This is a genomic window from Trinickia camelliae, assembly GCF_053525655.1.
On record NZ_JBCHAA010000003.1, the window covers coordinates 398,682 to 455,637 of the forward strand.

Consider the following 56,956-nt stretch of genomic DNA (forward strand, 5'->3'; position numbering starts at 1 on the left):
ATTCGCCGGCTGTATCCCGAGTTGAAGATCATCGTGCTGACCGCGAACGATAGTCTCGCCGTCGTGCGGCGTGCAATGCATTTGCGCGTGGCGGGCTTCGTCAGCAAGCTGAGCCGCGATTTCACGGCCTTGCCGGACATCATCGCGCGCGTGATGCAGGGCGAGCGCTATCTCGATCCACACACGTCGAAGATGGTGATCCAGCGCATGATGGACAGCGAAGACAATTCGCGCGCGCAGGCCTCCGCCCAGCTCACGGCGCGGGAATTGGAAGTGGTGCGTATGTTTGCGTCGAACATGTCGGTCACCGACATCGCGAAGCATACGAACCGCAGCCTGAAAACGATCAGCACGCAAAAAAACAAGGCGATGATCAAGCTCGGTGCGAGCAACGATGTCGAGCTCGTCAACGCGTTCAAGCAACTCTATTGAACGGCCCAATGAGGTAGGTTGATGGTCAGAGGACTGTGGCGGCAACCTCTTGCAACTCTGCGCGAGCGAATGCAATGCGCAGCGGGAAGCAGTCCTGACTTGCCGGGCCGCTACTATCGCGCTCTGCTGTTCGGTGGCGGCATCGTCGTCACGCTGTCGATTCTGGGAGCGGGGCTGACCGGGGTGGAGCACCTCGTCGAGCAGTATCTCGTCGAACGGCAGCACGTGTTTCTAGTGCAGCGCGATCTGGTCAAGGCGTCGGTCGACCGCTATCAGGCGCGCTTGAAGCAGACCGTCGAGGCGTACGAGCTGCTGTGGAATCTGCACGACCACGACCAAGTTCCTGCCAGCGAATATCGCTTTGAACTCGCGCAGAATCGCGGCGCGGTCACGACGGGGGCGGACGTGACGGTTTCTCCGTTCTCGGTGCTCTCGACGCTCACGCAGCCGCACGACGAAGCCAGGCTCGCGACGCTCTTGCGGCTCATCCGCGAGATTTCGCCGTCGCCGCTCCTGCGGCTGCGCGATGCCGGCTACTACCTCGGCGGCTTCATGTTCACCGACGATCGGCGGTTCTTCGCGACCTGGCCGCCGCTGCCCGACCAACTCCTCGCGGCGGCGCGAACCGGCGGTGTCGAGCCGGTGATAGCCAGCTACACGTCCCGAGTGCAGGCCGAGCTGAACAAGTACTCGGAGAACCAGCTGCGCCAGCAGCGCATCTTCTGGGTTGCCCTCTACGACTCCCCCGTGAACGGCGCGCTCGTCACGCACTACGCGGCGCCGATCTATCGAGGCAATCAGCGCGTCGCCACCATGGTCGTGACGATTCCGTTCGCGCAATTTCCGCAGCTTTTCCAGGCTGCGGGCCACGATCCGGACTTCTTCGTCGTTTCGCGCGACCGGCGCCATCTCTTCGGCTTGAGCGACGCCAATCCGCACGAGGCACAGTGGAAGCGCGCGGTGCTGTCGATGCCGAAGACCTTCGAGCGTGCGGACACGCGTGTGCAGGTCGTGCGCGCAGGTTTGAGCTATTTCGTGATCCAGCGCATTCCGGGGCCGGACTGGATTGCGGTCTACGCGTTCGACTGGCGCAAGATCCTCATGGATCTGCACGATCAGTTGCTGCTGATGGCCATGCTGATGTTGCTCGTGCTGGGGATCTTGTGGGCCTTTATCCTGATGCTCGATCGCGCGGTGCTGACGCCGCTGCGCGCGCGAGCACGGCAGGTGTACGAGAGCGAGGCGTTCAACCGCACGGTGCTCAGCACGGCGCCGGTCGGGCTGACTGTCTTCGACCCGCGGACGGGCGACATCGTCATGCAGAACGACATCGCGCAGTCGCTCTTGGCCGCATCGCCCGACGAAGCCGGCTTCTACCGGCGTCTGCTCGATGGCCGCTCGCGCAAGCGCCGCGGCGGCGCGGCGCACTCGCCTTACTCCGAGGTCGCCGAAACCGTCGATAACACGCAAGGGGCGCAAGGCGTACGCGTCGCCGAGGCGTCGGTGGCGGCCGCCGACGGCAAGCGTCGCGAAATTTCGGCCGCGTTTTCGCACGCCCGCTATCAGCAGCGCGAAGTGGTGCTGTTCGGCTTGACGGACATCAGCCGCCAGAAGGCCACGCAGCGCCTCTTGCAACAGGCGCGCCGCGCCGCCGATGAAGCCAACGAGGCCAAGTCGATGTTCGTCGCGACGATGAGCCACGAGATTCGCACGCCGTTGCACGGCGCGCTCGGCAATCTCGAGCTGCTCGCGATGGCCGAGTTGACGCCGATGCAGAAAGAGCGCGTGGTAGCCGTGCGGCGCGCGTTCGACGCGCTGCTTGCGCTCGTCAACGACGTGCTCGATCTGTCGAAAGTGGAAGCGCAAGAACTGCAGCTTCATGTGGAGCCGTTTCATCTCGACGACGTGATCGAACGCTGCGCGCAGACCTTCGCGCCCGTCATCACCGGCAAGGGGTTGCAGTTCCTTTGCCTGATCGATCCGCGTCTGTCGGGCTCGTGGAGCGGCGACGGCCACCGCATCACCCAGATCCTCATGAATCTGCTCGGCAATGCGCGCAAGTTCACCGAGACGGGGACGATCACGCTGCGTGCGGTGCTCAGCGAGGCGACGGGCCGGCGTGCGTGGGTCCGGTTGTCGGTGGCGGATTCGGGCATCGGCATTCCGGCCGCGCAGCAGCAACGGATTTTCGAGCCGTTCGCGCAGGCGGACCGGTCGATCGCGAGCCGCTATGGCGGCACGGGGCTCGGACTCTCGCTGTGCCGGCGGCTGACCGACCTGATGGGCGGGCGTATTTCCGTCGAGAGCATCGACGGCGAAGGCTCCGTCTTCACGGTCGACCTGCCGCTCGCGCGCGACCGCGACGAAGAAGATCCTCCGCTCGAGTTGTCCGGCATGGCGTTCGATACCGTCGTGCTCGCGTGCGAGCGGTCCGCGTGGCAGGACGTGCTCGTCGCGCAGCTCAAGCGTTGGCTGCCGGACGTGCGGATCGTCGATGCCAAACAGGAGGTCGCGCTGGAGCCGGAGTACGACCAGTCGATCGTCATGTTCGGCTGCAGCGAAAGTGCGATCCCCGAGGCGTGGCAAGAGATTCATCCGCTCTACGTCGACACGCTCGTGCTGTCGGCGGACGGCCCCCTCTATCCCGAGCGTCGCGACGACGCGATTCGCGTCACGTCGTTGTCCTCGCCGATGCTCAAGCTCGCGCTCGCCGCCTGCGGCAAGCCGGATGACGTACTGCACGCCGCGCCGCCGATGGCGCCTCCCAGGCCCGCCGCCGCCGAGCATCGCGCGGCCCGCGTGCTCGTCGCGGAAGACGATCCGCTCAACCGCACGCTGCTCGAGCATCAGCTCGCGGTGCTCGGCTACACGCACATCGACGGCGTGACCGACGGCAAAGCGGCGTTCGATCGCTGTCTCGCGGCTTCATACGATCTCGTCCTGACGGACCTCGGCATGCCGTACATGGACGGCCGCGAGCTGCTCGATGCGTTGCGGGCGAACGGGATCGGCACGCCCGTGATTCTCAACACGGCGGGCTCGGGTGACGATCGCAAGGCGAAGTCGGACGGTTTTGCCGACGTGCTGCACAAGCCCGTCACGATCGACCGCTTGCGCGTCGCGCTCGAGCAGGTGCTCGGCGAATCGCGGCCACGTGCGGCAGACGCGCCAGTTTCCGAGGCTCCTGCCAACGCGCAGATGCAAAGCGTGTTCCTCGCCACCTGGCCCGACGACGAAGCGGCGCTGCGCGAAGCCGTGGCGAACGCCGATGCCGAGCACTTTCTGAGCCGTTTGCATCGCTTGAAAGGCGCACTGCTGGTATTGAACGAGCCGACGGCGATCGCTTGCTGCGACGTGATGCGGCGCGAGGTCGAGGCGCACGGCATGTCCGCGATTCGCGAGCCAATCGACGCCTTCTGGCCGGTGATGGCGGAGATCGTTGCGCGCTATCGCTCCCAAACCGAACAAGCCGCGTAGCCGGGCATCCGGCTTGGTTCTTGCCGCCAGGGTTGCGAGACCTTGGCCGCATTTGGCGCGATCCAATGCTGGCACCCCATTCCTTTGCCGCGCAGACTAATGTGTAGGCACGCCGCACGTATCCACGCCGACAACGCGCGCCGCTCAAGCGACTTCCACGGAGGGCCACACCATGAGCATTCGGGATGAACTCCAAAGCACGATCGACGCACTGGTCCAGCCGGGCAAAGGACTGCTGGCGGCCGACGAAAGCGGCGGCACCATCGCCAAGCGCTTCAAGACGATCGGTGTCGAATCGACCGAGGGGAACCGCCGCGCGTGGCGCAGTCTGCTTCTCTCGACCGCCGGCCTCGGCGAGTTCGTGAGCGGCGTCATCCTGTACGAAGAGACGCTCGGCCAGTGCGCCGACGACGGCACGCCGCTGCCGGAGCTGGCGGCGCGCCTGGGCATCGTGCCGGGCATCAAGGTGGACGCGGGCAAGATCGCGCTCGCCCATGCGCCGGGCGACGAAGTGACCGAGGGGCTCGACGGTCTGGCGAAGCGTCTCGACGGCTACAAGAAACAGGGCGCGCGATTCGCGAAATGGCGCGCGGTGTACAACGTGTCGGATACGCTGCCGAGCCGCCTCGCGATCGAAACCAATGCGGCGTCGCTCGCGCGCTATGCGGCGATCTGCCAGGAGGCTGGCGTCGTGCCGATCGTCGAGCCGGAGGTGCTGATGGACGGCGCCCACTCGATCGAACGCTGCGCGGAGGTGACCGAAGCCGTGCTCCACGAAGTGTTCGACGCGCTCCATCGCCACGCGGTGACGCTCGAGCACATGCTGCTCAAGCCGAGCATGGTCGTCGCGGGCAAGGAGCATGCGCGGCAAGCACAGGCCGCCGAGATCGCGGTGCAGACAGTGTGCGTGCTGGGCCGCACGGTGCCGGCCGCGGTGGCGGGGATCTTTTTCCTGTCGGGCGGGCAGACGCCGGAGGAGGCCACCGCCAATCTCGATGCAATCAATCGCGCGGGCCGGCGCCCCTGGCCGCTGAGCTTTTCCTACGGACGCGCCTTGCAGGAACCGCCGCTCAAAGCCTGGCAGGGGCAGCCCGCGAATATCGGCGCCGCGCAGCAGGCGCTCATCAAGCGCGCGCGGCTGAACGGCGCGGCCAGCATCGGCCGCTACGACGCCGCACAGGAAGCGCTCGCGGCGTGACGGCGGCCGCATGGCGAGCGCGCTGTCAGGATGCGTAAGGCGATGGAAACGATCCCATCGCGCGGCCCCGGCAATAACCGTTCTCTAGCGATAAAGACTCCGTCGACCGTGCCGTTAACGACCTGAATGATGCCGTTGGCATCGCTTGCGGTCGAACGAACGGGACGGAGTCACAGTGAAAATCGGGCAGCGCCTTGCATTTAGTTTCGCAGTTCTTATTTGTCTGATTTTTGCCATGTGCGTCGTGGCGGTCGTTTCGATGTCGAAGATGGCGGACGGCACGACGCACCTCGTCGAGCACGACTGGGCCGCCGGCGCCCAGGTGACGCGCGCGCTCGACAACGAGCGCGGCAGCATCGCGCGGGTTTTCCAGATCGCCTCTGATCCGTCCCCCGACCGCATGCGCGAAGCGCGCGACCGTCTGCACGACAATCAGTCCGAGTACGACGACGCGCTGCAAAAGCTCGGCGCGATGCTCACGGAGCCGGACGGCCAGGCCGTGCTGGCGAAGGCGCGCGCCTCCGAGGCGATCTACAACGATGCGTGCACGCAGACGATCGCGCTCGTCGACTCGGGCAAGCGCGATGAAGCCGTCCAGCTCGCGTACGGCGACACCTACGTCAAGCTGCACCGTTTCGCCGACGACCTGCGCGCGCTTTCCGACTACCAGGCCCACGCGGCCTCGCTCGCGGTCGACGCCAGCGCGCGCGTCTACACGATCTCGCGCACGGTGATGATCGCGGCGGCCCTGCTCGCCGTGCTGGCCGGGTCGGCGTTGGCCTGGGCCGTCACGCGGCGCATCACGCGACCGCTCTCCGCAGCCGTATTCGCGGCGAACCAGGTGGCCGCCGGCGACTTCACGGTCGAGCTGCGGCCCGAAGGCAAGGACGAAATCGCGGACCTGCTCCATGCGCTCAACGAGATGGCGAGCAAGCTGTCCGGCGTGCTGCGCGGTGTCGGCGAAGTGGCGGCGGCGGTGACGTCGGCCGCGCACGAGATCGCGGCCGGCAACATCGATTTGTCGCAGCGCACGGAACAGCAAGCTGCATCGCTCGAGGAAACCGCTGCCAGCATGGAGGAATTGACGAGCACCGTGCAGCACAACGCCGGCAACGCGCGTCACGCGAACGAAATGTCGGCGCGCGTGACGCAGGACGTCGGCGCGGGCGCGAACGCGGTCGATGAGATTGTCGCGACGATGCAAGGCATCGCGGAGAGCTCGAAGAACGTCGAAGGGATCATCACGGTGATCGAAAGCATCGCGTTCCAGACCAATATCCTCGCGCTGAACGCGGCCGTCGAGGCAGCGCGCGCGGGTGAGCAGGGGCGCGGCTTCGCGGTCGTGGCGGGCGAGGTCCGCACGCTCGCGCAGCGCTCGGCAAGCGCGGCGCGCGAGATTCGCGACTTGATTTCGGATTCCGCCGCGCGCGTCGCCGCGGGCTCGACGCTCGTGCGCAGCACCGGCGAGACGATGACCGGCATTCGCACCGACGTCGAGCGCGTCAGCGGACTCATCGCCGAGATCGCGGGCGCATCGGAAGAACAGGGGCGCGGCATCGGACAAGTCAGCATCGCCGTCACGCAGATGGACGAGGTGACGCAGCAGAATGCCGCGCTGGTCGAGGAGGCCGCGGCGGCTGCGCAGTCGCTGTCGGAGCAGGCGGCGCGGCTGCAGCAGACCTTGAGCGGTTTCAAGCTGCGCAATGGTTCGGACTTCGCGCGCTTGGGCGGATCGACAGCCATGCGCAGCAAATGGACCGCGAACCACGCCGCCGCGGCGGCTTAATGACACCGTCGCGGCGTGTGGCTCGACTTCAATGCCACGCCATCTGCACGACCTTGACGATCACCAGACCCACTGCGATCACCAGATACCCGCGCAGCACACCCATCCACACGCGCTTGGACAGCGTGAGGTTCGGCTTCGGCAGATCGTCGAGGTGCGGCATCCGCCACGTGTCGCGGACCTTCTTCAAGGCCGCCTTGTTCAGCGCTGGCGCTTCTTGCTCCACCGCGCCGCGCGACTTGCGCACGATTTCCGTTGCCGCGTAACCGACGACGGCGAGCAGCGTGCCGCCGACGAGGATCTCCATGATCGCCTTGCCGCTGATATCCGGATAGACAGTGGCGGCGGTCAGGATGATCGAGAGCACGACCAAAATCCAGACGATGGCGCCGGTGAACAGGTTCAGCTTCTTGCCGTTCACCCACGGACCGAGCACGGCCTTGTCATTGCACAGAAGCAGCAGGAACACGGTGGCGCTCGGCAGGAGCACGCCGGCGAGCGTCTGCACGGCTTCGGTCAGGAGGCCGAGCGGGCTGCCCGGCATCAGCACGAGCGCCGCGGCCAGCGCGATGATGCCGAAGTACACGAGGTAGAAGCCCTTCGCGTCGAGCACGCTGCGATGCAGCGAGTGACGGATCTTGAACACGTCGCCCATGGCGTAGGCCGTCGCGAGCGAAACCGCGGCGGCGCCGATGATCGAAGCGTCGAGCAGCGCGACGGCGAAGATCGTCGCCGAGGTCGGGCCGACATACTTGTGCAGCCCCGCGATCACGCCGCCTGCATCGGTGAAGTTGCCGAACTCGGGCTTGCCGCCGAAGAGCGCGGCGCAGAATGCCATCATCGCCACGGCGCCGATGATCACGAACGCGATGCCGATCCACAGGTCAGCCTTTTCGTACTTCATGAAGCGCGGCGTGATGCGCTTGTCGATCACATAGCTTTGCTGGAAGAACAGCTGCCACGGCGCGACCGTCGTACCGACGATGCCGATGACGAGCAGCATCACGTCGGAGAGCTTCGAGTTCGCGGGCCAGTTCGGAATGAAGAAATCGCGCGAGATCTGGCCGACGGGCGGGTGGATCGAGACGAGTACCGGAACCAGCAGCAGGCTCAACAGGCACAGCACGATCGCAAAGCGTTCGAAGCGTCTGAAGTTGCCGGTACTCACCGCGGCCATCGTCAGCACGGCGGCGATGCAGACGCCGAGAACCTTCGACACGCCGAGATACTCGAGCGCGAAGGTGATGCCGATGAATTCGGTGACGATGGTGAGCGCATTGAGCAGAAACAGGTCGATGACGCTGAAGGCGCCCCAGAACTTGCCGAAACGCTCGAAGATCAGGCGCGCATGGCCGACGCCCGTCACGGCGCCAAGGCGCAGCACCATTTCCTGGTTCACGTACAGCACGGGGATCAGCAGCGCGAGCGTCCAGAGCAGCGTCGTGCCGTAGTTTTGGCCGGCTTGCGTGTAGGTGCCGAACGCGCCGGCGTCGTTGTCGCCAACCATCACGATGAGTCCCGGGCCGAGAATCGCAAGCAGCGTGCGCAGGCGCGCCCACCAGTTGGTGCGCGGCGCGGTGTCGTGGTGTGCGATCGTGCCGAACGCGCCGCGAATATCGCCCACGTGGGCGTCGTCGAGCACGGCGCTGCGTGTCGTCGGCGAGACGTTTGCAGGTGTGGACATTTTTAGTTTTCCTATAGATAAAGCGAATGCGGTCGTGGCGCAGCCTGCCGGACGACGTCTTTCGAGCGGCCGGCCGCGCTATTTCAGTTCTTGTCAGTGAGCGAGCTTCTTGAGCGCGGTCCAGAACGCCGCGGCCATGCGGGCCGAAACGCTCGAACGCGGCTCGAGCGTCAGCATCTCGTTGTACTGGTGACGAGCTTCGTCAACGCGCGGAAGCTGCGATACGAGAAGTGCGAAGTGCATGGTGAATCCTCCAAAATCATTGAAACCTGGGGCCCGAGGGTGGCCACTCCGGTTTCAACTCACACGGATCTGGGCGATCGGACGTGTGGGGAGGAACGAATGCGGGCCTTCCGTCAGGCGAAGCAAAAAATAGGGCGCGTAATCGCGCGGGTACGGCAAGAGTGACTAGGCTCAGGGTCGGGCATTTCGATTTCCTTTTGTCTTTCCCGTTGTCGCGTCGCGAAATACGGATGTGTTGAACCGCACGCCGTAACGAGCGCCGGTGCTGCGGGAGCGCGGCGGTCGAAAAGGCGTGAACGAGCAGCGCCCCGAGCCCGATGGCTCGATGCGCCAAACCATCGAAGCGAATGTGCGAACGCGCACACGTCGCGAAGACGGCGTTTCGATCGAAGAGGTGCGAAGGAAGTACTGCGGAAGCTACTGCGATGCGCACCGTCTGCCTGCTGGCATGACGGCGGCTAAAGAGGAATCAGCGCGGGGCGTCGTGCCTGTCAGGCAGAAAAACTGTTCGAAGATCGACTACTGCAACTGTCCAAGGCATATGCCCCATTTGTGGAAACACCTGAATTTTAGTTATTCGCTATGAGTCAAGTCAACGCATAACCCGGATAAATTTTCTTACGTTTCAATTACATAGTGGGTATCATGCGAATTCGTCTGCACACCTTGGTATCGGATGGGGTGGTCCGGTGCGCAAGCTGTTCATGCGGCGTATTCAGGGACGATCCAGGGATGAAGCTCGAACCGACTAAGCACTGCGTAGCAATTTTTTGTTGCAAGTCCCGAAGAGGCGAGCATAGAATCCGCCCTGTCTTAAGAACAGGAGTCCCTCGTGGACGCATGCCCTAGTAGTGGATGTAGATTGCCGGCCCGTGCCGGCATCCCCCTCGCAATCGCGCGTTAGCCACGCCGGAACCTCCTGCCGCCGCTGACTCGCCTTGCCGGGTCAGCGCGCTTTCTCTCAGGCCATGCCGATGGCCTGTCTGCAGCACGCTCCCTTTTAGTACCACGCTCGTTTCGCTCTGTGCGAGGCGTTGCGTTGCCTATCGAACGTTGCCCGGCTCGACCGGGCTCGACGGGAGTCGAATCATGCATATCGAACGCTTTCTGCGCGTCTCACGCGACTACCTGAATGCACCGCGAAGCGAGGCGCCACCCGCGCGTGCGCCGCGCCCGGATTGTCCGCGGCCGTGCTGCAATTGGCCCAAGCCGAGCGCGCGTCAGCAAACGGGCGGCGCAAAGCAGCGCGCCGCTTCGCCGGGCCTGGCTGACGTCGGTTACAACGCGTCGCGCCTGTGGAAGTCGCCGGGGGCGTGAGCTTCCCATTGCCGAGCGCTCGAGGTCGCTCGGCATTCAGACCCTGACCACCGTTTCAACCGAAATCCTGCTGCATGCCGATGCCGAGCGGCTTCGCCGCGTCGGCTCGGCGCGTGTTCATTCGCTCTACAAAAGAAACCAACAATGAAAGTCACTTCCTCACACGCACAACCTCGAAACAATAGCCGCGCGTTCCGCCTGTCAGGCGAGTCGCGTTTGAAGCCGATCTGCGCCGCGGCGATGCTGGCGCTCATGCTGGCCGGCGGCGCGTTCGTCTCCGCGGCCCATGCCCAATCGGCGGATACGACGCCGCCTGCCGCGAACGGCGGCGCACCCACGGGAGCCGCAGCCGATGCGACTCCGGCTCAAGGCGCTGCGCCCGCAACCGCCGCCGCGCAGCCGGCCGATCAGGCGCCCACGCCGGCCGGCCTCTGGGACCGTTCGAACCTGTTCGGCGACATGGGCGGCCTGCGTACCTTGCTCGGCGACCACGGCATCACGCTTGGTGTGCAGGAAACGAGCGAGTTCTACGGCAACTTCTCGGGCGGTAGGAACAAAGGCGTCGCCTACGACGGCGCGACGCTGTTCGGACTCGGCGTCGATACGGATAAAGCCTTCGGCCTGAAGGGCGGCCAGTTCAACGTCAGCGCGCTGCAGATTCACGGGCACGGCATCACGGCGGCGAATCTCGATACGGCGCAGACGATCAGCGGCGTCGAGGCATCGGCTACGACGCGATTGTGGGAGCTCTGGTACCAGCAGTCGTTCTTCGACGACAAATTCGACGTGAAGGTCGGCCAGCAGAGTCTCGACCAGGAATTCATCGTCACGGAGTACGGCGGCACGTTCATCAATGCGACGTTCGGCTGGCCTGTGCTGCCGTCGGCCGATCTGCCGGCGGGCGGCCCAGCCTATCCGCTGTCGTCGCTTGGCGTGCGGCTGCGCGCTAAGCCGAGCGACTCGGTGACGGTGCTCGGCGGCGTGTTCGACGGCAACCCGGCGCCCGGCGTCGGCGATCCGCAGAAGCTCAATGCGAGTGGCACCAACTTCAATCTGAACAACGGCGCGTTGTTGATCGGCGAAGTGCAGTACGCGATCAACCCGCCCGCGCCGGCGGGGCAGCCGCAACCGGCAGGGCTTCCGGGCACCTACAAGCTCGGCTTTTGGTACAACACGAATCGCTTCGCGGACCCGCACTACGCGCAAGACGGCACATCGCTCGCAAACGCGCCGGAGGGCGCCGAGCCGGCCACGCATCGCGGCAATTTCAGCCTTTACGCGGTCGCTGATCAGATGGTCTGGCGGCCGAGCGCCGACAGCCCGCAGTCGGTCGGCGTATTCGCGCGTGTGATGGGGGCGCCGAGCAATCGCAATGTGATCGATCTCGCGCTGCAAGGGGGCGTCGTGCTGAAGGCGCCGTTCAAGGGGCGCGACAACGATTCGGTCGGGCTTGCGGTCGGCTATGCGAACTTCAGTTCGGCCGCGAGCGCGCTCGATCGCGACACGGCGGCAACGACGCCCGGTTATCCGGTGCGCTCGGCCGAAACGGTGATCGAGGCGACGTATCAGTACCAGGTCGCCCCGTGGTGGCAGTTGCAGGCGGACTTCCAGTACATCGTTCGTCCGGGCGGAGGGATTCCGAATCCGAACAACAACGGTCAGCGCATCGGCAACGAAGCGGTTGCCGGGCTGCGGACCGTCGTGGAGTTTTAACTCGCTGCGAGACCTTTGCGCAGCAGCTCGTCGACGAGGCCGGTCATCCCTTCCGGATGGCTGGACGCACGCTCTTTCAGCGTTGCCACGAGCTCGCCGTCGAGCTTGCACGCGAACGGCACGAGCCCTTTCGCCTGATCGAGCTTGCGCTGCTCGCGACGGTCGAGCACTTCCGTCGCGCCTGCGCCGAAGCGATCGGAGCGATTCTGTTTCATCGATTGGGTCAGTTTCAGCGCCTTGTTTTTTTCAAGGTCGGTTTTCTTCATTGCCATGCGGAAGTGTCCTGCGGTTGGATGCGGTGGGCCCGTATTGTACGCACAGCGCGGGCCCACCGATTCCAAAGGTCAATGATTGTGTCGCGACTCGCCGCGCGTCTCGATGACGTTCAGATACAGCGTCGCGTGTTCGAGGCAAGCGCCGGTCGCGTGCTGGCCGACCATGCTGCGATAGATCTCCTCCCACGGCGTCTTGTGCTGCAGGAGCGGCGCCTTCCACGCGGCGCGGCGCGCGGCGAGTTCGTCCGCGGAAATCATCACGTCGACTTTGCGCGCTTGCAGATCGATACGGATCTTGTCGCCGGTCTTGAGCAGCGCGAGATTGCCGCCGACCGCCGCTTCAGGCGACACGTTCAGAATCGACGGGCTCGCCGACGTGCCGCTTTGCCGCCCGTCGCCGATGGTCGGCAGCGTATCGATGCCTTCCTTGATCAGCGCGGCGGGCGGCTGCATGTTGACGACCTCGGCGCCGCCCGGATACCCGACCGGGCCGCTATTGCGAATCACGAGCACCGAATGGGCGTCGACGCCGAGCTCGGGATCTTCAATGCGCTCGTGATAGTCCTCGGGCCCTTCGAACACGATGGCGCGTCCTTCGAAGACATCCGGATGCTCGGGATCGGAGAGGAAGCGCTTGCGGAACGCCGAATCGATCACACTGATCTTCATCACGGCGCTGTCGAACAGGTTGCCCGACATCACGACGTAGCCCGCGGCTTCCTTGAGCGGCTCCGCGTAGCGGCGAATCACTTCGCGATCCGGCTCGGCGACGTTCGCGAGGTCTTCGGCCAGCGTGCGTCCCGTGACCGTGCGCACGCTGCCGTTCAGCTTGCCGGCATCGAGCAGCTCCTTCATCACCGCCGGCACGCCGCCCGCGCGATGGAACGCCTCGCCGAGAAAACGCCCGGCCGGCTGGCAATCGACCAACAGCGGCACGTCCGGCCCGAGCCGCTGCCAGTCGTCGAGCGTGTGCTCGACGCCCATGTGCCGCGCGATCGCGATCATGTGAATCGGACAATTCGACGAACCGCCGAGCGCCGCCGCCGCGACCACGGCGTTCTCGAAAGCGCCCTGGGTCATGATGTCCGACGGGCGCAGGTTCTCGTGGATCATGCCGACGATGCGTTTGCCGGTGGCGTAGGCCATCTGCCCGCGCTCGCGATGCGGTGCGGGAATCGCGGCGCAGCCGGGCAGCGACATGCCGAGCGCCTCGGCCAGCGAATTCATCGACAGCGCCGTGCCCATCGTATTGCAGTGCCCCGCCGACGGCGCCGACGACGCCACCATGTTCATGAATTCCTCGTAATCGATCTCGCCAGCTGCGAGCCGCTTGCGCGCGTGCCAGATGACCGTGCCCGAGCCCGCGAGCTTGCCGTGCCACCAGCCGTCGAGCATCGGCCCACCCGAGAGCACGATCGCGGGGATGTTGACCGTGGCGGCGGCCATCAGGCACGCGGGCGTGGTCTTGTCGCAGCCGGTGGTCAGGACCACGCCGTCGAGCGGATAACCGTGCAGGATCTCGACGAGCCCGAGGTAGGCGAGATTGCGGTCGAGCGCGGCGGTGGGGCGCTTGCCGGTTTCCTGAATCGGATGGACCGGAAATTCGAGCGGGATGCCGCCCGCGTCGCGGATGCCGTCGCGCACGCGCGTGGCGAGTTCCAGATGATGACGATTGCACGGCGCCAGATCCGACCCGGTCTGCGCGATGCCGACGATCGGCTTGCCCGACTGCAACTCTTCGCGCGTGATGCCGTAGTTCATGTAGCGCTCGAGATAGAGCGCGGTCATGCCGGGGTTGGACGGATCGTCGAACCAGCGGCGGCTGCGCAGGCGGTGCGGCTGGTCCGAGTCGGGGCGATGGCGCATGTCGGGTGTCTCCGGGGCTTGGTTTGAAGTTCGCTTGCGTGTTGATGCGTTGTGGCGGCGCGCGCGTCACGCGGCCGGGCGAGCCGTCATTATTGTGCGCCTCCCGCGGCCGGCGGCGCGGCATGCACGCCGTCCACGACGGCGTCCATCAGCGCACGCATGCGCCTCCAGTGCGAGCCTTCCCAGAAGACCCGCCGGCAGATGTCGCACGTGACGAACTGCGTGTGCCGCTCGAGCACGCCCTCGGGCGCGCGGTCGGCCACTTCGTGCTTCTCGATCCTCCGCAGCGGCGCGTTGCAAGTCAGGCACAGCCGGAACGGCTTCGCGCTGCTTGCCAGATCGAGCCGCCCGAAAATCTCGCGCAACTGCGCCTCGGGTTTCAGCGCGCGCACGTAGCAGCCGTGCGTGATCGTGCGGCGCTTGAGCAGCTCGCGGTCGCGCGTGAGCACGATCCGCTGTTCCGTGGCGGCGAGCGCTTCGATCGCGGCGTCGGCGTAGTGGTTGTCGTAGAGCGTGTCGAAGCCCGCGAGCCGCAGCAATTGGGCGAGGCCGCCGAGATGCGCGTCGGCAACGAAGCGGATCGTGCGCAGCGGCTCGGCGCGCACGCGCAGAAGCGGGCGGATGTCGAGCGCTTCGAATTTGGGGTAGACCGCGACGCGGTCGCCGTCCTGAAGAATGCGCTCGAAGCCGACCGATTCGCCGTTCACGAGGATCAACTCGACTTCCGTATGGGGCACGCCGAGCGCTTCGATCATATGTTTGGCCGTCGCGGCGGGCGCGCACACGCAACTGAACGACCGCCTGCGCAGCGGCCGGGCGATGAAGTCGTTCAGCTCTTCATAGAAGCGGAAAGTCGCGGTGACGGGAGCCATCGGATCAGTATGGCACCAAGGCGAGCGGCTCGCCGGGCCGCTCTGCCGCTTTTTCACCATGCGTATCAGCGCCTTGCACGTTGGCCTTGCGCTGGCCTGGCCGCCAGCAAGCTTCACGCGCTTGTGCTCTACTCGCTAGTTCTTTGCGGAGAAACGAAGGAGCAATCCATGGATATCGGTTTTATCGGTCTGGGCAGCATGGGCAGTGCGATGGTCGCGAATCTCCTGAAGGCGGGGCATCGCGTCAGGGTATGGAACCGCACGGCCGAGCGCGCTCGCTCGCTTGCGGAACTCGGCGCGCAAGTGGTCGAAACGCCCGCCCATGCGTTCGCGGGCGATGCCGTGCTCTCGATGCTCGCCGACGACGCGGCGGCGCGCGAGGTGTTCGATGCCGAGTTGCTCGAACATGCGCCGCGCGGTCTGATCCACGTGAACCTGGCGACGGTTTCGGTCGCTTACGCCGAGGAAATCGCGCACGAGCACGCGGCGCGCGGGCTCAACTACGTGGCCGCGCCGGTGATGGGACGTCCCGACGTGGCCGCGGCCGCGAAGCTCACGATCATGGCGGCGGGCCCCGCCGAAGCGATCGATCGCGTGCAGCCAATCTTCGATGCAATCGGCCAGAAGACGTGGCGCCTCGGCTCCTTGCCGCAGCATGCGAACGTCGCGAAGCTCGCGGCGAACTTCACGCTCGCCTCCGCGGTGGAGACGCTCGGCGAGGTGTCGGCGCTGCTCGGCGGCTATGGCGTCGCGATGACGGATTTTCTCGACGTGATCACGAGTAGCGCGTTCCCGGGACCGGTGTACCAGGGCTACGGCAAGCTGATCGCCGAGGGGCGCTACGAGCCGGCGCTGTTCAAGGCGCGCCTGGGCTTGAAGGACGTGCGGCTCGCGCTCGCGGCCGGCGACGCGGCCTCGACGCCGCTGCCGATCGCGAGCGTCGTGCGCGACAGCCTGCTCGACGCGATCGCGCACGGCGACGGCGACAAGGACTTCGCGGTCCTCGGGCAAGTGGCGGCGCGGCGCGCTGCGCGCTAACCGGGGCCGAGCGGGCGGGCGATTCGGGCGACCGGCGTGGGCGACCGGCGTGGGCGACCGGCGTGGGTGGTCGGCGCGGAGGGGCTAAAGGCCCGCGCGCCGCGGCCGCCCGGAAATATTCGACGCTTGCAGGCATAATCAGCCGCTTAACCCATTCCGAATCACTTGTCCGCACCATCGCCATGAACCTGCATACCTGGTGGCTTTACGTCGCCACCGTTTTCGTCGTTTCCGCCATTCCCGGCCCCAACATGCTGCTCGTGATGACGCATGGCGCGCAGCACGGCCTGCGCCGCGCGAGCGCGACGATGGCGGGATGCCTGTCGGCGCTGGTGCTGATGCTGTCGGTGTCGGCGGCGGGGCTCGGCGTGTTTCTCGAAGCATGGCCGGCGATGTTCAACGCGCTGCGGCTGATCGGCGCCGCGTACCTCGTGTATCTCGGCGTCAAGGCGTGGCGCGCGAAGGTCGACGAAGCGCCTGACGCGAACGGCGTCGAAGCGGCCGCCAGGCCCGTTCGCTCCCCCGCGGCGCTCTATCGCAACGGCTTCCTGGTCGCGAGCAGCAACCCGAAGGCGATCCTGTTCGCCGCGGCGCTGTTGCCGCAGTTCATCAACGAAGCCGCGCCGAAGCTGCCGCAATTCGGCATCCTTGTCGCGACGTTCGCGGTGATCGAGGTGAGCTGGTACCTGGTCTACGCCGGCTTCGGCCTGCGTATCGGCGCGACGCTCAAGAGCCGCAGCGTCGCGAAGGCGTTCAATCGGCTGACGGGCGGCGTGTTCGTCGGATTCGGCGCGATGATGGCGCTCGTGCGGCACTGACGAATCGCCATCGCGCGAAAAAAGGGAGCGTCGCTGGCGCTCCCTTTTTTTATCCACGCGACGCGTCTTGGGTCAGTACGCGAAGTAAGGGCCGGCGCCGCCCGGTGTCGATTGCTGCTCGACCGCCGCGTAGATAGTGCGGCCATAGAAGAACGGCAGCCCCCAGTCGAATACCGACGAAGTGACGAACGCTGGCCCGGCCAACAGCGGCAGCACCGCATCGGCGCCGCGGGTGTTGGCGATTTCGGTGGCGTTGCCGACGGTGAACGTCACCGAGCTCGTCACGCCGTTGACGCCTTCATTGACCGCACTGAACTGCTCGTTCGACGCCGGGCAGTAGTACGCGTTGTTTGGACTCGCGCACGCGGACATCTGGCTGGTGGCGAAAAAGATCCCCGTCGAGCCGCTGTCGATCATGCTTTTCGTATAGGTCGTGCCGTTCTGCACCGTCGTGAAGTCGCCCGTCGACGCGTTGGCCGCGAGCACCTGCGCCGAGCCCAATCCGTTATTGCTTTGCGTGCCGATGCCGAAGATCAGTTGACCGGCGAGCGACACCGCGCCAGTCGCCGGGGATGCCGGAAGGCTGACGATCGCGCCGTTGTTGTCGGCCGCGAAGTAGGGGATCGGATTGGCGACCTGCAGCGGCTCCGCGACCGCAAGCGAGGTGCAGCCCGACGAGGGACACGTGTAGTACGTCCCTGCGACGGCCTGCGCCGCGCACGTCGCCCCGCAATCGTGCTTGAACACGCCGATGCCGAGGACGCCGTTTGCCGCCAGCGCACCGGGCGTGTTGCGCGACGTGCCGGTGTTCGCGCAACTGGAGGGCAGGCTCGCGTAGTTCGGATCGATCACTTGGATCGGCAGCGACGCCGCGGTTTCGCCCGCGATCTTCACGTCGGCCGTGCGGACCGCGCCCCAGGTGTAGCCGTCGAAGAACTGCATGCATTCGGCGAGCGTGTTGCCGTTCGCGTCGGACTCCTGCGGCAAGGCGACCGACGCCGGCAATTGCGACGCGAACACCCGCAAGCCCCATGACCCGGTATCGACGAGCACGTGATCGATCGTCTGGCAATTGCCTGTCCCCGGCGCGCAGACGGTGACGCTCACGAACGGCATATTCGGCACATTCGAAATGCCGCTGTCGACGATGATCGTCGCCACATTGGCGGCTAGCGCAGGCGCGGCCGAAGTGTTGGTCGTGCCGCTCGAACTCGAGTTGTTGCTCGCCGAGGACGCAGCGGATGAGGAGCCCCCGCCGCCACCGCCACAGGCGGAAAGCATTGTCGCGGCCAAGGCGGTCGCGAGCGCGAGCCGATAGAGGGAAGAAAGGGCACGCATATGCGCTCCTTCACTGAATGACGCTGGCGTCGACGCCAGCGGGCAATGCCGCGGGCAGATAGGCGTGTCCGGCAAACGCGCGCAAGTGTCCGCCGGAATACACGACCAAATCATCCGCCGACACCGCGAGCCGATTGCCACGCCCCGTCGAACTCGCGGCGACATAGCGGTCGAACGCGGCGCCGAGCGTGGACTTCAAATCGGGCAGTGTCGGACCGTCCCACGCCACGCCGAACACGACGCCGTTTTGCGCGACGTATTCGCGCACCACGGTGCCGGAGGGCAGCGTAATCGTATGAATTGAATAGGCCGCTTGCGCGCTGCTCGCGTGGCTGACGGCTCGCATCGATGCCGCGTCATCCGCGATGGAACTGGCGGATTGCCCAAGAGACCCGTAGGCGAGGGGCGCATAGACGAGCGCTGCCCCGAGCATTGCGCGAGCAACGCTCGTATCGAAAATCGGTTTCACGAGACTTCCTTTGCGGTGAAAGCCGCTTGCGAGCCTAGGTGACGCGCAAGCGAAGAACGGCAATGCATCCTGCGCATACGGCTTTCATTGCTGCTGCCGCTACGGAACGGACACTGTCGAACTGCTTGGTTGCGTCTACGGAAAAGCGGCGCGGAACTTTAACGATCGGCCGATGCGAAATGCGTGGAATGCGCAATCGTTTGCGATTGAATTTGAACGGTATGAGGAATGCGGACTGTTCGAGACCGGACACTCGGCCGTCGACTGCATGAGGGTTTGACGCTTTTTGGTGGGTTCGCGCGCGTTTGAATCGAACTGCCGTTCAAAAAGGGTCTGACGGGGTCACAAAAAAAAGTTGGCGACTCGATAGAAAACGATTTTCTTTTAACCAAGCGCTGAAAAGCCTTGCGCGAATCATCGTTTCAGACAACAGTTCGGAGTGCGATTCACAAGGATTGATGTGATGATTTCGGCCCGATCGGTGGAATGCGCAACAGATTGTTGCGAAAGAGTGAAAATTATTCGCCCTGAAACTGATCAAACGAAGAAATGCAGCAGACACATCGGGAGGCACCGTGCATAAGAGCATATTGATCGCCGGTCGCGACGACGATGCGCTAGCGGGCCTCGCGAATCTGCTCGACGAGATGGGCTACGACTTGATCCTCGCGCACACCGCGGCCGATGCGCTGAGCCTCACCGAGCGCAATTGGCCAGATGTCGCGATTCTCGACATCGGCGGCCCCGAACTCGACGGCCTGGCGACCGCGCGCCAATTGCGGGACATGGCGGGGGACCGTCCGCTGTTGTTGATCGGGCTCACTGGCTGGGGGCAGCCGCAATATCGCGACATGGCGCTCGCTGCCGGTATCGACGTGCATCTCGTCAAGCCGGTGGGTCCGGATCAGTTGAGCTTCATCCTGTCGATGGCGTGCGAACGAGCGGATTGACTTTCGGTGTGGCGCGGGCGCAACGAGGCTGAACTTCGAAACAATGAGATGTTGCACTGCAACTAAGGGTTTGCTATAGTAGGAACTGTCTCCTCCATGTCTCCTCTGATATGGATTCAGCCCGCCAACTTAGGCGGGCTTTTTTTTGCCCCAATACAAAGCGGTCCCCATTTCCCATCAGAACTTGTACGACACGGCGACGAACGTGATGATCGGGTCCGCCTTCAATTCCGCCTGCGACTCGGCGAGCTCCGTGCCGTCTGCGGCCTTGATGATCACCGACGACGTGGTCTTCAGCGGGATGTAGGTCACATTTGCGGTCATGCCCCAGTGTTTCGTGAAGAAATACGAAGCGCCCACGTTGAACACCGGAGCCCATGATGACGACGCTTTCGCCGATACGCTCGTCGTCCCTGGCTTGTTCGCGCCGGCGGCAAGCACCGCGCCGAGGTTGTTCTGCGTCGATTGGATGAACGCGGGGTTCAGTTGGATATTGGTGAAGAAGTTATACGAGACGCCGATCCCGACATACGGCCGGAATTTCGCCGTGGCCTTCCCGAAGTAGTACTGCAAGAGCACTGCCGGGCTCCATTGCCGCACGCTGTTGATGATCGGATTCGCCGACGGATCGCCCAGGTTCTGGATGCCGAGCGCGCCGGCCGGTCCCGGCGGCTTGATGGTGCCGTGGCCGTAGACCTTGAACGTCGGCGGCACGCCGGCGACGCTCGTCAGCGCGATGTTGTCGGTGAAGAAGTGGCTCGACACGAGCCCCGCCGTATTGGCATTGTTGGTCGACAGCCCCGTGCCGGTCGAGGTGAACGAACTCGGCAACCGCAGCGGCGTGTTGATCGGCACCGGCGCGACATTCGTCGTGAGCGGCGTGCTCGATTGCTGGGGCGCCACGTGAAACCAGCCGAGCGTGACCACGTTGTCGCCCGCCTGCTGCGCATGCGCGGCGAGCGAGACCACGGCCGCGACGAGCGCGGCGCCTATTTTTTTGATCATGTCCTCCCTCCTCGCGCGATCTACTGCACGAATGCGCCGATCGTGAAATACGGCGATGACGGCGTCGATTCGTCGAGAAAGCCGAAGATGCCCCCTGTGAAAATGAACTTGCCGGTCGCGGCGCTGCCCGTCGACGCGCCCACGTGCGACGACCTCACCACGCCCGGCACGCTCTGCGTGTAGTCGAGGTTGAGCGCGGTCGCGAGCGACGCCTGTGAGGCGTTGAATGGATCGAGCAGCGTGGCCTGGGTGCCTTCGAGCGCGGTCGTCCGGTAGTCGAACTGGCTGTCGACGCCGATGTACTCGCCGTCCTGCGAGTCTTGGCCGATCGTCGTTTGCGGGGCGAGGATCGAGATGCCGGATTCGTCGTCGGCGACGGGCCCGGTCAAGCCGTTTTGCGGATTCGTCGCGAGCGACGAGTTCGCGACGCCGGTGCGGACCAGGATCGGCACCAGTTGGCCGCGCAGTTGACCGACGATCATGAAGCCTTTTGCGACCGGCGTTGGCGCGAGCGTCGGCTTCGCCTGGCCTTGGAAGTGGTCGGTTTCGAAGGCGCCGCTGCCGTCCGCCGACTGCACGAAGTTGGTCCCGGGCTGCTGGCAGGTGCCGGCGTTGACGCCGGTGTTGTCGCACTCGGTCCAGGTGCCGTCGGCGTGGATCGTGATCTTCGAATCGACCGCGACCGGCAGGAAGTTCTGCGACGGAACCTGGTGATAGCCGACTTGGTTATAGGTGCCCGCGACGCTCGCGAGGTTCGTCTGCAGCGACGAAAAGCCGATGAACGGGTAGTAGGGGAAGGTCGTGTCGGGCACCGCGCCGTCGCCGCCGACGCCGTTGAACTGGATCTCCTTGCCCGGAATCGTGCCGCCCGCGACGCCTTCGCCGATGAACACGCGCGCCGGCCGGTTCGGGTCGAGACTCGCGCCGTTCAGCCGGTACGCGCAATTGTTGAGCTTTTGCGTTGGCAGCCCGGTTTCCTGGGTCAGCGTGCCGCTTTGCGTCGTGCCGGCGCGCGTCGGCGCGACAGTGCCGGTGGTTTGCGGAATCGGCGATTCGATATAGGTGACCTGCCACGTCAGCTTGGTCGTGTCGAGCTGCAGCTTGACCAGTTCGCCATCGCCGCCGCCGCCCGTGTAGACGGTGCTGTAATCGAGCGATGACGGGCACAGGCTCGCGGCCACGGGCGCCGGGTCTCCGCCGCCGCCGCCACCGCCGCCGCCGCACGCGGCAAGAAAAGGCGCCGCAACGGCCAGCGCCGAATAGATTTTCCAACTCATGTTGCCCCTCCAGAATGTTTGTCGTTATGGGGCGGCCTGGCTCCCTGTCGGCCGCCTCTTGTTTGATGTACTGCGGTGATGCGCGGCTACTTGCTCACGAGCGCGCCGATGCCGAAGTACGGCACGGAGCTCGTCGTTTGCCCGACGATCCCCGACGACGCCGTGATCCCGCCGTTCTCCTCGCCCTGGATCAAAATCGCGTAGAGCCCGCCCGACGCGATCGCAAAGCCCGCATTGCCTTGCTGATCCGTGACGCCGACGAGGCCCGGGCTCGACAGTCCGTACTGCAAGGCGAAGCCTGATTCCTGCGCGCTCGTCGACGGATTGACGAAGCTGCCCAAGCCGCCTTGGATCAGCGTCGCCGTGTACTTGAAGTTCGAGTCCGCGCCGGCGTAGGCGCCGTCGAAACCGCCTGAGGCAAGCGACTGGGCGGCGGTGAGCAGCGCGATGCCCGATTCGTCGTCGACGGCCAGCTGGCCGGGATTGGCATTCCCGGTGCGCACGACGACCGGCACGATGGCGCCGTTCAGCTGGCCGATCACCATGTGTGCTTGTGCGCTTTGTCCAATCTGGGTGCCGTTGACGATCTTCGGTGGGCTGCTGCTTGCGAAGTAAGAACCGGATGTGCTCGCAGTCCACGCGCCGCCCGTCGTCTTGCAGCTGGAGCTTGACGAGCAGTTGCCGCTGGCATCGAAGGTTTCGACGGCGTTGACGCCGGCTTGGGCCCACGAGTCCGAAGGCTGGATGTGGTAGAGCAGCGCGTTATAGGTGCCCTTCAGGTCGGCGAGGTTGGTGTCGACCTGTGCGAAGCCGATGAACGGATAGAAGTCGAACTTGCGGTCCGGCACGGCGAACAATCCCAGGACGCCCGGATACTGCACCTCGGCGCCTGGAATGCCGCCGCCCGCGACCCCATGGCCGATGAGGATCATCGGCGGGTTCGCGGAGTCGAAGGTCGAGGTGGTCGAGTACGTCCCGCCGGTCGCCGCCGCCGTGCCGGAACCGGGTTCGAGGATGAACGCGCAGCGCGTCTGTTCGGCGGTCGGCAGCGTACCGGCGGGCGGATGGATGACCGAGCCGGTGATCGTCGTGCCGGCGCGGGTCGGCGTGACGTTGCCGGCCGCGAGCGGAATCGGCGATTCGTACCACTTGAGCGTGTAGGTCATCGCGACCGCGTCGATGTGGACGCTCGCGATCTCGCCGCTGCCCGCGCCGCCCAGGTAGGTGCTGTTGACGATGTCCGCCGTCGCGGGACACAACGACGCCGTGGTGCCCGAGGCAGGCGGGCCCTGCACGCCGCAGCTCGAGCCCGAACATTGCGGAGCGTTGATAGCGGTTGGAGCACTTGCGGTGCCGCCGCCGCACGCGATGAAAAGCGGTGCGGCGGCGATGGCCAAAGCCAAGCCTTTTGAAATGGCATGTGACATGCCCCGTCTCCCTGAATGTAATTGTGGGACGTAATTTCGCCGTGCGATTTATTGATGTCAATTGATAAAACCGTCTAAAAAATCCAATTCAAACGCTGGATTTTTTTAATCGCTACGGCGGCTGGGGCGGGGCGCGGAGCCTCAAACAGATGGGACCGTTTCAAGCATCGATGCGGAACCGTTGCTAATCGGCTAAGCCTTGTGGCACAAGACTTTTAGAAAAACGGACGATCGTAATAGAACGCTCGTTCGCGGTCGAATCGGGATATTCCCTAGGCGGAAACTTGTGCTTGAAACCGCCCTAAGTGAAAACGGGATGAATTGCCGATTTGTATCAAATTGTTATTCGAAAGTGTATCTAATTGTAATTGCTTTGAATTTGTCTGATTTATCGATTTGACTATTTTTAATTTAGTCCAGGATTAAAGTTGTTCGAAATAAAAAAGCCGGCTCGTCGAGCCGGCTTTGCACGGGGTGCGGCAGCGCGCTTCGCGTCAGCTTTTCAAGCCGGCGCCTTCCGCCGCGCCGATGCTCAAGTTCATGCACTGGATCGCGGCGCCCGATGCGCCTTTGCCGAGGTTGTCGAGCCGCGCGACAGTCACGAAGCGCTCTTGATTGCCGAACACGAACAGGTCGACGCGGTTGGTGTCGTTGTTCGCCTGGACGTCGAGGAAGCCGGCGTCGAGGTTCTCTTCGGCATCGAACGGTGCGACGCGCACGAACGCTTCGCCCGCATAGTATTCGGCGAAGAGAGCTTGCACGTCCTGCGGGCTCACGCGCTTCGCAAGGTCCTTCGGCGAGAAGTAGGTTGTGACGGCGAGGCCCTTATAGAAGCTGCCGACGATCGGCGTGAACACCGGCGCGTTCTTGAGGCCGGTATGCGCGGCCATCTCCGGCAGGTGTTTGTGCGTGAGTGCGAGCGCGTACGGGCGCGGGCTGTTGAACTTGGCGTTGCCGCCTGCTTCGTAGTCCGCAATCATTTTCTTGCCGCCGCCGCTGTAGCCGGTGATCGAATAGCTGTGCGCGGCGAAGTCAGGCGAGACCACGCCGGCTTCGACGAGCGGCCGCATCGCGAGCACGAACGCCGATGCGTGGCAGCCCGGCACGGCGATGCGCTTGGCGGTGCGCAGACGCTCGCGCTGCGCGCGGGCGAGTTCGGGAAGGCCATAGGCCCAGTCGGCGGCGGTGCGAAACGCGGTGCTTGCGTCGATCAGCACGGTCTTGTCGTTCTCGACGAGCGAGGCCGATTCGCGCGATGCGACATCCGGCAGGCACAGGAACGTCACGTCCGAGGCGTTGATGAGACGGCGGCGCTCGTCGAGGTCCTTGCGCTTCGCTTCCTCGATGCGCAGGATTTCCACGTCGTCACGCTGCGACAGATACTCGAAAATCTTCAGGCCGGTGGTCCCTTCCTGTCCGTCGACAAAAACCTTGGTGCTCATCTCGAATCTCGCTTGACTGACTGAGTTCAACTGGTGGATGCACGCCTGCTGCACGCGATCCGCGAATCCGTGATTTTAAAACCGGATGGCGGCGCGTGTGCGGATGCTAGGGCAAAAAACACGTTGCGCCGCGCAAATGACGCAGATATGACACAAATGCCGGCAGTTCAGCGGCCGTTGCCTGTCGTTCGAAGCCGAACCGCAGCGGTGTCGCGCGCGTTGGCGAGTGCCGCGGCAACGCTCAAACAAAGCGCGGCCAGACCGATCCGTCAGCGCCCATAGGTGACGACAAGCCGCGCGGAACCGAGAGTCGCCGTGCCGATCTCATGATCGAACATCAGCGCGGGGCGGCCGGTTGCGATCCGCAGATCGGTCGTATCAAGCGCGTAGACGGTGATGACGTAGTGGTGCGGCTTACCGGGCGGCGGGCACGGGCCGCCGTAGCCATCGGTGTCGAAGTCGTTGCGCGCTTCGACGGCGCCGAGGTTTTTCAGATAGCCTGACGCGCTGGCATTGGCAGGCAACTGGTGAACGCCTGGCGGAATGCCGGCCACCGCCCAGTGCCACCAGCCGGGGCCCGGGGAGTCGAGATCGAACATCGTCACGGCGAAACTGCGGGTGCCGGCCGGCGCGTCGCGCCATGACAACTGGGGCGACCGGTTGCCGCCCTTGCAGTCGCCCTCATCGAAGACTTGGGCGTCCGGCACGGTGCCACCCGACCGAAGGTCGACACTGGTCACGGAAAAGGCACCTTCCGCAAGCGCGCGAGGGCCATTGGCGATTATGATGGCGGCGCTCAGGAACATCAGCGCCAGATACGGCAGGCGAGGGTAAGGCGAAGCGAGCGAAACGACCAGGCAACGCTTGCGCATGAGTCGATTCTCCTGTCAGGGGCGAGGCTTCGAGGTTTCTTTGAACGATTAGTGTCCCAATAATGTGCCCGGACGTGAATTCAAGTCTAACATTAGGGCTGCGCAGCGGTTATGGGTATTACCGCAACGAAATGTGGGGGTGCGGCGTTTCTGCCATTTCGGCGCGCTGTTACGGATGCGGGCAGCCCGGCACAGGCCGGTCGGCGTCACAAACAAATAAATAACGGTTTGCATGAACGAATTATCGGAAAGCGAAATATCCGCGCGGAAGCCAATGCAACACCGCATGAAAGTCGTCGTGGCTGACGACCATCCGGTGATTTTGCTCGGGGCCGAGCAGGCGCTGATGAAATTCCCGGATGTCGAGGTGGTGGCGCAGGCACGCCAATCGACCGAGCTCATCAAGGTGCTGCAGACGGTGCCGGCCGACGTGCTGGTGACGGATCTCGCCATGCCGGGCGGTCAGTACGGCGACGGCTTGCCGCTCATCAGCTACATCCTGCGGCACTTCCCCGGCCTGCGGATTGTCGTGCTGACGATGCTCGAGAATGCGGCGCTGCTCAAGCGCCTTGGCGAGATCGGCGTGATCGCGGTCGTCAACAAGTCGGATGACCTCGCCCATATCGGCCTCGCGATTCGCCATGTGATGCGCGACCTGCCGTATGCGAGCCCGTCAGTACGGACGTCGCTCGATACGCTGCGCATCAATGCCGGCGGGAAGACCGATGACGTGATCCTCTCGCGCCGCGAACTCGAGGTGGTGCGGCTTTTCGTATCCGGCATGACGATCAAGGAAATTTCGACACAACTGAACCGCAGCATCAAGACGATCAGCACGCAGAAGAATATGGCGATGCGCAAGCTCGGCTTGGAGCGCGATTCGGAGCTCTTCCAGTATGCGCAAAGCAACGGGCTGATGAACTTGTCGTCCGGTGCGTTGGAAGGGCAGCCGACGCCGGAATAAACGATCGCGCGCGAAGCCGGCCCGCACGCGCGCAAATCCGTAAAGCAAGAAAAAGCCGCCTGTCGCGATGACAGGCGGCTTTTTTATGGTCGCCGCGCGGCGGGCAAGCGCTGCCGCGGGCGAAGGCCTGAGCCTAGCTTACTGGGGCGCGGACGTGGCGCCGCCGTGCGCCGCGGACCATTCGGCCGGCGCGTGCAGGAACTTCTCGACTTCGTCGAGCGTCTTCGGGTCGAAGTAGCCCGACGCCTTCGCGACGCGCAGCACGTCCCACCACGTGGCGAGCGCGTGCAGGTCGACGTCGATGTCTTTCAGCACCGAGACGCTTTCCTTGAAGATGTTGTAGTGGAACAGCACGAAGCAGTGGTTCACCTTCGCGCCCGCCGTGCGCAGCGCGTTGATGAAGTTGATCTTGCTGCGGCTGTCCGTGGTCAGGTCTTCCACGAGCAGTACGCGCGAACCTTCTTCCAAATTGCCCTCGATCTGCGCATTGCGGCCGAAACCCTTCGGCTTCTTGCGCACGTATTGCATCGGCACCATCAGGCGATCGGCGATCCACGCGGCAAACGGGATGCCAGCGGTTTCGCCGCCCGCGACAGCGTCGATCTGCTCGTAGCCGACGTCGCGCAGAATCGTCGTTTCCGCCATCTCCATGAGGCCGCGGCGCACGCGCGGATACGAAATCAGCTTGCGGCAATCGATGTAGACGGGGCTCGCCCAGCCAGACGTGAAGATGTACGGCTTTTCGGCGTTGAAGTGCACCGCTTGCACTTCGAGCAGCATTTTGGCGGTCGTGTCGGAGATCGTTTGGCGATCGATGCCTGTCATGGGGCGGAATCCTTGGGTATGAACTAGAGAGGCGGGCGTGTGGCCCGAATGGCGCTGATCAATGCGCCTCGTGCCGACGAAAGGGACGAGGCGTGGGCCGTGCTGGATGCGACTGGCGGCCGGATTGCTGCGCGCGTAGGCCGACATTTTACCCGAATTGAGATGGCTTGCGCCGCCGGTTGCCCGTACGCCCGGTTGCCCGTAGTCGGGCTGGTTGATGTTGCGGTTCAGGCGCGAATCGGCCCAAGAAGCCGCTCCGTATCCGAAGCGAATATGCGGCACCGCAGCATCGCGAACTCTGATCCGGCGCGGCTCCGGGCGGCCTGCGGCGCCGCACGTATTTTGCGATTAGGGGGTGTACACTAAGTCCCCCGAAAAACGTACTGCGCTGTCTTGCCATCCGCCAAGGTTCGAAGGCGCGCCCAACCGGCGCGACAAAAGAGCCGTCGCCGACCATCCAACCGATATTCGCCAACGCCGCTCCTAGCGCAGTGCTGGGCCCTATTTCATAACGTCTCGCAGGCTAAAACATGGACGAACAACTGAAGCAAAGCGCTCTCGCCTACCACCAGAATCCGAAACCCGGCAAGATTTCGGTGACCCCGACCAAGCCGCTGTCGAACCAGCTTGATCTGTCGCTGGCGTATTCGCCGGGTGTGGCCGCAGCATGCGAGGCGATTCACGCCGATCCGCTCGATGCGCAGAAGTACACGTCGCGCGGCAACCTCGTCGGCGTGATCACGAATGGCACCGCGGTGCTCGGCCTTGGCAACATCGGCCCGCTGGCCGCGAAGCCGGTGATGGAAGGCAAGGGCTGTCTCTTCAAGAAGTTCGCGGGCATCGATGTCTTCGATATCGAACTGTCCGAATCCGATCCCGACAAGCTCGTCGACGCGATCGCGATGCTCGAGCCCACGCTCGGCGGCATCAACCTCGAAGACATCAAGGCGCCCGAGTGCTTCTACATCGAGAAGAAGCTGCGCGAGCGCATGAAGATTCCGGTCTTCCACGACGATCAGCACGGCACGGCGATCATCGCGTCGGCGGCGATCCTGAACGGCCTGAAGGTGGTGGGCAAGGATCTGGCGAGCGTGAAGCTGGTTTGCTCGGGCGCGGGCGCGGCGGCGATCGCGTGCTTGGACCTGCTCGTGAACCTGGGCCTCACGAAGAGCAACATCCTCGTCACCGATTCGAAGGGCGTGATCTACGAAGGCCGCGGCGGCCTCGATCCGTCGAAGGAGCGCTACGCAGCGAACACCGACGCGCGCACGCTCGCCGACGCCATCAAATCGGCCGACGTGTTCCTCGGCTGCTCGAGCGCCGGCGTGCTGAAGCCCGAGATGGTCAAGGAAATGGCCGACAAGCCGCTGATCCTCGCGCTAGCCAACCCCGAGCCGGAAATCCGTCCGGAAGAAGCGAAGAAAGTGCGCCCGGACGCGATCATCGCGACGGGCCGTTCGGACTATCCGAACCAGGTCAACAACGTGCTGTGCTTCCCGTTCATCTTCCGCGGCGCGCTCGACGTCGGCGCGACGACGATCACGGAAGAGATGAAGCTCGCCTGTGTGCGCGCGATCGCCGAACTCGCGGAAGAGACCGATCAGGGCGATGAAGTCGCGAAGGCGTATGAAGGCCACACGCTCGAATTCGGCCCCGAGTACCTGATTCCGAAGCCGTTCGATCCGCGCCTCATCATCAAGATCGCACCGGCCGTCGCTCAGGCCGCGATGGATTCGGGTGTTGCAACGCGTCCGATTCAGGACATGGACGCTTACCGCGAGCAGCTCGGCGCGACGGTCTACCGCACCGGCATGGTGATGCGCCCGGTGTTCGCCGAGGCGAAATCGAAGGCCGCGCGCATCGTGTTCGCCGAAGGCGAGGACGAGCGCGTGCTGCGCGCCGCGCAGTTCGTGCTGACCGAGAAGATCGCCAGGCCGATCATCGTGGGCCGTCCGGCGGTCGTCGAGATGCGTCTGAAGAAGATGGGCTCGAAGCTCAAATGCGGCGAGGATTTTGAGATCGTAAATCCGGAAGACGATCCGCGCTATCAGAAGAGCTGGCAGGCCTATCACGAGCTGGGCGCGCGCGACGGCGTGACGCCTGAAGTCGCGAAGGCCGCGATGCGCAAGTTCAATACGCTGATCGGCGCGATCCTCGTGAAGCTCGGCGACGCCGACGGCATGATCTGCGGCTTGATCGACACCTACCACAGCCACCTGAAGTTCATCGACCAGGTGCTCGGGCGCGCTTCGAACGCCCAGCACTTCGCGGCGATGAACCTCTTGATGCTGCCGGGCCGCAACCTGTTCATCTGCGACACCTACGTCAACGAGACGCCGACCGCCGAGCAACTCGCCGAGATGGCGATCCTGGCGGCGAGCGAAGTCGAGAAGTTCGGCATGACGCCGAAGATCGCGCTGCTGTCGAACTCGAACTTCGGCAGCGCGCCGTCGGCGTCGTCGCGACGCATGGCCGAGGCGCGCGAGCTGATCGCGGCGCGGGCGCCGCAGCTCGAGGTGGACGGCGAGATGCACGGCGATGCGGCGCTGTCGGAAGTCGTGCGCAAGCAGGCGTTCCCGGGCACGACGCTGCATGGCGAGGCGAACCTCCTGATCATGCCGAACGTCGAGGCGGCGAATATCACCTACAACCTGCTGAAGATGATCGGCGGAGAAGGGGTGACGGTAGGACCCGTCCTACTCGGCGCGGCCAAGCCGGTGCATATTCTTACGCCGGCCGCGACGGTCCGTCGCATTATCAACATGACGGCGGTCGCGGCGGCGAACGTGCATGCGGGGTGATGGATTGCCGCTGAGGTAGATTGACGCGCCGCCTTGCTGCGGCTGCGTTTGATTGCTGGAAATGAACGCCACGAAACGAGAGTTTCGTGGCGTTTTTGTTTGCGCGTCGGATTCTGTTTGAGCAGCGGGGCGTGCCGACATTGGAGGGGCTATATGCGTCGAATGGCTAACTTAAAAGTGTGAACGGGAGATTCAGCCTTTTCAGCATTCTTGATGCGTGCGTCATAAGAATTAGGAGTTGTCTGATTCGTTGTCCGACCCGGTGTCGGTAAATTGGCCTCAAAAGCACGGCCGCTAGTGAATGCGGCGGCGCGGGTCTCATTTGTCCGTTGTTCTCTCGGACTGGTCCTAAATCAGGGGTTTTGAGATTGGCCGAAACGCCGTGTGAGCTCAATTAATCCGCTTCGAACGCGGCAAAGGAAAGACGATGAACAAGGCGTATCGCGTGATCTGGAACGAAACTACCGGCATGTGGATGGCCGTTTCGGAGCTTGCTCGGGGGCGAGGAAAGCTGAACCGTTCGGTGGTTAGCGATGATCGCGCCAGCGTAGAAGCGGCCATCGGCGTGTCGACGGTGCCGGCGAACGTTTCCGGTCGAGATGACTGGGCCAGTGATGTGCGCAAGTACATGATGGCGTTGGTTACGGTGCTCGGTGGCATGTCCGGCGGCGAAGCTTTGGCTGCAACCGCTCCGTGCGACAACAACGCAAAGGTCAATAATAGTTATAACGCCCTTTCCTGTGGGACTAACGCTGCTGCTCAATACGCCGGCGATGTGGCCCTTGGAACCAACGTTACGGCGAATTCCTCAGGACAAGGCTATTCGGCGATTGCGATCGGCGCCGATGTGGCTGCCACGAATGCGGGCATCGGCATCGGCTCGAGCGTTAAGGCATCGGGCGCGAACTCGGTCGTTTTGGGACACAACTCCACTGCTACTCAAGCTAACAGCGTTGCGCTCGGGAGCAATTCCACGGCAGATCGTGGGCCTATCACGACCGTTACCGATCCTCTGTCGTACAACAAGAGTACCGTCACAACGTCTTCAGGCGAAGTATCCGTCGGGTCGTCTACGAACAAGCGCCAGATCACCAACGTCGCCGCCGGCACACAGGCCACCGACGCTGCCAACGTCTCACAAGTGTCGGCCGTGAAGACGGTTGTCGACACCAACGCATCGCGCGTGGCCACGGCGCTGGGTGGTGGCTCGACCGTGGGTTCGGACGGCACGATCTCTTTGCCGTCGTACACGATCGGAGGCACGCCGTTCACCAGCGTCGGCGGCGCGCTGGGCAACCTCGACGTGCGTCTGAGCACGCTCAACGGTCTGGCCGCGACCTATACCGATACGACCAAGGCGACGTTGTCGCTGGGCGGCGCGAGCGGCACGAAGGTGACCAACTTGCAGGACGCGACGCTGTCGACCACGAGCAGGGATGCGGTGACGGGGCGCCAATTGAACACCACGAACACCAACGTCACGAACCTGACGAACACGGTGAGCGGCATCGACACGCGCCTGACCACGGCTGAAGACAACATCGGTGGCTTGGAGACGCGCGTTACAACGAACAACGCGGCGGTTGGGGCGGCGCAATCGCAATTGAACACGTTGGACGGCGTGGCGGCGAAGTACGACGACACGAGCAAGGGCACGATGACGCTGGGCGGCGCGAACGGGACGAAGGTGACGAATCTGCAAGATGCGACGCTGTCGGCCACGAGCACGGATGCGGTGACGGGCCGTCAATTGAACACCACGAACACCAATGTTACGAACCTGACGAACACAGTGAGCGGCATCGGCACGCGAGTGACGACGGCTGAAGGCGACATCAGTGACCTGGATACGCGCGTCACGGTGAACAACACGGCGATTGGCACGACGCAATCGCAGTTGAACACGCTGGACGGCGTGGCGGCGAAGTACGACGACGCGACGAAGGGCACGATGACGCTGAGTGGCGCGAACGGCACGAAGGTGACGAATCTGCAAGACGCGACGCTGTCGGCGACGAGCACGGATGCAGTGACAGGCCGCCAGTTGAACACCACGAACACCAACGTCACGAACCTGACGAACACGGTGAGCGGCATCGACACGCGCGTGACGACGGCCGAAGGCAACATCGACAGCCTGACGAGCCAGATCACCAACATCAGCAGTGGCACGGCGGGCCTCGTTCAGCAAGACGCCACGACGAAGAACCTGACGGTCGGCAAGAACGCGGGCGGTGCGGAGGTGAGCTTCGCGGGCCAGGACGCCGATGGCAACGCCACGAAGCGCAAGCTGACCGACATTGCCGACGGCACGAACGCGAACGACGCGGTGAACTACGGCCAATTGTCGACGGTGAAGACCGGGGTGGATCAGAACACGCAAGATATCGCGACGAACGCGACGAACATTGCGACGAACACGGCGAGTATCGCGGCCAACGCGAAGGCGACGGCGGATGCGCTAGGCGGCGGCGCCGCGGTGGGTGCGGACGGCACGGTCACGGCGCCGAGCTACACGGCGGGCGGCACGACGTTTAACAGCGTGGGCGGTGCACTGAGCAACCTCGACGGCCGAGTGACGCAGAACACCGCAGACGTTGAAAAGAACACAAGCGACATCAGCAACCTGAGCAGCCAGATCAACAGCGGCACGGCGGGCCTCGTTCAGCAAGACGCCACGACGAAGAACCTAACGGTGGGCAAGAGCGTGGGCGGCACGGAAGTGAGCTTCGCGGGCCAGGACGCCGACGGCAACGCCACCAAGCGCAAGCTGACCGACGTTGCGGACGGCGCGAACGCAAACGACGCGGTCAACTTCGGGCAACTCTCTTCGGTCAAGACGACGGTGGATCAGAACACGACGAACATCGGCACACTGAACACGACGGTGAGCGGAATCGACACGCGAGTGACCACGGCCGAAGACAACATCAGCGGCCTGGATACGCGAGCTACGACGAACAAGACGGCGATCGATGCGGCGCAATCGCAGCTGAATACGCTGGACGGCGTGGCGGCGAAGTACGACGACGCGACGAAGGGTGCGATGACGCTGGGCGGCGCGAACGGCACGAAGGTGACGAACCTGCAAGACGCGACGCTGTCGGCAACCAGCACGGACGCGGTGACGGGCCGCCAGCTGAACAACACGAATACCAATGTCACGACCCTGACGAACACGGTAAGCGGCATCGATACGCGCGTGACCACGGCCGAAGACAGCATCAGCGACTTGGATACGCGAGTTACGACGAACCAGACGGCGATCGACGCGGCGCAATCGCAGCTGAATACGCTGGATGGCGTGGCGGCGAAATACGATGACGCGACGAAGGGTGCGATGACGCTGGGCGGCACGAACGGCACGAAGCTGACGAACCTGCAAGACGCGACGCTGTCGGCAACCAGCACGGACGCGGTGACGGGCCGTCAACTGAATGCCACCAACACGCGCATGACCACGGCCGAAGGCAATATCGATACCCTGAAGACCCGGCTCTCGAGCATCAGCGGCGGCACGGCGGGCCTGGTGCAGCAAGACGCGACGACGAAGAACCTGTCGGTCGGCAAAGATACGGGTGGCACGGAAGTGAGCTTCGCGGGCCAGGACAGCGACGGCAACGCCACCAAGCGCAAGCTGACCGACGTTGCGGACGGCACGAACGCGAACGACGCGGTCAACTTCGGGCAACTCTCGTCGGTCAAGGCGACGGCGGACCAGAACACGACGGACATCGGCACACTGAACACCACGGTGAGCGGTATCGACTCGCGCGTGAAGACGGCCGAGGGCAGCATCAGCGACTTGGATACGCGAGTGACCGCGAACAAGACGGCTGTTGGCGAGGCGCAATCGCAGCTGGACGCGCTGGATGGAGTGGCGGCGAAGTACGACGACACGACGAAGGGCACCATGACGCTGGGCGGCGCGAACGGCACGAAGGTGACGAATCTGCAAGACGCGACGCTGTCGGAAAGCAGCACCGATGCGGTGACGGGCCGCCAGCTGAACACCACGAACACCAACGTCACGAACCTGACGAATACAGTGAACGGCATCGACGCGCGCGTGATCACGGCCGAAGGCAACATCGACAACCTGAAGAGCCAGGTCACCAGCATCAGCAGCGGCACGGCGGGTCTTGTGCAGCAAGACGACTCAACGAAGAACTTGACGGTCGGCAAGAGCACGGGCGGCACGGAGGTGAGCTTCGCGGGCCAGGACGCCGATGGCAATGCGACGAAGCGCAAGCTGACCGACGTTGCCGATGGCACGAACGCGAACGACGCGGTCAACTACGGGCAGCTCTCGTCGGTCAAGGCGACGGCGGACCAGAACACGACGAACATCACGGCGAATACCACCAGCATCGCGGCCAACGCGAAGGCGACGGCCGACGCGCTGGGCGGCGGCGCGACGGTGGGTGCGGACGGCACGGTCACCGCGCCGAACTACGCGGTGGGCGGCAAGTCGTTTAACAACGTGGGCGGCGCGCTGGGTAACCTCGATGGCCGAGTCACAACCAATACGACCGACATCGCCGACCTCAAGAGTTCGATCACCGACGGCTCGGTCGGCCTGGTTCAGCAAGACCCGGAATCGGAAGACATCAACGTGGCCGCGACCAAGGGCGGCAATAAGGTGAACTTCGCGGGCACCGACGGCGATCGCGTGCTGGCGGGCGTGGCAGACGGCGAAGTGAGCGCGACGAGCAACCAGGCCGTCAACGGCAAGCAGCTCTACTCGACCGGCAGCGGTATCGCCGACGCGCTGGGCGGCGGCGCGGGCGTCAACGCGGACGGCACGTTCCGGGCGCCGACATACACCATCGGCGGTGCCCAGCAAAACAATGTCGGCGATGCGCTCAAGAACCTCGACGACCGCGTCGCGAAGAACACGAGCGACATCGCGGGTAACACCAACGCCATCAACCAGATTAACGGCGGCGATGGCGGCGGCGGTTTGACGAAGAACAGCGTTCAGTACGACACCGACGACCACACCAGCGTGACGATGGGCAGCAGCGACGCCGGCGCCGTGAGCGTGAAGAACGTGAAGAACGGTAACGTTGCCCAAAACAGCACCGACGCCGTCAACGGCGGTCAGCTTTGGGATACCAATCAGATGATCCAGAATCTGGATCAAAAGGTCACCAACAACCAGACGACGGGCAACTCGAATGTCTCGGTGAAGTCGTCGAATCCGACGATCGCGTCGGCGAGCGGCAACGCATCGGTGGCGATTGGCGGCGGCGCGCAGGCTAGCGGCGCGCAGTCGACGGCGCTGGGCGAAAACGCGGTGGCGTCAGGGACCAACTCGGTCGCGTTGGGCCAAGGCTCGGTGGCCGACGAGGACGGCACGGTTTCCGTGGGCTCGAGCACCAGCCAGCGACGCATCACGAACGTCGCCATCGGCCAGAACCCGACCGATGCCGTCAACTATGGGCAGTTGAATCAGCTGCGCAGCGACATGAACAACAGCATCAACCAAGTCGCGAAGGCCGCTTACGGCGGTATCGCGGCAGCGATGGCGATGCCGAACATGATGCCGAGCGGTCCCGGTCGAACGGTGGTGGCGGCTGGCGCGGCCAACTACAAGGGCTACAACGCGGTCGCGGCTGGCGTGACGTACCGTTCGCGCAGTGGCAACCTGCTCGTCAATGGCGCGCTGTCGATGACGCAATCGGGGGAAGCGGGCGTTCGTGCTCAAGTCGGCTACGACTTCTGACGCGTTCGGTTATCGTCTTTCATTGCATTCGCCCGAGCGCCGGCCGTTTGGTTGCCGGCGCCTAGATTGAAGGTCGGTACGTTATCCAAGTCGCAAAAAAGCGGCGGCTCGTTCGAAACGAGCCGCCGCTTTTTTTGTGCCTCGCAACTCTCATCACACCGTTCGCCTAAATTCAGACGCCTTTTTCGCAAAAAAATGCTTCAAATGGCAACGCTGGTTATTCAAAAAATAAACCCTAAAAATACGATCTTTCTGTTGTTTTAATGCCTCCCGCATAAAAAATAGGCGATTTCTTATGTCGTGATCGTAGGGGCGTTAGTAGATTCCTCTCGCGCCGAAACCCGGCAGCTCGTCAACGTAGCGACACCCGTCTCATTTCCCTTGTTTTTAATTTGGGCGCTAATCGACCTATTGAGGTCGACGGGAAATGTCGTGCTCGCTATGTTTTCTCGCGCCAAATCATGCAAGAGAGAACTATGAACAGGACATATCGCGTAGTCAGAAATCAGACAGGCATCTTGGCTGTGGCATCCGAAATCGCCCGCGGTCGCACGAAAGGCACACGATCCAAATTGTTGGCGGCCATTCTTGCGATAGCCGGCGCGGATCTCGCGTTGGAATCGAAATCGGCGTACGCAGGCTACGCGGCGGGCACCGATGCAAGTGCGGCGAACACGCATGACACTGCTGTCGGTGACAGTGCGGTGGCCGATTCCGGTGAGGCGACTGATGACTACGCGGCGGCATTCGGCTATTTGGCGAAAGCTTATGGTGCGGGCTCGATGGCCTTCGGTTCCGGCGCCACGGCAGGCAGCGTGGATGACAAGGGGAAGGCGCTTTACGCGATGGCATTTGGGGCCAAGGCCACTGCGACAGCACTGGACTCGCTTGCGCTTGGTCACAGCGCCTCCGCGACCGCACAGGATGCGCTTGCGCTTGGCCACAGCGCCTCCGCGACCGCACAGGACTCGCTTGCGTTTGGTCACAGCGCTTCCGCGAAAGCACAGGATTCGCTTGCGCTTGGCCACAGCGCCTCCGCCTCAGGAGAGGAATCACTTGCTTTCGGTGTTAACGCCTCCGCTGCGGACAGTCGTTCCATTTCAATTGGTTCCGCTGCGACTTCCACTTCGGGCGGCATCGCGATAGGTGCTGGAGCTACAAGTAGCGGTCGAAATTCGTTCGCTATGGGCTTTGGATCTGAAGCATCGGCTTCAGGCAGTGTGGCGTTTGGCCCGGGTGCCCAAGCTAAAGCGGCGGATGGTGTCGCATTCGGTTCGAACTCCATTGCCGACCGCGGAACCGTATCTAACGTGGTTGATCCGCTGTCTTACAGCGGCGCGACTGTGACGACTCGTTCCGGCGAAATCTCGGTCGGCTCCACGTTCTCCGGGCGGCAACGCCAAATCACCAACGTCGCCGCCGGCACGCAGACGACCGACGCGGCCAACGTCGGGCAAGTGTCGGCCGTGAAGACGGTTGTCGATGCCAACGCGAAGGCGACGGCGGCCGCATTGGGCGGCGGTTCGACCGTGGGTTCGGACGGCAAGATTTCGGCGCCGTCGTACAAGCTCGGCGACGAGACTTTCACTAACGTCGGCGGTGCGCTGGGCAAGCTCAATGACGGCATGGGTGAGGTCGTAAGCGGCCTCGGCACAATGAATGAAACCCTGCAGGCTGCTGGAGAGAGCATCAATGGCCTGGACACGCGCGTGACGGCAAACAAAACGGCGATCGACGCAGCGCAAACGCAATTGAACACGTTGGACGGCTTGGCGGCGAAGTACGACGACACGACCAAGGCGACAATGACGCTGGGCGGCGGCGAGAACGGCACGAAGCTGACGAACCTGCAAGACGCGACGCTGTCGGCAACCAGCACGGACGCGGTGACGGGCCGTCAACTGAATGCCACCAACACGCGCATGACCACGGCCGAAGGCAATATCGATACCCTGAAGACCCGGCTCTCGAGCATCAGCGGCGGCACGGCGGGCCTGGTGCAGCAAGACGCGACGACGAAGAACCTGTCGGTCGGCAAAGATACCGGCGGCACGGAAGTGAGCTTCGCGGGCAAGGACGCCGACAACAATGCCACGAAGCGCAAGCTGACCGACATTGCGGATGGCACGAACGCGAACGACGCGGTCAACTTCGGGCAACTGTCGTCGGTCAAGACGACGGTGGACCAAAACACAGCCGATATCGCGACCAACAAGACAAACATCGCGGCCACTGCCAAGGCGACTGCCGATTCGCTGGGCGGCGGCGCGGCTGTCAATGCGGACGGCACATTCAAGGCGCCGAGCTACACGGTGGGCGGCCAGTCGTTCAACAACGTCGGCGGCGCGCTGGGCAACCTGGACGGCCGCGTCACGACCAATACGTCGGATATCGCCGACATCAAGAGCTCGATGTCCAGTGGCGGCGGCGGTTCGGATGGCCTGGTTCAGCAAGACGCGGACACCAAGGACATCAACGTCGCCAAGACGAAGGGCGGCAACAAGGTGAACCTCGCTGGCACCGACGGCGATCGCGTGCTGGCCGGCGTGGCGGACGGCGCAATCAACGCGACCAGCAACCAGGCCGTCAACGGCAAGCAGCTGTACTCGATCAGCAGCGGCGTGGCCAGCGCGCTGGGCGGTGGCGCAGGCATCAATGCGGACGGCACGTTCAAGGCGCCGCTGTTCAACATCGGCGGCGCCCAGCTGAACAATGTCGGCGATGCGCTCAAGAACCTCGACAATCGCGTTGCGAACAACACTACTGACATCAACACCCTCAAGAACAGCGGCGGTGGCGGCAATGGTGGCGGTACGATCAAGAACGGCGTCCAGTACGACTCCGACACGCACGACAGCCTGACGCTGAACAGCGGCGGCAACGCGGTGAGCCTGAAGAACGTGAAGAACGGCACCGTCGCCAAGGACAGCACCGATGCGGTTAACGGCGGCCAGCTTTGGGACACCAACGAAGCGATCAAGAACCTGGATCAAAAGGTCACCAACAACCAGACGACCGGTAACTCGAACGTCTCGATCAAGTCGACGCCGGGCCTTAAAAGTGCATCGGCGAGCGGCGACGGATCGGTCGCGATGGGCGGCGGTTCGGTAGCGAGCGGCAAAAATTCGACGGCGCTGGGCCAAAGCTCGGTGGCGTCGGGTGAGAACTCGGTCGCGTTGGGCCAGGGCTCGGTGGCCGACGAGGAGAACACGGTTTCCGTGGGCTCGGACAGCCAGCAGCGTCGCATCACGAACGTCAAGGCTGGCCAGCGCTCGACCGACGCCGTCAACATGGGGCAGTTGAATCAACTGCGCAACGACATGAACGGCGCGATCAACTCGGTTGCTCGAGCCGCCTACAGCGGCATTGCCTCGGCGATGGCGATGCCGAATCTGACGCCTAGCGGTCCAGGCAAGACGATCGTGGCGGCTGGCGGCGCGAACTACAAGGGGTACAGCGCCGTTGCGGCGAGCGCGACGTACCGTTCGCGCAACGGCAGGTTGCTGGTGAACGGCGCGGTCTCGGTCGCGCAAACGGGTGACGCGGGCTTCCGTGCCCAAGTCGGCTACGAGTTCTGACCGCGCGCGTCACCGTCCTTCAGTGTGTTGGCTCGCGTACCGGCCGCCTGGCGGCCGGCGCTGAAAACGAAGGCCGGTGAGTTACCCAAGCGGTAAGCAGCAAAAGGAAAGGCGGCGGTTCGTGAGAGCCGCCGCCTTTTCGTCATTACCTACTAGTCAACAATCAGCGCTTCGCCGCGCCTTGCTTCAAGCCGCGTGCTGCCGAGCCTCCCCGCCGCCCGGCGTGCGCCACCGCGCGAGCAAGTCGTTCCACTTCACGCGAACCGCGCGCAGGTTGTTCTCCTTGACGTGACCGTAGCCGCGAATCCCATCCGGCAGGCTCGCAAGTTCGATCGCCAGCGCGAGCTTGTCGGCCTTCAATCCGCCGATCAGCTCGCGCACGAGCGCCTCGTACTCGCCGATCAACGCACGCTCGGTCTTGCGCTCCTCGGTCCTGCCAAAGACGTCGAGCGCCGTGCCGCGCAGGAATTTCATCTTCGCGAGAAGCTTGAACCCGGTCATCATGCGCGGACCGTACTGCTTCTTCACCAAGTGGCCCTTCGTGTCCTTCTTCGCGAAGGTTGGCGGCGCGAGATAGAAGTTGAGCTTCCAGTCGCCCTCGAATTGCGTCTTCAGCTTTTCGATGAACGCCGGGTCCGACTGAAGACGCGCGACTTCGTACTCGTCCTTGTACGCCATCAGCTTGTACAGATTTCGGGCGACCGCTTCCGTGAGCGGTTCGTGCATGGCGTCGCTGTCGAGCGCGTGCTCGGCTGCGCGCATTTGCTCGACGAGCGTCGAGTAGCGCGTCGCATAGGCCGCGTTTTGATAGGCGGTCAGTTGCTCGACGCGCTTCGCGATCAACGAATCGACGGCCTTCTTCGTGTGCAACGCGATCACCGTCGCGCTCGTCGCATCGCTTGCGGCGACACCCGTGCTGGCCGGCGACGCGGCGCGCCTCACGCTCGCCAGATCATGCGCGGCACGGCGGCCCCATTCGAAGGCGGCGAGGTTCTTCTCGACCTGCACGGCGTTCAGCTCGATCGCGCGCGTGAGCGACTCGTGCGTGAGCGGTAGCCAGCCGCGCTGCCACGCGTAGCCGAGCACGAACGGGTTCGTGTAGATCGCGTCGCCGAGCAGCGCGACGGCGAAGTGATTGGCGTCGACCAGATCGACGTCGTCGCCCGCTGCCGCGCGCACGTCGGCTTCGGTGGAGAGGCCCGGGAACGCCCAGTTCGGGTTCTTGATGAATTCGGCCGTCGGCGTCTTCGCGCTGTTGATGACCACGCGTGTCTGGCCATGCTTCATGCGCGACGTGCATTCATCGGTCGCGGTGACGATCGCGTCGCAGCCGATCACGAGATTCGCTTCGCCCATCGCGATGCGGGTCGCGTGGATGTCGGCCGGCGCGTTCGCGATCTGCACGTGGCTCATCACGGCGCCGCCTTTTTGCGCGAGGCCGGTCACGTCGAGCACGGTGACGCCCTTTTGCTCGAGGTGCGCCGCCATGCCGAGCAGCGCGCCGATCGTCACGACGCCGGTGCCGCCGACGCCCGTCACGAGCACGCCGTACGGCCGGCCGATCGCGGGCAGGTCCGGCTCGGGAATCGCCGGCAATTCACCGACGTCGCCGCCGACCGCCTTCGGCTTCTTCAACTGTCCGCCTTCCACCGTCACGAAGCTCGGGCAGAAGCCTTTCAGGCACGAGAAGTCCTTATTGCACGAAGACTGATTGATCTGCCGCTTGGTGCCGAACTCGGTTTCGAGCGGTTCGACCGACAGGCAATTCGACTGCACCGAGCAATCGCCGCAACCTTCGCACACCGCCTCGTTGATGACGACGCGGCGCGCCGGGTCGGGGAATTCGCCTTTCTTGCGACGACGGCGCTTTTCGGTCGCGCAGGTCTGGTCGTAGACCAGGATCGTCGTGCCGGCGATCTCGCGCAGCTCTTTCTGCACCGCGTCGAGTTCGTCGCGGTGATGGATGTTCACGCCCGGCGCAAGCAGCGTCGTGCCTTGGTACTTCTGCGGCTCGTCGGTGACGATCACGATCTTCTTGGCGCCTTCGGCCGCGAGCTGATTCGTGATTTGCGGCACGGTCAGCACGCCGTCGACGGGCTGGCCGCCCGTCATCGCGACCGCATCGTTATAGAGGATCTTGTAGGTGATGTTCGCCTTCGACGCGATCGACGCGCGGATCGCAAGCAGCCCCGAGTGGAAGTACGTGCCGTCGCCCAAGTTCGCGAACACGTGCTTTTCGGTCGTGAACGGCGCCTGGCCGGTCCACGCGACACCTTCGCCGCCCATCTGGCTGAATGTGCTGGTGTTGCGGTCCATCCAAACGGTCATGTAGTGGCAGCCGATGCCGGCCATCGCGCGCGAGCCTTCCGGCACGTTCGTCGACGTGTTGTGCGGGCAACCCGAGCAGAACCACGGCTTGCGCTCCGCTTCGATGACGCGCGGCTTGGCGAGCGCCTTCTCCTTCGCTTCGATCACGGCGATGCGCGCCGCGATGCGCGCGCGCACGTCGGACGGCAGGTCGAACTTGTCGAGGCGCGTTGCGATGGCCTTCGCGATGATCGCCGGCGACAGTTCATAGTGCGCGGGCAACAGCCAGTTGCCCATCGGCACCGACCATTCGCCGCCTGCGCCGTCCTTCTCGTCGAACTTGCCGAACACGCGCGGACGCTGACCGTCCGGCCAGTTGTACAGCTCTTCCTTGATCGCGTATTCGAGAATCTGGCGCTTTTCCTCGACCACCAGAATCTCGTCGAGACCGCGCGCAAACGCATGCGCGCCTTGCGCTTCGAGCGGCCACACGCAGCCGACCTTATAGAGACGAATGCCGATGCGCGAACACGTTTCGTCATCGAGACCGAGGTCCGTCAGCGCCTGGCGCACGTCGAGATACGCCTTGCCGCCGGTGATGATGCCGAAGCGCGCATGCGGCGAATCGATCTCGACGCGGTCGAGCTTGTTCGCGCGCACATAGGCGAGCGCGGCGTACCACTTGTAGTCGAGCAGACGCGCTTCCTGCACCAGCGGCGGATCGGGCCAGCGAATGTTCAAGCCGCCGTCGGGCATCGCGAAATCGCTGGGTAGCACGATCTGCGTGCGCTGCGGATCGATATCGACCGAGGCTGACGATTCGACCACGTCGGTCACGCACTTCATCGCCACCCAGAGACCCGAGTAGCGGCTCATCGCCCAGCCGTGCAAGCCGAAGTCGAGATATTCCTGCACATTCGACGGGAACAGCACCGGCACGCCGGATGCCTTGAAGACGTGCTCGGACTGGTGCGCAAGCGTGGAGGACTTGGCGGCGTGGTCGTCGCCGGCGAGCACCAGGACGCCGCCGTGTCGCGACGAGCCGGCCGAGTTGGCGTGCTTGATGACGTCGATGCTGCGATCGACGCCGGGGCCCTTGCCGTACCACATCGAGAACACCCCGTCGTACTTCGCGCCGGGGTAGAGGTTGACTTGCTGTGAGCCCCAGACCGCGGTCGCGGCGAGGTCTTCGTTGATGCCGGGTTGGAACACCACTTGGTGGCCAGCGAGGTGCTTCTTCGCTTTCCACAATGAGAGATCGAGCCCGCCGAGCGGAGATCCGCGATAGCCGGAAATGAAGCCAGCCGTATTGAGCCCGGCGGCCTTGTCGCGTTCCTGTTGCAGCATCGGCAGGCGGACCAGCGCCTGGATGCCGCTCATGTACGCGCGGCCGCGTTCGAGCGTGTATTTGTCGTCGAGCGTGACGGAAGACAACGCGGCTTCGAGCGAGGCTCGCTGACCAGCGTCTAGCGGGGCATTCATTATGTGGACTCCTCCAACCCAGTCTGGGATCGCCAAAACTTCTGGGCCTGGAACATCTTGTGAACGCTCCGGCCGGGGCCGCCATATTGACGGGTTTTGAGAAATCCTAGCACTGGTGGAAACCCGCCGCAGAACGCCGATAGAGCCTTATCTGACGCGGCGAACCACGCTTTGTGACAGGCTGATTACGCCGGCTGACATGGGATGCAACGGAATTCGGCGTTCTGTAACGTCCTGTAAAACCTCGTGCGCCAGCGGAACCGGTCATACAACCTCTGTCTAATTCCCAACTTGCTTGATCTGCGCCTAGGTGCAGCGCCGCGAGGCTCTATAGAGTGCGTCGCGGCCGAAAGGCAGTTTTGCAGTGTAGAAAAAGGAGTTTTATGAACACTCGAAATATCCAGACCTTCCTCATGGTCTCCGCCGCGTTCTTCGCGATGAGCGCGCCGGTTCGGGCGACGAGCGGCAACACGCTCGCGGCAGCGGTCGCGCACACGGCGCAGACCGCCGAAGCTGCAGCGGACACGACCCAGGTCCAATTGACGATCAAGGACACGCGCTTCTGACGCGCGAGCCACGCACAAAAGCAAAAGGGCGAAGATCGCGAGATCTTCGCCCTTTCTACTTACGGTCCTTCTTTTAGACAGCGCGTCGCCGCAGTCCGCGCGCGACGCACTCAAAGCCCCCGCTTATCAGTTCTTGTCCTGCACGACGCCGCGCCGGATCTGATCCAGTTCGATCGACTCGAACAGCGCCTTGAAGTTGCCTTCGCCGAAGCCCTGATTGCCCTTGCGCTGGATGATCTCGAAGAAGATCGGGCCGATCTGGTTCTCGGTGAAGATCTGCAGCAGCAGGTCTTCCTTTGCGCCGTCGATCAGGATCTTGCGTTTCTTCAGTTCGTCGATCGGTTCGCCGTGATCGGGCACGCGGCGGTCGACGAGCTCGTAATACGTGTCGATCGTGTCGAGCAGCTTGATGTTCGACGTGCGCAGACCATCGACGGTGCGATAGATATCGGTCGAGCCGAGCGCGATGTGCTGGATGCCTTCGCCGTGATAGGCGTCGAGGTATTCCTGAATCTGGCCGGCCGTCTCCGAGCCTTCCTCGTTGATCGGAATGCGGATCTTGCCGCACGGCGACGTCATCGCCTTCGACTTCACGCCGGTCACCTTGCCTTCGATGTCGAAGTAGCGGATTTCGCGGAAGTTGAAGAGACGCTCGTAGAACGAGGCCCATTCCTGCATGCGGCCACGATGGACGTTGTGCGTCAGGTGGTCGATGTAGGTGAGGCCGTGACCGGCCGGGTTCTGGTCCGCACCCGGGATCGGCTCGAAGTCGACGTCATAGATGTCGATGTCGCCGATGCTGCCCGGTTGCGCGCCGTTCTTGCCGCGCCAGCGGTCGACGAAATAGATCAGCGAATCGCCGATGCCCTTGATCGCCGGGATGTTCAGCTCCATCGGGCCGGTCTTGTTGTCGAAGCCCCACGCGCCGAGTTCGAGCGCGTGCTTGTACGCCTTCGCGGCGTCCTGCACGCGGAACGCAATCGCGCAGATCGACGGGCCGTGCAGGCGGGTGAAACGTTGCGCGAACGAATCCGGTTCCCCGTTGACGATGAAGTTGATGCCGCCTTGGCGGTACAGCGTCACGTCCTTGTGGCGATGGCGCGCGATCGCGGTGAAGCCCATTTGCTCGAACAATTTGCCGAGCGCCTTCGGGTCCGGCGCGGTGTATTCGATGAATTCGAAACCGTCGGTGCCGACGGGGTTTTCCCAGGTTTGGACCTGCATCTGCGTCTCCTGAATAGCTCGGCGCGAGCCGTATTGAATAAGCGCAAGTGTAGAGCGGTGAGGGCGGAGGAAACTTGCGAACTTAATCGGCCGTGACTACGATGGCGCAATTTGCTGTCTCAATAAGACGGATTCAGGACGGGAAATGGCTGCCATCGAACTCGACGCCGTCGACAGGCGAATTCTTGCGGTTCTTCAGGAGAATGGACGGCTGTCGAATCAGGACATCGCCGACCGGGTGAACTTGTCGCCGAGCCCATGCCTGCGGCGCATCCGGCGCCTCGAGGAGAGCGGGGTGATTCGCGGCTATGTCGCGCTGCTCGACGCGCAGAAGCTCGGGCTCGACCTGCTCGCGTACGTGAACGTGCGGCTCGAAAAGCGCGGCAGCCCCGCGGATAGCTTGTCGGGGAAGCGCGGTGAAGCGTCGATGCGCGCGGGTACGACGCACGCGGAACTGTTCAAGGCGTCGGTGCAGACCTGGCCGGAGGTCGTCGCCTGCCATGCGATGGCGGGCGATATGGACTATCTGCTGCGCGTGCAGGTCGAGGATATGGCGCACTTCTCGCGCTTCGTGCAGGACCAGTTGCTGCACCATCCGTCGGTGATCGACGTGAAGACGAGTTTTTCGCTCGAGCGCATCAAGGAGACCACGGCGCTGCCGATTCTGTGAGCAGGCCGCCGCAATGAAAACGGGCGGCCGAAGCCGCCCGCGTCTGGGTGTATCGAGAAACGCCGATTAAACGGCGATATCCGACGGCACCATCGATTCGAGGAATTGCGTCGTGCGGCGCACTTGGCGCTTGATCGCGTAGTCGAACACCGCGGCTTGCTCCTGAAGCATTTCCGCGATGATGCTGGTTTGGTCGGCGGGCGACAGCTTCAGATAGGCATCGGCTTCGCCGTACGCGTATTCGATCTTCATGCCGGCTTTCTTCGCGATGTGCATCATCGTCGAGTTGCGCGACAGGCAGTGCATGTAGAGGTGGCTGACGTGCGTATTGCGGCTGCGGATCGCGGCGCGCTCGAAGAGCTTCGTGCCGATGCCGTTGCCGCGCGAGCTTTCAAGCACCGAGACGCCGAATTCCGCGGTGCGCTTGTCGCCTTCGGCCGGCAAGTAGGCCAAATGGCCGACGCCCACCAATTCCAATTCTTTGTTGAAGACGCCGAACACGGTATCGCGCGAGAAGTCGATCGCGCGGACGTAGTTTTCAATGACGTGATCCGGTACGAATTGACCAAAACGCAGTAGACGGTCATCCGAATCGAGCGCGAGAAAGTGCGTGAGCAGACGCTCACGGTCGTTAGACGTCAGTTCCCGGACGAGAGCCGGCGCGCGAACAGCGGAAAGCAACGGGCGATCGGAAGTCTCGATCGGCTCGGCGGCGCGGTTACGGTGCTGTTTCATCGTGGGTTCTCCTATGCTCGTGGTGCGCGGCATTGCTGCAACGCAATATGCATTTTAACGGAAACGCAACTGACGAACTAGGGAAAACCCGTATCTCGGACTGAGCGCAGCTTCTAAACTTCGCAGGAATACGCTCTAAGTTATTGTTTTATATAGATGTTGAGGATGTGTTGTGTAACCGCACAACACCCTGGCTGCGTCGATCCGGCGCAGCCAGGGATTGCTGCCATGCAAGATCAACCCTTGTCGAGCAGCCCATTCTCGAGGACGCTCATGACCTGCTCGGCGAACTCGCTATACCCGAGCCGTCCGCCCGGCTTGAGCCAGGTGAAGGTCCAGTTGATCATGCCGAACACCATCATCGTGAGCGCGGTCTGGTTTTCCTTCGTGGCGCGCTCCGGATAGGCGCGGGCAAGCTGGCGGGCAAACGCGGCGACGATGTCGCGCTGGCGATTGAGCACGATCTCGCGCTGCGTCTCGAGGAGATATTTGACGTCGTTCAGAAGCGCGACGTGGCGGCTGTGCGAAGTCTCGTACTCGGCAAGAAATGCGCGCACCAGCTCCGCGAAGGTCTCGCGTTCGGATAGCCCGCGCCGCTGGCTCGAGCCTTCGACCTCGGCGATGATCAGCATCAGCCGTTTCGTGTAGCGGTCGAGCAGGTCGAAGAGGATCGCTTCCTTGCTCTCGTAATAGTGATAGAGGCGCGCCTTCGACGTGCCGCTCGCCGCGGCGAGATCCGCCATCGACGTGCTCGGGTAGCTGGTTTGTGCAAACTTTGCCGCTGCGAGTTCGAGGATTTGCTCGCGTTGGGATTCGTGATCGGGTGCTCGGGTGCGGGCCATGACTTAGGGCGCTGTATTAGGGCGCTGAATCGTTGCTGTGTTGTTGTTATTGGGGGGCGGCAGCGCGGCATGCGTGCGCGGCTGCGCGCAGTTCCAGCGTGCGCCAGTTCGACGCGTTCGGCAACTTGCCGCGCAGCTCGATGCGTCCGGCTGCGGCGGCTTCTCGGCAGCGCCAGAGCGCGACTGAGTCGCTGACGAGGAAACCGACGTCCGCCACCATCAGCTCGGCGGCGACGCGCGCAGCAACCTGCCAGCTGTCGCTCGCGCGGTCGACGAGAATCGCGTCGAGTTCGGCGAAGCTGCCGCTTTTGAACGTGTTGTCCTGCCAGCGGCGGGTTTCCGCATTCGCCTGCTTGACCTCCTGCCACTCGAGCGCGAGACGGCTGATGCGCAGCACGGAGATCGGCGCAGCGTCGTCGAGCTTCGCGCCGAGAATCTCGGGATTGAACATGCCGACCGCGGTCGCACGATCGGAGCGAGCCGTCGCCAGCGCGCCGGCGCCGAGATCGTCGATCGAAAGACGCACTTCGTTGATCCGCTGCGGCACGTTGCGCAGGTGATAGGCGACGCGACGCAGCATCAACTGGTCGCCGGCGCTCTGTGCGTGCCAGATGACGACAGGCGCATCCGTGCTGACGAGCCGTTCGATGCGTGCCGCCTCGGCGTCGAGTTCGCGGGCGAAATCGATGCGCGTATCGTCGTCGAACACGCGTTCCCAGAAAGCCTTGCGAACGTCGGGCGTGTCGTCGGCGCCGCGCAGCGGGCCGATCGCGAGATCGTCTCGCAGTGCGACGACTTCGTCGCTTCGTCCTGCTTGCAGGAGCGCGATGCGCAAGGCTTCGGCGGCCGAGCCGCCAGGGATGACGTGGATTGTGCTCATCGAGATAGCGGGTGAATAAAAGAGGCCGCTCGCTGGCTGGACGCTTTGGTCCGGCCGGCGAGCGGCCCCTAGTTTAAGCGATCGCGCGACCGCGACAGCCGACGGCCGAGGGAGCGCTCGCGACGCTCAGCGCTCGTCGTAGCTCACGACAACCTTATCGCTGACCGGATGGCACTGGCACGTCAGGACGAAACCATCCGCGATTTCCTGCTCTTCGAGCGTGTAGTTCTTCTCCATCCGCACCTCGCCTTCGATCACCTTCGCGCGGCACGTGCAGCAAACGCCGCCCTTGCACGCGTAGGGCAGCGCGAGGCCGGCGTGCAGGCCGACGTCGAGCAGGCTCACGCCTTCATACGGCAGGCGCAGCTTGCGCCGCTTGCCGTCGAGGACGATTTCGAGATCCGCGGCCGGCGTGCTTTCGGTGATTTCGACGACCGGTGCGCCTGCCTGCGGCAGCGGGGTGCCGAAGCGCTCAACGTGGACTTTCTCTTGCGCGAGGCCTGCGGCCTTGAGCGCGGCTTCGGCCGCATCCATCATCGGCGCGGGGCCGCAGATGAACGCTTCGTCGATCGCGGCGGCGGGAATGAGTTCTTCGAGGAATGCCGCGCACTTCGCCTGATCGAGCACGCCGTTGAAAAGCTCGACGTCCTGCATATCGTCGGAAAGGACGTGGTACAGCACCAAGCGGTTCATGAACCGGTTCTTCAGGTCTTCGAGCTCTTCGGCGAACATGATCGCGTCGACGCTGCGGTTGCCGTAGATCAGCGTGAACGTGCTGCGCGGCTCGATTTCGAGCGTCGTCTTGATGATCGCGAGCACCGGCGTGATGCCCGAGCCGCCCGAGAACGCGACGTACTGCTTGCCCTGATCGGCGTTCAGATGCGTGAAGAAGCGGCCGTCGGGCGTCATCACGTCGATCGTGTGACCGGGCTGGAGCGTATCGAACGCGAAGTTCGAAAAGCGCCCGCCGCGCACGCGCTTGATGCCGATGCGCAGTTCGCCGTCGCGATCGTAGTCGGTGACGCCGACGCAGATCGAATACGAGCGGCGCGTTTCCTCGCCGTCGATGTGAGTCTTCAGCGTAACGAACTGGCCTTGCGTGAAGCGGTATTGCTCGCGCAGCTCGACGGGGATTTCAAACGAGACCGAGACCGCGTCGGCGGTTTCGGGGCGCACCTCGCGGATGCGCAGCGGATGGAATTGCGGGGTCGCCATATCGGTATCAGTAGGGTTTGAAGTAGTCGAAGGGCTCGCGGCAGTCGAGGCAGCGGTAGAGCGCCTTGCAGGCGGTCGAGCCGAATTGCGCGAGACGCTCAGTGTGCGCGGAGCCGCAGCGCGGGCAGGCCGGCGCCGCCATCGGGCGCGGCGCGAATCGGACGACTTTTTCTGCGGCGGGGTTCGAGCCGCTGCCGCATTGGCCCGTTGGCGGTGCGATGCCGTAGGCGCGGAGCTTGTCTTTGGCTTCGTCCGTCATCCAGTCGGTCGTCCACGCCGGGGCGAGCACGGTTTCGATCCGGTACGGCGCCAGCTCGGCGACGTCGAGCGCATGTGCGACGTCCTCGGCGATTTGCGACATCGCCGGGCAGCCCGAGTACGTCGGCGTGATGACGACTTCGAGCACGCCGTCCGTGGCGCGGCTGACGTTGCGCAAGATGCCCAGCTCGCGAATCGAGACGACCGGAATCTCGGGGTCCGGTACCGCTTCGAGCACGGACCAGGCGCGCTCGAGCGCGGCGTCAGAAGCGAGAGTGGCGGTCGATGTCATCGTTGAAACTCCATTTGCCGCGGGCGTCGTCTGCCCGCTCATCACCAAATCGCGCCCGGATGCTGACGGGCAATGCTTTGCATCGTCGCGAGCAGGAAGCCCATGTGTTCGGAATGCTCGCCGTGCTTGCCGGTCGTGATGTGCTTGACCGGCTCGGGCAGCGAGAGGGTCGCTTCCTCGAGCGCGGCCTGCACGTCTTCGAGCCACCCCGCTTCAAAGTCGGCGAGGTTCGGGCCGATACCCGCTGCGGCGATTGCTTCCTCGACCGCATCGGTGGCGAAGAATTCGCGCGTGTACGGCATCAGGTAGTCGAGCGCGGCTTGCGCGCGGCGATGCGATTCGTCGGTGCCGTCGCCGAAACGGATCAGCCATTCGCGCGCGTGATGCAGGTGGTAACGCGTTTCCTTGATCGACTTCGATGCGATTGCGGCCAATTGCGAATCGCTCGACGCTTCGAGCGCCGTCCACACATGCGCCATCAGCGCCGCGTAGAGGTAATTGCGCACGATCGTCACCGCGTAGTCGTTTTCCGCGCGCGCAGTGCCGCAGAGCGGCCCGTAGTGCGGCAACTCGGCGAACGTGTAGTTCGCGAATTCGCGTTCCGCGCGCCAGTACGCGTAGTGGTCTTCGGTCTTGCTCGCGCCGGTGAGCGCGAGCTCGATCACCGCCGCGTGCGAGTACAAGAGGCGCGCCTGACCGATCAGGTCGAGGCTCATATTGGTGAGCGCGATATCTTCTTCGAGAACCGGGCCATGGCCGCACCATTCGGCGTTGCGCTGTCCGAGGATCAGCGCGTTGTCCGCGAGGCGCAGCACGTACGAGAGATGTTGGGGCGTCGTGTTCATGGCGCGCTTACATGTGGTTGACTTCGTCGGGCAGCGTATAGAACGTCGGATGGCGGTAGATCTTGTCGCCGGCCGGCTCGAACAGCTCAGCTTTCTCGTTCGGATCGGACGCCGTGATCGCCGACGACGGCACCACCCAGATGCTCACGCCTTCCTGGCGGCGCGTGTAGACGTCGCGCGCCATGCGCAGCGCCATCGAGGCGTCGGCGGCATGCAGACTTCCGCAATGCTTGTGGTCGAGCCCTTGCTTGCTGCGCACGAACACTTCCCAAATCGGCCATTCCTTGTTCATCGATATCTCCTAAACCAGATTTAAGCGGCTTCTTGATGCGCACGGCGGCGCTGCTTTTCCGCGTGCGCGAGGGCCGCTTCGCGGACCCAGGCGCCGTTTTCGTGTGCCTTCACGCGAGTGGCGAGGCGCTCCTTGTTGCACGGACCGTCGCCGTTCACGACGCGCCAGAATTCTTCCCAGTCGATCGTGCCGTAGTCGTAGTGACCGCGCGCTTCGTTCCATTTGAGATCCGCGTCCGGCAGCGTGACGCCGAGCACCTTCGCCTGCTCGACCGTCGCATCGACGAACTTCTGACGCAGGTCGTCATTCGTGATGCGCTTGATGCCCCATTTCGCCGACTGGTTGCTATGGACCGAATCCTTGTCGCTCGGCCCGAACATCATCAGCACCGGCCACCACCAGCGGTCCACCGCTTGCTGCACCAACTCGCGCTGAGCGTCGGTGCCGCTCATCATGGCGAGCAGGGCGTCGAAGCCTTGGCGCTGGTGGAACGACTCCTCCTTGCAGACGCGGATCATCGCGCGCGCATAGGGGCCATACGTGCAGCGGCACAGCGGAATCTGGTTCATGATCGCGGCGCCGTCGACGAGCCAGCCGATCACGCCGACGTCTGCCCAGGTCGGCGTCGGATAGTTGAAGATGCTCGAATACTTGGCCTTGCCGGAGTGCAACGCGTCGACCAGTTGATCGCGCGAGACGCCGAGCGTTTCGGCCGCGCTATACAAATAGAGACCGTGGCCCGCTTCGTCCTGCACCTTCGCGAGCAGGATCGCCTTGCGTTTCAGGCTCGGCGCGCGGGTGATCCAGTTGCCCTCCGGCAGCATGCCGACGATTTCCGAGTGCGCATGCTGCGAGATCTGGCGCACGAGCGTCTTGCGGTAGGCGTCGGGCATCCAGTCCTGCGGTTCGATTTTTCCGTCGGCGTCCATCACCGCGTCGAAGCGGGCTTGCAGTTCGGGCGAATCGGCGGCGGCGTCGAGCGGCGCGACGTTGCCGGGGATGTCGAGGGATTGCGTATACATGGGGAACGCTCTCGTCCGAAGTTGTCGTTGGTGGAGTATAAATCAACCGACCGGTCGGTTAATAAATTATTTTGAGTTTTTTTCGATCGGATCGGCGGCGTGTCCGGTGAGCGAACGCCCGCATACGGCGGATTGACATACGAGCGGGGCACAGTAACGAGTTCAGATCGCACGCACGCGCAAAAAAGGGCCGGGCTGGCCTCACCGTTTCGTGCAAAAAGTCCGGCAAACATGCACCATAGGTGCCTTGAGAAAATTGCTCGTCCAACCTCTTAGAACCGCACGTCCATCATGACTCAGGCTCCTTCCACTGCTCCCGACCTTCCCCTCGACATGATCATCTTCGGCGGGGGCGGGGATTTGTCCGCTCGCAAGCTGTTGCCGGCGCTCTATATGGCGCACCTGCACGGCAATCTGCCGCCGGAGACGCGGATCATCGCCGTCGGCCGCAAGGACTGGACGCAGGAGCAATACCTTGCCTTCATGGAGGAGCACTCGCGTCCGTTCGTCGACAAAGAGGCGCTCGATCCGCAGGCGTGGGACAAATTCCTCGCACTGTTCGCGTACGTGCGCATCGACATCGGCGCCGCCGGCGACTACTCACGCCTTTGCGCGACGGCCCGCCGCGGCGCTCAGCGCGTGTTCTATCTCGCGACCTCGCCCGAGCTCTTCACGACGATCTGCGACAACCTCTCGGCCTGCGGCCTGTGCGATGACAAGGCGCGCGTCGTGCTCGAAAAGCCGCTCGGCCACGATTTCGAGTCGGCGCAGGCGATCAACGCGGCGGTCGGACGCCACTTCAGCGAATCGCAGATCTACCGGATCGACCACTACCTCGGCAAAGAAACCGTGCAGAACCTGATGGTGCTGCGCTTTGGCAACGCGATTTTCGGTCCGCTCTGGCAGGCGCCGTATATCAAGAGCGTGCAGATCACGGTGGCCGAGACCGTCGGCGTGGGCAGTCGCGCGGGTTTCTACGACCAGACGGGCGCGTTGCGCGACATGGTTCAGAACCACTTGCTGCAGCTCTTGTGCATTGTGGCGATGGAGCCGCCGGTGTCGCTCGATCCGGACGCCGTGCGCGACGAAAAGCTGAAGGTGCTGCGCTCGCTGCGCCGCATGACGGTGGCCGATATCGCGCGCGATACCGTGCGCGCTCAATACATGGCGGGCGCGGTCGACGGCGAGCCAGTGAAGGGCTATCTGGAAGAAGACAACGTGCCGTCCGGCAGCGGCACGGAAACGTTCGTCGCGCTGCGGGCGCACATCAACAATTGGCGCTGGGCCAACGTGCCGTTTTTCCTGCGTACCGGTAAGCGTCTGCCGCAGCGGCGCTCCGAAATCGTCATCGAGTTCGCGGATATGCCGTTTTCGATTTTCCCGAGCGGTCCGCGCAACTATGGCAACCGTCTCGTGATCCAGTTGCAGCCGGAGGAGTCGATCCAGTTGCAGATGCTCGCCAAAGAGCCGGGTAGCGGCATGCACATGCTGCCGGTCAACCTGAATCTCGATCTCCAGCAGGCCATGAGCGGACGTCGCGCGGAAGCCTACGAGCGCTTGCTGATCGACGTGATCCGCGGGCGCTTGACTCACTTCATGCGCCGCGACGAGGTCGAAGCGGCGTGGGCGTGGGTCGAGCCGATTATCGATGGCTGGAAGGAACTGGCTGACCGGCCGCGCAACTACACGGCGGGCACCTATGGGCCGGCGGCATCGTCGGCGTTGATGGCGCGCGAAAACATGTCGTGGGCGGAAGAGGTGTAAGGCGCGACGCGCCTTAGCGCGGAAGAGGGGCCGGGCTTTCCGTCAGGAAGCCCGGCCCCATCGCATTTCAGGGGGCGGCGCCCCACGACACGAGCACCTTGTAGATGCCGCGCGCGTATTGATCGCGCGGCTGCGGGCTCTCCGAGTGATAGGCGCCGATCGCCTTCCACGTGTTGCCGTAGCGAATCATCTTCTGCTTGAGAATCCATGCGGCCACGTAGACGTTCACGCACGCATCCTTGAGCGCGTATGGCGGCACACCGTAGCGGCGGAGCTCGCCGAAATGGACCGAGTTGATTTGTGCCTGACCGACATCGATGCTGCCGTCCGAATTGCGATGCACGGCATCCGGATTGCCCTTGGACTCGAACCAGGCGATCGCGCGCAGGATCACCGGATTCACACCTTGGTAGGCGCCGGCTTGGGCGAAGCAGTCGTCGTCGGCGGCATAGCTCGACGCCGGCAGCGCGAAACCGAACACGGCAAGTAGCGCGGCGATGCTGGCGCGGCGCAGGCGCGGCGATGCGAATAGCGAATTCATGGCGGACCTCGGCTCGGTGCGGTGCGCTAGTGCCACATGGCGACGGACTCGACTCCCGCCGCAACGTGCCGGTCCCGCGCAGGCGACTGCAGGAGCGCGTCGAGTTGCGTTTCCACGTTCGTCAGATAGGCGTGCGATTCGTCGCTGACCACCACACGCACCTGCATCTCCGGTGCTTTTTTCACGGGGGCGCGGCGTCCTTTCTTCGTATGGCGAGTTTCGGCAGGCGCGGGCGCGTCCTCGTCGCTGTCTCCTGGGGACGGCGGCAAGGATGCAAAGGATGGAATCGGCGGGAACACTTGGTTCGGCGCGGCCGTCGCCGTGGTCGGCTTGATCGCGAACGGCTTCGACGAGTCGATCTGGCTCGCCGCGGCTTGGGCATCGCCGGCGGGTGGCGCGGCGCATGCGGTGCCGCACGCTAACGCGGCGATGGAGATGATGATTCGGAACATGGCGAAGGCTCCCCCGGTTACTCGGTCGGCTTGATCTGGACGCTGTACGGCTGACAACTGCCGACGGCGACGTTTTCGAGTCGAATGGCGGCGGTCCGCTGCGGCGTGATTCCGCGCTTCACGGACTGATTCAGATACGCGAAGTCCTGCGGAAGCGCGGCGACGACGATGGTCGTCGGCTGCGGTTGCTTCGACGCCACGGTGCCCACCTTGGCAAGCACCTCGGTGAGTTGGGGATCGCGGGCGCCTAGCGCGTCGGCCGGAATCACGAAATCGACGATCTTCTTGGATGCTGGGGCCGCCGCGCTAACGTTTGCGCTGGCGTCCGGATGCTGCGACTGGAGTTGGGCGCACCCGGATAGGGCCGCCACGACGATGAGGCCGATAAGCAGTTTCACGTGTCTCTCCCACGATTAGAGGTGTCTTATCGGCAGGCGCGGCGAATGATTTACCCCTCGACGCAAACGATTGCCGTGGAATAAGGGAGACAGGTCGTTATTTGCTCAGCGCTTGTTTTTAAGCGTTTCCATAGTATGGTTTTAATCACGCAATCGTGTGATGAAAACACGGCTGTTTGACACCCGAATGGCAGTGTTCCGGCGAGTGACGTAAACGCGGGTCCATCAGGCACAATCGGCGTTTCGCCCGAAACCGACGCCAACCGAATGACCTTTCGCTTCCGTAAATTCATCGCCCTCAACGCGACTCTGTGCGGCATCGCATTGTTTTCGCAATTTCCCGCGATCCCGTGCGCAGTCGCCGCCGACGCGCCTTCCCACTGGGTGACGTCCTGGGCCACCGCGCTGCAGCCGATTCCGAACCGAGCCGACTTGCCGCCGCTTTACCGCGCGCCGGAAGTGGCGGCGCGCACGGTGCGGCAGATTGTTTTCCCGAGCTTGTCTGGGCGCGGAGTGCGCGTTCACATCAGCAACGCGTACGGCAGGGAGCCGTTGGTGTTGGAAGATGTGCAGATTGCGCAGTCCGGCGGCGGGGCAGCGCTGAGGGCCGGCAGTTCGATGCAGGTGACGTTTGGCGGACGCAAATCCGTCACGGTGCCGCCCGGAGGGGAGTTGGATAGCGATCCGGTTCCGTTGGAAGTCAGCGCGGGTGCGCCTTACGTGATCAGCTCCTATATGGGGCAGCAACAGACGCTGACGGTATGGCACCGCGTTTCGAGCCAGGTCAACTACGTGTCGACGCCTGGCAACCACGCCGCCGACGCCGGCGCAGACGCCTATCGGACGAAGTTCACTCAGTACGCGTGGGTGTCGGCGTTGACGGTCGATGCGCCCTCATCGGCTGCCATCGCCGCGATCGGCGATTCGATTACCGATGGCATGCGCTCGAGCCTGAATCGAAATCAACGCTGGCCGGACGCGTTTGCCCGCCGGCTCGCCGAATCGGGGAATGGCGCGACCTCGATCCTGAATCTGGGAATTAGCGGCAATCGGCTGCTGAGCGACTCCCCGTGCTACGGCGACGCCCTCGTGCGCCGCTTCGACCGCGACGTGCTCGCCCACCCAGGTGTGAAAGCGGTTGTGCTGCTGATCGGGATCAACGACATCAACTTCCCGGCGATGCCGTCGCGCGCCGGTCTCGACTGCGATTTCCCGCACACGCCGGTGACAGCGCAGAGTTTGATCGCCGGCTATCAGCAGGTGATTGCGGCGGCGCATCGGCACGGGATGCGAATTTTCGGCGCCACACTGACACCCGCGTCGCTGCCCCGCGACCGCGAGGAGATTCGCCAGGCGGTCAACCGTTGGATTCGGACGAGCGGCGCGTTCGATGGCGTGGTGGATTTCGACGGCGCGCTGCGCGATCCGGCCCGGCCGGATCGTCTTTTGCCGCGCTACGACAGCGGCGACCACATCCACCCGAGCGACGCGGGCTACGCGGCAATGGCAGCTACAGTCCCGCTCGCGGCGGTCGCTGAAGCCGCGCACCGCTGAGTGCGCGAAAAAAGTTGCGTCACACCCTTGTCACGGAGCGATGGTTGGCCTACTATTCGCCTCCTCGCTTGATTTGAAGCGAGCGCCGCTGCAGAAACCAGCGGCCGTAACGTCAGCAAGATTTAAGCGAATGCAAAAAATCAGTTGACGAAGCGAAAAAGGTTCTTCATAATCTCGTTTCTCTGCTGCTGATGCAGCGACGCAAGACGGTAGCGAAGTTAG

General features: G+C 63.8%; 45 protein-coding genes and 1 pseudogene (1 of these 46 running past the window's edge). 19 read left to right on the forward strand and 27 right to left on the reverse strand.

The features are described from left to right. From AAHK20_RS08075 to AAHK20_RS08090, 4 genes are all read left to right on the forward strand, one after another. Window positions 1-432, forward strand: the 3' portion of a protein-coding gene (locus AAHK20_RS08075) for a response regulator (protein ID WP_449180928.1). The gene continues 198 nt to the left of window position 1, outside the view; only the last 432 of its 630 coding nucleotides appear in the window; the start codon falls outside the window, past its left edge; the stop codon is at window positions 430-432. A 69-nt stretch (window positions 433-501) separates the two neighbouring features. Further along, window positions 502-3,909 (forward strand): ATP-binding protein, encoded by a 3,408-nt coding sequence (locus AAHK20_RS08080; protein ID WP_449180929.1) that lies wholly within the window; start codon window positions 502-504, stop codon window positions 3,907-3,909. A 172-nt stretch (window positions 3,910-4,081) separates the two neighbouring features. Beyond that, window positions 4,082-5,107: a class I fructose-bisphosphate aldolase gene (locus AAHK20_RS08085; RefSeq protein ID WP_449180930.1), complete on the forward strand. Its 1,026-nt coding sequence runs from the start codon at window positions 4,082-4,084 to the stop codon at window positions 5,105-5,107. Window positions 5,108-5,282: 175 nt separating this feature from the next. Further along, window positions 5,283-6,893, forward strand: a complete 1,611-nt coding sequence (locus AAHK20_RS08090) for a methyl-accepting chemotaxis protein (protein WP_449180931.1) — start codon at window positions 5,283-5,285, stop codon at window positions 6,891-6,893. Window positions 6,894-6,921: 28 nt separating this feature from the next. On the opposite strand, the gene AAHK20_RS08095 is transcribed toward AAHK20_RS08090, so the two are convergent. Together AAHK20_RS08095 and AAHK20_RS08100 are read right to left on the reverse strand one after the other, a co-directional pair. Beyond that, entirely contained in the window at window positions 6,922-8,577 is a 1,656-nt protein-coding gene (locus AAHK20_RS08095) for an Nramp family divalent metal transporter (protein ID WP_449180932.1), read from the reverse strand. A 93-nt stretch (window positions 8,578-8,670) separates the two neighbouring features. Then, window positions 8,671-8,820: a hypothetical protein gene (locus AAHK20_RS08100; RefSeq protein WP_449180933.1), complete on the reverse strand. Its 150-nt coding sequence runs from the start codon at window positions 8,818-8,820 to the stop codon at window positions 8,671-8,673. A 292-nt stretch (window positions 8,821-9,112) separates the two neighbouring features. Here AAHK20_RS08100 and AAHK20_RS08105 point away from each other — a divergent pair, with 292 nt between their 5' ends. From AAHK20_RS08105 to AAHK20_RS08115, 3 genes are all read left to right on the forward strand, one after another. After that, window positions 9,113-9,406, forward strand: coding sequence for a hypothetical protein (locus AAHK20_RS08105; protein ID WP_449180934.1), 294 nt, complete (start codon window positions 9,113-9,115; stop codon window positions 9,404-9,406). Between the two features lie 503 nt (window positions 9,407-9,909). After that, window positions 9,910-10,137, forward strand: a complete 228-nt coding sequence (locus AAHK20_RS08110; RefSeq protein WP_449180935.1) for a hypothetical protein — start codon at window positions 9,910-9,912, stop codon at window positions 10,135-10,137. A gap of 240 nt (window positions 10,138-10,377) precedes the next feature. Beyond that, a complete protein-coding gene (locus AAHK20_RS08115) occupies window positions 10,378-11,850 on the forward strand; it encodes a carbohydrate porin (protein ID WP_449180983.1) in 1,473 nt (490 codons plus the stop codon). On the opposite strand, the gene AAHK20_RS08120 is transcribed toward AAHK20_RS08115, so the two are convergent. The 3 genes from AAHK20_RS08120 to AAHK20_RS08130 form a co-directional block, all read right to left on the reverse strand. Further along, on the reverse strand, window positions 11,847-12,122 hold the full coding sequence (locus AAHK20_RS08120; protein WP_449180936.1) for a hypothetical protein: 276 nt from the start codon (window positions 12,120-12,122) through the stop codon (window positions 11,847-11,849). The two genes, AAHK20_RS08115 and AAHK20_RS08120, sit on opposite strands and share 4 nt — an antisense overlap. Window positions 12,123-12,194: 72 nt before the next feature. After that, window positions 12,195-13,991 carry an IlvD/Edd family dehydratase gene (locus AAHK20_RS08125; RefSeq protein WP_449180937.1) on the reverse strand — a complete coding sequence of 599 codons (1,797 nt, stop codon included), beginning with the start codon at window positions 13,989-13,991 and terminating at the stop codon, window positions 12,195-12,197. A gap of 89 nt (window positions 13,992-14,080) precedes the next feature. Continuing rightward, entirely contained in the window at window positions 14,081-14,863 is a 783-nt protein-coding gene (locus tag AAHK20_RS08130; RefSeq protein WP_449180938.1) for a Mut7-C RNAse domain-containing protein, read from the reverse strand. Between the two features lie 168 nt (window positions 14,864-15,031). On the opposite strand from AAHK20_RS08130, the gene AAHK20_RS08135 reads away from it, so the two are divergent. Together AAHK20_RS08135 and AAHK20_RS08140 are read left to right on the forward strand one after the other, a co-directional pair. Next, window positions 15,032-15,901 (forward strand): NAD(P)-dependent oxidoreductase, encoded by an 870-nt coding sequence (locus AAHK20_RS08135; protein WP_449180939.1) that lies wholly within the window; start codon window positions 15,032-15,034, stop codon window positions 15,899-15,901. 182 nt (window positions 15,902-16,083) lie between these two features. Then, window positions 16,084-16,719, forward strand: a complete 636-nt coding sequence (locus tag AAHK20_RS08140) for a LysE family translocator (protein WP_449180940.1) — start codon at window positions 16,084-16,086, stop codon at window positions 16,717-16,719. A 72-nt stretch (window positions 16,720-16,791) separates the two neighbouring features. Here the strand turns inward: AAHK20_RS08140 and AAHK20_RS08145 are convergent, their stop codons facing one another. Next, on the reverse strand, window positions 16,792-18,057 hold the full coding sequence (locus AAHK20_RS08145; RefSeq protein ID WP_449180941.1) for a DUF3443 domain-containing protein: 1,266 nt from the start codon (window positions 18,055-18,057) through the stop codon (window positions 16,792-16,794). Window positions 18,058-18,067: 10 nt separating this feature from the next. Beyond that, window positions 18,068-18,490 carry a DUF2844 domain-containing protein gene (locus tag AAHK20_RS08150; protein WP_449180984.1) on the reverse strand — a complete coding sequence of 141 codons (423 nt, stop codon included), beginning with the start codon at window positions 18,488-18,490 and terminating at the stop codon, window positions 18,068-18,070. A gap of 611 nt (window positions 18,491-19,101) precedes the next feature. Here AAHK20_RS08150 and AAHK20_RS08155 point away from each other — a divergent pair. Continuing rightward, window positions 19,102-19,476 (forward strand): response regulator, encoded by a 375-nt coding sequence (locus AAHK20_RS08155; RefSeq protein WP_449180942.1) that lies wholly within the window; start codon window positions 19,102-19,104, stop codon window positions 19,474-19,476. A gap of 177 nt (window positions 19,477-19,653) precedes the next feature. Here the strand turns inward: AAHK20_RS08155 and AAHK20_RS08160 are convergent, their stop codons facing one another. From AAHK20_RS08160 to AAHK20_RS08180, 5 genes are all read right to left on the reverse strand, one after another. Further along, window positions 19,654-20,481, reverse strand: coding sequence for an OmpW/AlkL family protein (locus tag AAHK20_RS08160; protein ID WP_449180943.1), 828 nt, complete (start codon window positions 20,479-20,481; stop codon window positions 19,654-19,656). A gap of 20 nt (window positions 20,482-20,501) precedes the next feature. Beyond that, window positions 20,502-21,758 carry a DUF2957 domain-containing protein gene (locus AAHK20_RS08165; protein WP_449180944.1) on the reverse strand — a complete coding sequence of 419 codons (1,257 nt, stop codon included), beginning with the start codon at window positions 21,756-21,758 and terminating at the stop codon, window positions 20,502-20,504. Between the two features lie 86 nt (window positions 21,759-21,844). Continuing rightward, window positions 21,845-23,185 carry a DUF2957 domain-containing protein gene (locus AAHK20_RS08170; RefSeq protein WP_449180945.1) on the reverse strand — a complete coding sequence of 447 codons (1,341 nt, stop codon included), beginning with the start codon at window positions 23,183-23,185 and terminating at the stop codon, window positions 21,845-21,847. A 494-nt stretch (window positions 23,186-23,679) separates the two neighbouring features. Then, window positions 23,680-24,627, reverse strand: a complete 948-nt coding sequence (gene argC, locus AAHK20_RS08175) for an N-acetyl-gamma-glutamyl-phosphate reductase (protein ID WP_449180946.1) — start codon at window positions 24,625-24,627, stop codon at window positions 23,680-23,682. A gap of 269 nt (window positions 24,628-24,896) precedes the next feature. Further along, complete coding sequence (locus AAHK20_RS08180) at window positions 24,897-25,499, reverse strand: YbhB/YbcL family Raf kinase inhibitor-like protein (RefSeq protein WP_449180947.1); 603 nt, start codon at window positions 25,497-25,499, stop codon at window positions 24,897-24,899. Window positions 25,500-25,773: 274 nt separating this feature from the next. On the opposite strand from AAHK20_RS08180, the gene AAHK20_RS08185 reads away from it, so the two are divergent. After that, entirely contained in the window at window positions 25,774-26,463 is a 690-nt protein-coding gene (locus AAHK20_RS08185) for a response regulator (protein WP_449180948.1), read from the forward strand. Between the two features lie 138 nt (window positions 26,464-26,601). Here AAHK20_RS08185 and AAHK20_RS08190 read toward each other — a convergent pair whose 3' ends face one another. Continuing rightward, entirely contained in the window at window positions 26,602-27,288 is a 687-nt protein-coding gene (locus AAHK20_RS08190; protein WP_449180949.1) for an orotate phosphoribosyltransferase, read from the reverse strand. Window positions 27,289-27,818: 530 nt separating this feature from the next. Here AAHK20_RS08190 and AAHK20_RS08195 point away from each other — a divergent pair. The 4 genes and pseudogenes from AAHK20_RS08195 (at window position 27,819) to AAHK20_RS08210 (ending at window position 39,395) form a co-directional block, all read left to right on the forward strand. Continuing rightward, on the forward strand, window positions 27,819-30,089 hold the full coding sequence (locus tag AAHK20_RS08195; protein WP_449180950.1) for an NADP-dependent malic enzyme: 2,271 nt from the start codon (window positions 27,819-27,821) through the stop codon (window positions 30,087-30,089). Between the two features lie 427 nt (window positions 30,090-30,516). Continuing rightward, complete coding sequence (locus AAHK20_RS08200; RefSeq protein ID WP_449180951.1) at window positions 30,517-35,817, forward strand: ESPR-type extended signal peptide-containing protein; 5,301 nt, start codon at window positions 30,517-30,519, stop codon at window positions 35,815-35,817. Between the two features lie 476 nt (window positions 35,818-36,293). Further along, a pseudogene (locus AAHK20_RS08205) lies at window positions 36,294-37,088 on the forward strand (ESPR-type extended signal peptide-containing protein); the annotation flags it as partial. 72 nt (window positions 37,089-37,160) lie between these two features. Beyond that, window positions 37,161-39,395: a YadA family autotransporter adhesin gene (locus AAHK20_RS08210; protein WP_449180985.1), complete on the forward strand. Its 2,235-nt coding sequence runs from the start codon at window positions 37,161-37,163 to the stop codon at window positions 39,393-39,395. 186 nt (window positions 39,396-39,581) lie between these two features. On the opposite strand, the gene AAHK20_RS08215 is transcribed toward AAHK20_RS08210, so the two are convergent. Beyond that, window positions 39,582-43,184: an indolepyruvate ferredoxin oxidoreductase family protein gene (locus AAHK20_RS08215; RefSeq protein ID WP_449180952.1), complete on the reverse strand. Its 3,603-nt coding sequence runs from the start codon at window positions 43,182-43,184 to the stop codon at window positions 39,582-39,584. Window positions 43,185-43,567: 383 nt separating this feature from the next. Here AAHK20_RS08215 and AAHK20_RS08220 point away from each other — a divergent pair, with 383 nt between their 5' ends. Beyond that, a complete protein-coding gene (locus AAHK20_RS08220) occupies window positions 43,568-43,750 on the forward strand; it encodes a hypothetical protein (protein WP_449180953.1) in 183 nt (60 codons plus the stop codon). 126 nt (window positions 43,751-43,876) lie between these two features. On the opposite strand, the gene hppD is transcribed toward AAHK20_RS08220, so the two are convergent. Next, window positions 43,877-44,974 (reverse strand): 4-hydroxyphenylpyruvate dioxygenase, encoded by a 1,098-nt coding sequence (gene hppD, locus AAHK20_RS08225; RefSeq protein ID WP_449180954.1) that lies wholly within the window; start codon window positions 44,972-44,974, stop codon window positions 43,877-43,879. A gap of 145 nt (window positions 44,975-45,119) precedes the next feature. Here hppD and AAHK20_RS08230 point away from each other — a divergent pair, with 145 nt between their 5' ends. Further along, window positions 45,120-45,644 (forward strand): Lrp/AsnC family transcriptional regulator, encoded by a 525-nt coding sequence (locus AAHK20_RS08230; RefSeq protein WP_449180955.1) that lies wholly within the window; start codon window positions 45,120-45,122, stop codon window positions 45,642-45,644. Window positions 45,645-45,710: 66 nt separating this feature from the next. Here AAHK20_RS08230 and AAHK20_RS08235 read toward each other — a convergent pair whose 3' ends face one another. From AAHK20_RS08235 to paaA, 8 genes are all read right to left on the reverse strand, one after another. After that, window positions 45,711-46,379, reverse strand: coding sequence for a GNAT family N-acetyltransferase (locus tag AAHK20_RS08235; protein WP_449180956.1), 669 nt, complete (start codon window positions 46,377-46,379; stop codon window positions 45,711-45,713). A gap of 236 nt (window positions 46,380-46,615) precedes the next feature. Continuing rightward, on the reverse strand, window positions 46,616-47,221 hold the full coding sequence (locus tag AAHK20_RS08240; RefSeq protein ID WP_449180957.1) for a TetR/AcrR family transcriptional regulator: 606 nt from the start codon (window positions 47,219-47,221) through the stop codon (window positions 46,616-46,618). A 46-nt stretch (window positions 47,222-47,267) separates the two neighbouring features. Continuing rightward, window positions 47,268-48,101: a DUF1835 domain-containing protein gene (locus tag AAHK20_RS08245; protein WP_449180958.1), complete on the reverse strand. Its 834-nt coding sequence runs from the start codon at window positions 48,099-48,101 to the stop codon at window positions 47,268-47,270. Between the two features lie 126 nt (window positions 48,102-48,227). Continuing rightward, complete coding sequence (gene paaE, locus AAHK20_RS08250) at window positions 48,228-49,316, reverse strand: 1,2-phenylacetyl-CoA epoxidase subunit PaaE (RefSeq protein WP_449180959.1); 1,089 nt, start codon at window positions 49,314-49,316, stop codon at window positions 48,228-48,230. A gap of 7 nt (window positions 49,317-49,323) precedes the next feature. Continuing rightward, a complete protein-coding gene (paaD, locus tag AAHK20_RS08255) occupies window positions 49,324-49,866 on the reverse strand; it encodes a 1,2-phenylacetyl-CoA epoxidase subunit PaaD (RefSeq protein ID WP_449180960.1) in 543 nt (180 codons plus the stop codon). A 41-nt stretch (window positions 49,867-49,907) separates the two neighbouring features. Then, on the reverse strand, window positions 49,908-50,711 hold the full coding sequence (gene paaC / locus AAHK20_RS08260; RefSeq protein ID WP_449180961.1) for a 1,2-phenylacetyl-CoA epoxidase subunit PaaC: 804 nt from the start codon (window positions 50,709-50,711) through the stop codon (window positions 49,908-49,910). A gap of 7 nt (window positions 50,712-50,718) precedes the next feature. Beyond that, on the reverse strand, window positions 50,719-51,003 hold the full coding sequence (paaB, locus tag AAHK20_RS08265; RefSeq protein WP_010092957.1) for a 1,2-phenylacetyl-CoA epoxidase subunit PaaB: 285 nt from the start codon (window positions 51,001-51,003) through the stop codon (window positions 50,719-50,721). Between the two features lie 20 nt (window positions 51,004-51,023). Further along, window positions 51,024-52,025: a 1,2-phenylacetyl-CoA epoxidase subunit PaaA gene (gene paaA / locus AAHK20_RS08270; RefSeq protein ID WP_449180962.1), complete on the reverse strand. Its 1,002-nt coding sequence runs from the start codon at window positions 52,023-52,025 to the stop codon at window positions 51,024-51,026. Between the two features lie 291 nt (window positions 52,026-52,316). On the opposite strand from paaA, the gene zwf reads away from it, so the two are divergent. Then, a complete protein-coding gene (zwf, locus tag AAHK20_RS08275) occupies window positions 52,317-53,789 on the forward strand; it encodes a glucose-6-phosphate dehydrogenase (RefSeq protein WP_449180963.1) in 1,473 nt (490 codons plus the stop codon). A gap of 67 nt (window positions 53,790-53,856) precedes the next feature. On the opposite strand, the gene AAHK20_RS08280 is transcribed toward zwf, so the two are convergent. Genes AAHK20_RS08280 through AAHK20_RS08290 form a run of 3 tightly spaced genes read right to left on the reverse strand, consistent with a single transcriptional unit; the run spans window position 53,857 to window position 55,180 of the window. Then, on the reverse strand, window positions 53,857-54,330 hold the full coding sequence (locus AAHK20_RS08280; protein WP_449180964.1) for a lytic transglycosylase domain-containing protein: 474 nt from the start codon (window positions 54,328-54,330) through the stop codon (window positions 53,857-53,859). A 26-nt stretch (window positions 54,331-54,356) separates the two neighbouring features. Then, window positions 54,357-54,782 (reverse strand): hypothetical protein, encoded by a 426-nt coding sequence (locus AAHK20_RS08285; protein WP_449180965.1) that lies wholly within the window; start codon window positions 54,780-54,782, stop codon window positions 54,357-54,359. A 17-nt stretch (window positions 54,783-54,799) separates the two neighbouring features. Further along, the gene (locus AAHK20_RS08290) at window positions 54,800-55,180 is read right to left on the reverse strand and encodes a hypothetical protein (protein ID WP_449180966.1); all 381 of its coding nucleotides are present in this window, start codon (window positions 55,178-55,180) and stop codon (window positions 54,800-54,802) included. A gap of 267 nt (window positions 55,181-55,447) precedes the next feature. On the opposite strand from AAHK20_RS08290, the gene AAHK20_RS08295 reads away from it, so the two are divergent. Continuing rightward, on the forward strand, window positions 55,448-56,734 hold the full coding sequence (locus AAHK20_RS08295; RefSeq protein ID WP_449180967.1) for an SGNH/GDSL hydrolase family protein: 1,287 nt from the start codon (window positions 55,448-55,450) through the stop codon (window positions 56,732-56,734). Between the two features lie 30 nt (window positions 56,735-56,764). Here the strand turns inward: AAHK20_RS08295 and AAHK20_RS08300 are convergent. Then, window positions 56,765-56,956: hypothetical protein (locus tag AAHK20_RS08300; RefSeq protein ID WP_449180968.1), on the reverse strand; the 192-nt coding region annotated here is incomplete at its 5' end.

What these genes read in the sequence shown, in the direction of transcription:
- AAHK20_RS08080 (WP_449180929.1), top strand. Translation starts at nt 502, where the DNA reads ATGCAATGCGCAGCGGGAAGCAGTCCTGACTTGCCGGGCCGCTACTAT.
- AAHK20_RS08085 (WP_449180930.1), top strand. Translation starts at nt 4,082, where the DNA reads ATGAGCATTCGGGATGAACTCCAAAGCACGATCGACGCACTGGTCCAG.
- AAHK20_RS08095 (WP_449180932.1), bottom strand. Translation starts at nt 8,577, where the DNA reads ATGTCCACACCTGCAAACGTCTCGCCGACGACACGCAGCGCCGTGCTC.
- AAHK20_RS08100 (WP_449180933.1), bottom strand. Translation starts at nt 8,820, where the DNA reads ATGCACTTCGCACTTCTCGTATCGCAGCTTCCGCGCGTTGACGAAGCT.
- AAHK20_RS08110 (WP_449180935.1), top strand. Translation starts at nt 9,910, where the DNA reads ATGCATATCGAACGCTTTCTGCGCGTCTCACGCGACTACCTGAATGCA.
- AAHK20_RS08115 (WP_449180983.1), top strand. Translation starts at nt 10,378, where the DNA reads ATGCTGGCGCTCATGCTGGCCGGCGGCGCGTTCGTCTCCGCGGCCCAT.
- AAHK20_RS08120 (WP_449180936.1), bottom strand. Translation starts at nt 12,122, where the DNA reads ATGGCAATGAAGAAAACCGACCTTGAAAAAAACAAGGCGCTGAAACTG.
- AAHK20_RS08125 (WP_449180937.1), bottom strand. Translation starts at nt 13,991, where the DNA reads ATGCGCCATCGCCCCGACTCGGACCAGCCGCACCGCCTGCGCAGCCGC.
- AAHK20_RS08130 (WP_449180938.1), bottom strand. Translation starts at nt 14,863, where the DNA reads ATGGCTCCCGTCACCGCGACTTTCCGCTTCTATGAAGAGCTGAACGAC.
- AAHK20_RS08135 (WP_449180939.1), top strand. Translation starts at nt 15,032, where the DNA reads ATGGATATCGGTTTTATCGGTCTGGGCAGCATGGGCAGTGCGATGGTC.
- AAHK20_RS08140 (WP_449180940.1), top strand. Translation starts at nt 16,084, where the DNA reads ATGAACCTGCATACCTGGTGGCTTTACGTCGCCACCGTTTTCGTCGTT.
- AAHK20_RS08145 (WP_449180941.1), bottom strand. Translation starts at nt 18,057, where the DNA reads ATGCGTGCCCTTTCTTCCCTCTATCGGCTCGCGCTCGCGACCGCCTTG.
- AAHK20_RS08150 (WP_449180984.1), bottom strand. Translation starts at nt 18,490, where the DNA reads ATGCTCGGGGCAGCGCTCGTCTATGCGCCCCTCGCCTACGGGTCTCTT.
- AAHK20_RS08160 (WP_449180943.1), bottom strand. Translation starts at nt 20,481, where the DNA reads ATGATCAAAAAAATAGGCGCCGCGCTCGTCGCGGCCGTGGTCTCGCTC.
- AAHK20_RS08165 (WP_449180944.1), bottom strand. Translation starts at nt 21,758, where the DNA reads ATGAGTTGGAAAATCTATTCGGCGCTGGCCGTTGCGGCGCCTTTTCTT.
- AAHK20_RS08170 (WP_449180945.1), bottom strand. Translation starts at nt 23,185, where the DNA reads ATGTCACATGCCATTTCAAAAGGCTTGGCTTTGGCCATCGCCGCCGCA.
- argC (WP_449180946.1), bottom strand. Translation starts at nt 24,627, where the DNA reads ATGAGCACCAAGGTTTTTGTCGACGGACAGGAAGGGACCACCGGCCTG.
- AAHK20_RS08180 (WP_449180947.1), bottom strand. Translation starts at nt 25,499, where the DNA reads ATGCGCAAGCGTTGCCTGGTCGTTTCGCTCGCTTCGCCTTACCCTCGC.
- AAHK20_RS08185 (WP_449180948.1), top strand. Translation starts at nt 25,774, where the DNA reads ATGCAACACCGCATGAAAGTCGTCGTGGCTGACGACCATCCGGTGATT.
- AAHK20_RS08190 (WP_449180949.1), bottom strand. Translation starts at nt 27,288, where the DNA reads ATGACAGGCATCGATCGCCAAACGATCTCCGACACGACCGCCAAAATG.
- AAHK20_RS08195 (WP_449180950.1), top strand. Translation starts at nt 27,819, where the DNA reads ATGGACGAACAACTGAAGCAAAGCGCTCTCGCCTACCACCAGAATCCG.
- AAHK20_RS08200 (WP_449180951.1), top strand. Translation starts at nt 30,517, where the DNA reads ATGAACAAGGCGTATCGCGTGATCTGGAACGAAACTACCGGCATGTGG.
- AAHK20_RS08215 (WP_449180952.1), bottom strand. Translation starts at nt 43,184, where the DNA reads ATGAATGCCCCGCTAGACGCTGGTCAGCGAGCCTCGCTCGAAGCCGCG.
- AAHK20_RS08220 (WP_449180953.1), top strand. Translation starts at nt 43,568, where the DNA reads ATGAACACTCGAAATATCCAGACCTTCCTCATGGTCTCCGCCGCGTTC.
- hppD (WP_449180954.1), bottom strand. Translation starts at nt 44,974, where the DNA reads ATGCAGGTCCAAACCTGGGAAAACCCCGTCGGCACCGACGGTTTCGAA.
- AAHK20_RS08230 (WP_449180955.1), top strand. Translation starts at nt 45,120, where the DNA reads ATGGCTGCCATCGAACTCGACGCCGTCGACAGGCGAATTCTTGCGGTT.
- AAHK20_RS08235 (WP_449180956.1), bottom strand. Translation starts at nt 46,379, where the DNA reads ATGAAACAGCACCGTAACCGCGCCGCCGAGCCGATCGAGACTTCCGAT.
- AAHK20_RS08240 (WP_449180957.1), bottom strand. Translation starts at nt 47,221, where the DNA reads ATGGCCCGCACCCGAGCACCCGATCACGAATCCCAACGCGAGCAAATC.
- AAHK20_RS08245 (WP_449180958.1), bottom strand. Translation starts at nt 48,101, where the DNA reads ATGAGCACAATCCACGTCATCCCTGGCGGCTCGGCCGCCGAAGCCTTG.
- paaE (WP_449180959.1), bottom strand. Translation starts at nt 49,316, where the DNA reads ATGGCGACCCCGCAATTCCATCCGCTGCGCATCCGCGAGGTGCGCCCC.
- paaD (WP_449180960.1), bottom strand. Translation starts at nt 49,866, where the DNA reads ATGACATCGACCGCCACTCTCGCTTCTGACGCCGCGCTCGAGCGCGCC.
- paaC (WP_449180961.1), bottom strand. Translation starts at nt 50,711, where the DNA reads ATGAACACGACGCCCCAACATCTCTCGTACGTGCTGCGCCTCGCGGAC.
- paaB (WP_010092957.1), bottom strand. Translation starts at nt 51,003, where the DNA reads ATGAACAAGGAATGGCCGATTTGGGAAGTGTTCGTGCGCAGCAAGCAA.
- paaA (WP_449180962.1), bottom strand. Translation starts at nt 52,025, where the DNA reads ATGTATACGCAATCCCTCGACATCCCCGGCAACGTCGCGCCGCTCGAC.
- zwf (WP_449180963.1), top strand. Translation starts at nt 52,317, where the DNA reads ATGACTCAGGCTCCTTCCACTGCTCCCGACCTTCCCCTCGACATGATC.
- AAHK20_RS08280 (WP_449180964.1), bottom strand. Translation starts at nt 54,330, where the DNA reads ATGAATTCGCTATTCGCATCGCCGCGCCTGCGCCGCGCCAGCATCGCC.
- AAHK20_RS08285 (WP_449180965.1), bottom strand. Translation starts at nt 54,782, where the DNA reads ATGTTCCGAATCATCATCTCCATCGCCGCGTTAGCGTGCGGCACCGCA.
- AAHK20_RS08295 (WP_449180967.1), top strand. Translation starts at nt 55,448, where the DNA reads ATGACCTTTCGCTTCCGTAAATTCATCGCCCTCAACGCGACTCTGTGC.